Annotated in this window: 57 protein-coding genes, 1 pseudogene and 1 other annotated feature (1 of these 59 running past the window's edge); of the genes and pseudogenes, 51 read left to right on the top strand and 7 right to left on the bottom strand. The window is 39.4% G+C overall.

Annotated features, from left to right (window positions below):
- From purL to ACOI1D_RS07630, 23 genes are all read left to right on the top strand, one after another.
- Positions 1–185: the 3' end of a phosphoribosylformylglycinamidine synthase subunit PurL gene (gene purL, locus ACOI1D_RS07740; protein ID WP_422500623.1), read on the top strand. The gene continues 2044 nt to the left of window position 1, outside the view; only the last 185 of its 2229 coding nucleotides appear in the window; its start codon lies off the left edge, out of view; its stop codon occupies positions 183–185.
- Positions 161–1570: an amidophosphoribosyltransferase gene (gene purF / locus ACOI1D_RS07735; protein ID WP_422500622.1), complete on the top strand. Its 1410-nt coding sequence runs from the start codon at positions 161–163 to the stop codon at positions 1568–1570. The genes purL and purF overlap by 25 nt, the downstream gene beginning before the upstream one ends.
- Positions 1571–1771: 201 nt before the next feature.
- Positions 1772–2794: a phosphoribosylformylglycinamidine cyclo-ligase gene (purM, locus tag ACOI1D_RS07730; RefSeq protein WP_422500621.1), complete on the top strand. Its 1023-nt coding sequence runs from the start codon at positions 1772–1774 to the stop codon at positions 2792–2794.
- Positions 2787–3359 carry a phosphoribosylglycinamide formyltransferase gene (gene purN, locus ACOI1D_RS07725; RefSeq protein ID WP_422500620.1) on the top strand — a complete coding sequence of 191 codons (573 nt, stop codon included), beginning with the start codon at positions 2787–2789 and terminating at the stop codon, positions 3357–3359. The genes purM and purN overlap by 8 nt, the downstream gene beginning before the upstream one ends.
- A 17-nt stretch (positions 3360–3376) precedes the next feature.
- On the top strand, positions 3377–4909 hold the full coding sequence (gene purH / locus ACOI1D_RS07720; RefSeq protein WP_422500619.1) for a bifunctional phosphoribosylaminoimidazolecarboxamide formyltransferase/IMP cyclohydrolase: 1533 nt from the start codon (positions 3377–3379) through the stop codon (positions 4907–4909).
- 665 nt (positions 4910–5574) lie between these two features.
- Positions 5575–6822, top strand: a complete 1248-nt coding sequence (gene purD, locus ACOI1D_RS07715; RefSeq protein WP_422500618.1) for a phosphoribosylamine--glycine ligase — start codon at positions 5575–5577, stop codon at positions 6820–6822.
- A gap of 140 nt (positions 6823–6962) precedes the next feature.
- On the top strand, positions 6963–8708 hold the full coding sequence (locus ACOI1D_RS07710) for an adenine deaminase C-terminal domain-containing protein (protein ID WP_422500617.1): 1746 nt from the start codon (positions 6963–6965) through the stop codon (positions 8706–8708).
- 28 nt (positions 8709–8736) lie between these two features.
- Positions 8737–9783 (top strand): DUF3048 domain-containing protein, encoded by a 1047-nt coding sequence (locus tag ACOI1D_RS07705; protein WP_422500615.1) that lies wholly within the window; start codon positions 8737–8739, stop codon positions 9781–9783.
- A 15-nt stretch (positions 9784–9798) separates the two neighbouring features.
- Complete coding sequence (locus ACOI1D_RS07700) at positions 9799–10095, top strand: YerC/YecD family TrpR-related protein (RefSeq protein WP_422500613.1); 297 nt, start codon at positions 9799–9801, stop codon at positions 10093–10095.
- 257 nt (positions 10096–10352) lie between these two features.
- Positions 10353–11042 carry a heptaprenylglyceryl phosphate synthase gene (locus ACOI1D_RS07695; RefSeq protein ID WP_422500611.1) on the top strand — a complete coding sequence of 230 codons (690 nt, stop codon included), beginning with the start codon at positions 10353–10355 and terminating at the stop codon, positions 11040–11042.
- A gap of 504 nt (positions 11043–11546) precedes the next feature.
- Positions 11547–13754: a DNA helicase PcrA gene (gene pcrA, locus ACOI1D_RS07690; RefSeq protein WP_422500634.1), complete on the top strand. Its 2208-nt coding sequence runs from the start codon at positions 11547–11549 to the stop codon at positions 13752–13754.
- A 15-nt stretch (positions 13755–13769) separates the two neighbouring features.
- Positions 13770–15773 (top strand): NAD-dependent DNA ligase LigA, encoded by a 2004-nt coding sequence (gene ligA / locus ACOI1D_RS07685; RefSeq protein WP_422500609.1) that lies wholly within the window; start codon positions 13770–13772, stop codon positions 15771–15773.
- 12 nt (positions 15774–15785) lie between these two features.
- Positions 15786–16895: a CamS family sex pheromone protein gene (locus ACOI1D_RS07680; protein WP_422500607.1), complete on the top strand. Its 1110-nt coding sequence runs from the start codon at positions 15786–15788 to the stop codon at positions 16893–16895.
- Positions 16896–17024: 129 nt separating this feature from the next.
- Complete coding sequence (gene pruA / locus ACOI1D_RS07675; RefSeq protein WP_422500605.1) at positions 17025–18572, top strand: L-glutamate gamma-semialdehyde dehydrogenase; 1548 nt, start codon at positions 17025–17027, stop codon at positions 18570–18572.
- 384 nt (positions 18573–18956) lie between these two features.
- Positions 18957–20222 carry a helix-turn-helix domain-containing protein gene (locus tag ACOI1D_RS07670; RefSeq protein ID WP_422500603.1) on the top strand — a complete coding sequence of 422 codons (1266 nt, stop codon included), beginning with the start codon at positions 18957–18959 and terminating at the stop codon, positions 20220–20222.
- A 13-nt stretch (positions 20223–20235) separates the two neighbouring features.
- Positions 20236–20370, top strand: a complete 135-nt coding sequence (locus ACOI1D_RS07665; protein ID WP_422500601.1) for a hypothetical protein — start codon at positions 20236–20238, stop codon at positions 20368–20370.
- A gap of 228 nt (positions 20371–20598) precedes the next feature.
- Positions 20599–20889 (top strand): Asp-tRNA(Asn)/Glu-tRNA(Gln) amidotransferase subunit GatC, encoded by a 291-nt coding sequence (gene gatC, locus ACOI1D_RS07660; RefSeq protein WP_422500599.1) that lies wholly within the window; start codon positions 20599–20601, stop codon positions 20887–20889.
- A 10-nt stretch (positions 20890–20899) separates the two neighbouring features.
- A complete protein-coding gene (gene gatA / locus ACOI1D_RS07655) occupies positions 20900–22369 on the top strand; it encodes an Asp-tRNA(Asn)/Glu-tRNA(Gln) amidotransferase subunit GatA (RefSeq protein ID WP_422500597.1) in 1470 nt (489 codons plus the stop codon).
- Positions 22369–23799, top strand: a complete 1431-nt coding sequence (gene gatB / locus ACOI1D_RS07650; protein ID WP_422500595.1) for an Asp-tRNA(Asn)/Glu-tRNA(Gln) amidotransferase subunit GatB — start codon at positions 22369–22371, stop codon at positions 23797–23799. The genes gatA and gatB overlap by 1 nt, the downstream gene beginning before the upstream one ends.
- A gap of 88 nt (positions 23800–23887) precedes the next feature.
- Complete coding sequence (locus ACOI1D_RS07645) at positions 23888–25054, top strand: GNAT family N-acetyltransferase (RefSeq protein WP_422500593.1); 1167 nt, start codon at positions 23888–23890, stop codon at positions 25052–25054.
- A 304-nt stretch (positions 25055–25358) separates the two neighbouring features.
- Positions 25359–26315 (top strand): diacylglycerol kinase, encoded by a 957-nt coding sequence (locus ACOI1D_RS07640; protein ID WP_422500591.1) that lies wholly within the window; start codon positions 25359–25361, stop codon positions 26313–26315.
- A 117-nt stretch (positions 26316–26432) separates the two neighbouring features.
- Positions 26433–27803 (top strand): 23S rRNA (uracil(1939)-C(5))-methyltransferase RlmD, encoded by a 1371-nt coding sequence (gene rlmD / locus ACOI1D_RS07635; RefSeq protein WP_422500589.1) that lies wholly within the window; start codon positions 26433–26435, stop codon positions 27801–27803.
- Between the two features lie 51 nt (positions 27804–27854).
- On the top strand, positions 27855–28373 hold the full coding sequence (locus tag ACOI1D_RS07630; protein WP_422500587.1) for a DUF1456 family protein: 519 nt from the start codon (positions 27855–27857) through the stop codon (positions 28371–28373).
- 72 nt (positions 28374–28445) lie between these two features.
- Here ACOI1D_RS07630 and ACOI1D_RS07625 read toward each other — a convergent pair whose 3' ends face one another.
- A complete protein-coding gene (locus ACOI1D_RS07625; RefSeq protein ID WP_422500585.1) occupies positions 28446–31655 on the bottom strand; it encodes a M36 family metallopeptidase in 3210 nt (1069 codons plus the stop codon).
- Between the two features lie 382 nt (positions 31656–32037).
- Here ACOI1D_RS07625 and ACOI1D_RS07620 point away from each other — a divergent pair, with 382 nt between their 5' ends.
- Positions 32038–32178, top strand: a complete 141-nt coding sequence (locus ACOI1D_RS07620; RefSeq protein WP_422500583.1) for a YpzI family protein — start codon at positions 32038–32040, stop codon at positions 32176–32178.
- 103 nt (positions 32179–32281) lie between these two features.
- Here ACOI1D_RS07620 and ACOI1D_RS07615 read toward each other — a convergent pair whose 3' ends face one another.
- Positions 32282–33553, bottom strand: a complete 1272-nt coding sequence (locus ACOI1D_RS07615; RefSeq protein ID WP_422500581.1) for a M14 family zinc carboxypeptidase — start codon at positions 33551–33553, stop codon at positions 32282–32284.
- Between the two features lie 238 nt (positions 33554–33791).
- Here ACOI1D_RS07615 and ACOI1D_RS07610 point away from each other — a divergent pair, with 238 nt between their 5' ends.
- The 6 genes from ACOI1D_RS07610 (at position 33792) to ACOI1D_RS07585 (ending at position 38131) form a co-directional block, all read left to right on the top strand.
- Positions 33792–34898, top strand: a complete 1107-nt coding sequence (locus ACOI1D_RS07610; protein WP_422500579.1) for an AbrB family transcriptional regulator — start codon at positions 33792–33794, stop codon at positions 34896–34898.
- A 118-nt stretch (positions 34899–35016) separates the two neighbouring features.
- The gene (locus ACOI1D_RS07605) at positions 35017–35862 is read left to right on the top strand and encodes an SDR family NAD(P)-dependent oxidoreductase (protein ID WP_422500577.1); all 846 of its coding nucleotides are present in this window, start codon (positions 35017–35019) and stop codon (positions 35860–35862) included.
- 2 nt (positions 35863–35864) lie between these two features.
- Positions 35865–37394 (top strand): AMP-binding protein, encoded by a 1530-nt coding sequence (locus tag ACOI1D_RS07600; protein WP_422500575.1) that lies wholly within the window; start codon positions 35865–35867, stop codon positions 37392–37394.
- A gap of 78 nt (positions 37395–37472) precedes the next feature.
- On the top strand, positions 37473–37754 hold the full coding sequence (locus ACOI1D_RS07595) for a hypothetical protein (protein ID WP_422500573.1): 282 nt from the start codon (positions 37473–37475) through the stop codon (positions 37752–37754).
- A 36-nt stretch (positions 37755–37790) separates the two neighbouring features.
- The gene (locus ACOI1D_RS07590; protein WP_422500571.1) at positions 37791–38021 is read left to right on the top strand and encodes a hypothetical protein; all 231 of its coding nucleotides are present in this window, start codon (positions 37791–37793) and stop codon (positions 38019–38021) included.
- 26 nt (positions 38022–38047) lie between these two features.
- A complete protein-coding gene (locus tag ACOI1D_RS07585; RefSeq protein WP_422500632.1) occupies positions 38048–38131 on the top strand; it encodes an SEC-C metal-binding domain-containing protein in 84 nt (27 codons plus the stop codon).
- Positions 38132–38243: 112 nt separating this feature from the next.
- Here ACOI1D_RS07585 and ACOI1D_RS07580 read toward each other — a convergent pair whose 3' ends face one another.
- Complete coding sequence (locus tag ACOI1D_RS07580; protein WP_422500569.1) at positions 38244–39368, bottom strand: MBL fold metallo-hydrolase; 1125 nt, start codon at positions 39366–39368, stop codon at positions 38244–38246.
- 203 nt (positions 39369–39571) lie between these two features.
- On the opposite strand from ACOI1D_RS07580, the pseudogene ACOI1D_RS07575 reads away from it, so the two are divergent.
- Positions 39572–39847 (top strand): annotated as a pseudogene (locus tag ACOI1D_RS07575) (peroxiredoxin); the annotation flags it as partial.
- A gap of 53 nt (positions 39848–39900) precedes the next feature.
- On the opposite strand, the gene ACOI1D_RS07570 reads toward ACOI1D_RS07575, so the two are convergent.
- Complete coding sequence (locus ACOI1D_RS07570) at positions 39901–40389, bottom strand: hypothetical protein (protein ID WP_422500567.1); 489 nt, start codon at positions 40387–40389, stop codon at positions 39901–39903.
- Between the two features lie 97 nt (positions 40390–40486).
- Between ACOI1D_RS07570 and ACOI1D_RS07565 the strand changes: the two genes are divergently transcribed.
- On the top strand, positions 40487–41077 hold the full coding sequence (locus tag ACOI1D_RS07565; protein ID WP_422500565.1) for a vWA domain-containing protein: 591 nt from the start codon (positions 40487–40489) through the stop codon (positions 41075–41077).
- 56 nt (positions 41078–41133) lie between these two features.
- Here ACOI1D_RS07565 and ACOI1D_RS07560 read toward each other — a convergent pair whose 3' ends face one another.
- Positions 41134–41406 carry a small, acid-soluble spore protein, alpha/beta type gene (locus tag ACOI1D_RS07560; RefSeq protein WP_422500563.1) on the bottom strand — a complete coding sequence of 91 codons (273 nt, stop codon included), beginning with the start codon at positions 41404–41406 and terminating at the stop codon, positions 41134–41136.
- Positions 41407–41565: 159 nt separating this feature from the next.
- Here ACOI1D_RS07560 and cyoE point away from each other — a divergent pair, with 159 nt between their 5' ends.
- From cyoE to ACOI1D_RS07535, 5 genes are all read left to right on the top strand, one after another.
- The gene (gene cyoE, locus ACOI1D_RS07555) at positions 41566–42474 is read left to right on the top strand and encodes a heme o synthase (RefSeq protein WP_422500561.1); all 909 of its coding nucleotides are present in this window, start codon (positions 41566–41568) and stop codon (positions 42472–42474) included.
- Positions 42475–42499: 25 nt separating this feature from the next.
- A complete protein-coding gene (locus ACOI1D_RS07550) occupies positions 42500–43579 on the top strand; it encodes a threonine aldolase family protein (RefSeq protein WP_422500559.1) in 1080 nt (359 codons plus the stop codon).
- Positions 43580–43592: 13 nt separating this feature from the next.
- Positions 43593–43871, top strand: a complete 279-nt coding sequence (locus ACOI1D_RS07545) for a GNAT family N-acetyltransferase (protein ID WP_422500557.1) — start codon at positions 43593–43595, stop codon at positions 43869–43871.
- Positions 43872–43979: 108 nt separating this feature from the next.
- Positions 43980–44231, top strand: a complete 252-nt coding sequence (locus ACOI1D_RS07540; protein WP_422500555.1) for a hypothetical protein — start codon at positions 43980–43982, stop codon at positions 44229–44231.
- A gap of 62 nt (positions 44232–44293) precedes the next feature.
- The gene (locus ACOI1D_RS07535; protein WP_422500553.1) at positions 44294–44575 is read left to right on the top strand and encodes a hypothetical protein; all 282 of its coding nucleotides are present in this window, start codon (positions 44294–44296) and stop codon (positions 44573–44575) included.
- A gap of 94 nt (positions 44576–44669) precedes the next feature.
- Here the strand turns inward: ACOI1D_RS07535 and ACOI1D_RS07530 are convergent, their stop codons facing one another.
- Complete coding sequence (locus tag ACOI1D_RS07530) at positions 44670–46025, bottom strand: alkaline phosphatase (protein ID WP_422500551.1); 1356 nt, start codon at positions 46023–46025, stop codon at positions 44670–44672.
- Positions 46026–46301: 276 nt separating this feature from the next.
- Between ACOI1D_RS07530 and ACOI1D_RS07525 the strand changes: the two genes are divergently transcribed.
- Positions 46302–47699, top strand: a complete 1398-nt coding sequence (locus tag ACOI1D_RS07525; RefSeq protein ID WP_422500549.1) for an FAD-binding oxidoreductase — start codon at positions 46302–46304, stop codon at positions 47697–47699.
- Positions 47700–47734: 35 nt separating this feature from the next.
- Positions 47735–48292 (top strand): beta-class carbonic anhydrase, encoded by a 558-nt coding sequence (locus ACOI1D_RS07520; protein ID WP_422500547.1) that lies wholly within the window; start codon positions 47735–47737, stop codon positions 48290–48292.
- Positions 48293–48377: 85 nt separating this feature from the next.
- On the opposite strand, the gene ACOI1D_RS07515 is transcribed toward ACOI1D_RS07520, so the two are convergent.
- Positions 48378–50180: a M3 family oligoendopeptidase gene (locus ACOI1D_RS07515; protein ID WP_422500545.1), complete on the bottom strand. Its 1803-nt coding sequence runs from the start codon at positions 50178–50180 to the stop codon at positions 48378–48380.
- A gap of 284 nt (positions 50181–50464) precedes the next feature.
- Positions 50465–50681, top strand: a binding site (T-box leader).
- Positions 50682–51230: 549 nt separating this feature from the next.
- Between ACOI1D_RS07515 and tyrS the strand changes: the two genes are divergently transcribed.
- The 12 genes from tyrS to ACOI1D_RS07455 all read left to right on the top strand — a co-directional run.
- Complete coding sequence (gene tyrS, locus ACOI1D_RS07510) at positions 51231–52478, top strand: tyrosine--tRNA ligase (RefSeq protein ID WP_422500543.1); 1248 nt, start codon at positions 51231–51233, stop codon at positions 52476–52478.
- Between the two features lie 234 nt (positions 52479–52712).
- The gene (locus tag ACOI1D_RS07505) at positions 52713–53921 is read left to right on the top strand and encodes an MFS transporter (protein ID WP_422500541.1); all 1209 of its coding nucleotides are present in this window, start codon (positions 52713–52715) and stop codon (positions 53919–53921) included.
- 56 nt (positions 53922–53977) lie between these two features.
- Positions 53978–54391 carry a flavoprotein gene (locus ACOI1D_RS07500; protein WP_422500539.1) on the top strand — a complete coding sequence of 138 codons (414 nt, stop codon included), beginning with the start codon at positions 53978–53980 and terminating at the stop codon, positions 54389–54391.
- Between the two features lie 37 nt (positions 54392–54428).
- Positions 54429–54860 (top strand): VOC family protein, encoded by a 432-nt coding sequence (locus tag ACOI1D_RS07495; RefSeq protein ID WP_422500537.1) that lies wholly within the window; start codon positions 54429–54431, stop codon positions 54858–54860.
- Between the two features lie 16 nt (positions 54861–54876).
- Positions 54877–55272, top strand: a complete 396-nt coding sequence (locus tag ACOI1D_RS07490) for a VOC family protein (RefSeq protein ID WP_422500535.1) — start codon at positions 54877–54879, stop codon at positions 55270–55272.
- A 13-nt stretch (positions 55273–55285) separates the two neighbouring features.
- Positions 55286–55438 carry a hypothetical protein gene (locus tag ACOI1D_RS07485; RefSeq protein ID WP_422500533.1) on the top strand — a complete coding sequence of 51 codons (153 nt, stop codon included), beginning with the start codon at positions 55286–55288 and terminating at the stop codon, positions 55436–55438.
- A 153-nt stretch (positions 55439–55591) separates the two neighbouring features.
- The gene (locus ACOI1D_RS07480; RefSeq protein ID WP_422500531.1) at positions 55592–55825 is read left to right on the top strand and encodes a hypothetical protein; all 234 of its coding nucleotides are present in this window, start codon (positions 55592–55594) and stop codon (positions 55823–55825) included.
- Positions 55826–55840: 15 nt separating this feature from the next.
- Complete coding sequence (fosB, locus tag ACOI1D_RS07475) at positions 55841–56263, top strand: metallothiol transferase FosB (RefSeq protein WP_422500529.1); 423 nt, start codon at positions 55841–55843, stop codon at positions 56261–56263.
- A 22-nt stretch (positions 56264–56285) separates the two neighbouring features.
- Positions 56286–56693 (top strand): NUDIX hydrolase, encoded by a 408-nt coding sequence (locus tag ACOI1D_RS07470; RefSeq protein WP_422500527.1) that lies wholly within the window; start codon positions 56286–56288, stop codon positions 56691–56693.
- Positions 56694–56711: 18 nt separating this feature from the next.
- On the top strand, positions 56712–56993 hold the full coding sequence (locus ACOI1D_RS07465) for a hypothetical protein (RefSeq protein ID WP_422500525.1): 282 nt from the start codon (positions 56712–56714) through the stop codon (positions 56991–56993).
- Positions 56994–57100: 107 nt separating this feature from the next.
- Positions 57101–57274, top strand: a complete 174-nt coding sequence (locus ACOI1D_RS07460; RefSeq protein WP_422500523.1) for a hypothetical protein — start codon at positions 57101–57103, stop codon at positions 57272–57274.
- Positions 57234–57671, top strand: a 438-nt coding sequence (locus ACOI1D_RS07455; protein ID WP_422500521.1) for an NUDIX hydrolase, incomplete at its 3' end; no start/stop codon positions are given. The genes ACOI1D_RS07460 and ACOI1D_RS07455, both read left to right, overlap by 41 nt.

Genomic DNA, 57671 nt, shown 5'->3' with positions numbered 1-57671 from the left:
TAAGCCGAGCAAATCAACAGACCATCGAATCAGTTATCAAAGATGCTGTGCAGATTGGTACTGTAACTAACGATGGTCAAATTGTCGTTCAATCAGGTGGGAAGAACGTTATCGCGGAAGATGTTGAATCACTTCAATCATTATGGAGAGGGGCTATTTCATGCTTGCTGAAATCAGAGGCTTAAACGAAGAATGTGGCGTTTTTGGAATATGGGGTCATGAAAAGGCGGCTGAACTCACGTATTACGGGTTACATGCCTTACAACACAGAGGTCAGGATGGTGCAGGTGTTGTAACAAGTGACGGAGAAAAGCTAAAACTTCATAAAGGATTAGGTCTAGTTAATGATGTGTTCAAACATGCAAAATTTGATGAACTTCAGGGCCGTGCTGCTGTTGGTCATGTTCGTTACGCAACACAAGGTGATGGTGGATTTGACAATGTTCAGCCACTCCTGTTCCGTTCACAAAAAGGCAGTCTGGCACTTGCGCATAATGGCAATATCATGAACGCACATAAACTTCGCGGCGAGCTTGAGCTTGAAGGCAGTATACTGCATACATCATCGGATACTGAAGTACTGGCCCACTTGATTAAACGGAGTAAGTCAGATGACTTTGAAGAATCAATTATGGAGGCGCTTCGAAGTTTAGTAGGTGCATATGCCTTTATCATTCTAGAAGAAGATACGATGTATGTTGCAACAGACCCGAGGGGATTACGTCCACTTTCACTTGGTAGATTAGGAGATAGCTATGTTGCAGCATCTGAATCATGTGCATTTGATTTAATCGGTGCAACACTGGAGCGCGATGTAGAGCCAGGTGAATTGCTTATTATAAATAAAGATGGTATTCGCTCAAGGACATTTCAGGAAAAAGAGGCGCGTACCATGTGTGCTATGGAGTATGTCTATCTTTCCAGACCAGATAGTGATATAAACCGAGTAAATGTGCATGCTTCACGGAAAAGAATGGGTGTTGAATTAGCGAGAGAGGTACCAATTGATGCAGATGTTGTTACTGGTGTACCGGATTCCAGTATTTCTGCTGCAATAGGGTACGCCGAAGAAACAGGTCTTCCATATGAAATGGGAATTATCAAAAATCGTTATGTCGGACGTACATTTATCCAGCCATCTCAAGAGCTTCGTGAACAAGGGGTTAAAATGAAGCTTTCTCCAGTACGCGGCATTGTCGAAGGAAAACGCGTTGTGATGATCGATGATTCAATCGTTCGTGGTACAACGAGTAGACGAATCGTACGTATGCTGAAAGAGGCAGGAGCTAAAGAGGTTCATGTACGGATAGCTGCTCCACCTCTTCAACATCCTTGTTATTACGGAATTGATATGTCAAGTCGTGATGAATTAATTGCGGCAAATAACACCATTGATGAAATTGCGGAAATAATTGGTGCTGACAGCCTTGCTTATTTATCAGATGCAGGACTCGAACGCGCGATTATACGAGAAGACGTACCAAACCAGGGTATTTGCACAGCCTGCTTCACAGGAAATTACCCAGTAAAAGAAAAAGGCCAAACAGAAATCGAGTACACAAGGCTGTAAGAAAAGCGAAGGCGACTGTTCAGAAGCGGACGCATAAGCAGGGAACCGAAGAACGCAAGGTTTATAGCGTTCGAAGTGTTCAATGCTTATGACGGCAGCTGCTAGGAGCCAAAGCTAGCCAAGAAAAGCGGAGGCGACTGTTAGAGCACGGCTTGCTCAGAAATACTGTCTAATACTATTTATTAAAAAGGTGGGTCCTACATGTCTGATGCGTACAGAGAAGCTGGAGTTGACGTAGAAAAAGGCTATCAAGCTGTTGATTTAATGAAAAAGCATATTGCAAAAACTAACCGCAAAGAAGTGCTTGGTGGTGTTGGTGGATTCGCGGGCTTATTTGATTTATCAGGTTTCAGTTACAAGGAACCTGTGCTGGTTTCCGGCACAGACGGTGTCGGGACTAAACTTAAGCTGGCTTTTCAACTCAACAAACACGATACTATAGGCAAAGATTTAGTTGCCATGTGTGTAAACGATATTGTTGCACAGGGGGCACAGCCGCTTTTCTTCCTTGATTACATTGCTTGTGGAAAAAATGAGCCAGAGATGATCGAACAAATTGTTGCAGGTGTAGCCAATGGCTGTGTTGATGCAGGGGCAGCGTTAATTGGTGGAGAAACAGCTGAAATGCCCGGTATGTATCAGGATGATGAATATGATGTTGCTGGTTTTGCAGTCGGTATCGCAGAAAAGTCAAAGCTGATAACTGGTGAACATATTAAGTCAGGTGATGTTGTGATTGGCCTGCCATCAAGTGGTATTCATTCTAATGGTTATTCACTGGTAAGGAAAGTAGTCGCTGATTTAGATCTTAAAAACAGCTATGCAGGACTGTCGAAGTCACTTGGAGAAACACTTTTAGAACCAACTAAAATATATGCGAAGCCGATCAATAAACTTACTCAATCAATTGATATAAAAGGAATTTCACATATAACAGGCGGTGGGTTCTATGAAAATATTCCAAGGATGCTTCCTGCCGGTTTAGGAGTGGAAATTGATAAATCAAACTGGAACGTACCAGAAGTTTTTACTTTCCTGCAGAAACAGGGTAACATTTCAGATCAGGACATGTTCGGCATCTTTAATATGGGTATTGGAATGGCTGTCGTTGTCGATCAGGAAAAAGCAGATTTTGCTATAGATATCTTACAGGATAATGGCGAATCAGCTGTTGTGATCGGTACAGTTTCCGAACGTGAAGGGGTTTGTTTTACAAATGAGTAACATCAAAGCAGCTATATTTGCTTCCGGAGCAGGCAGTAATTTCGAAGCGATTATAAAAGCAAATAAAGGAAATAAACTTGGTTGTGATGTTGTTTTGCTTGTTTGTGATAAGCCAGAAGCAGTGGTTATTGCCAAAGCAGCTGAACTGGGGATCACGTCATGTGTTGTTAATCCAGGGACGTTTCCATCGAAGGAAGCTTATGAGGGGGAAATAGTTACTGCATTACGGATGGCTAAAGTAGACTGGATCTTTTTGGCAGGGTATATGCGAATTGTAGGTCCAACATTGCTTCGAGCGTATGAGGACTCAATCCTTAACGTACATCCTTCACTATTGCCTGCTTTTCCAGGTCTTGATGCAATTGGGCAGGCCTTTCGTGCCCGAGTACTAACAACGGGTGTGACCATCCACTTTATTGATGAGGGTGTTGACACAGGACCAATAATTGATCAAGAAGCGCTGGAAATCTTGGCGGATGATACGGAAGAGTCCTTACAATATCGCATACAGGAAATCGAACATCGACTATATCCAAAAGTAATTAAGCATGTTCTAAATAGATAATAGCGAGGAGTTTTATTATGACGAAGCGTGCACTTATTAGTGTTTCTGATAAAAGTAATATTGAAGCTTTTGCAAAAGGATTAATCGAACTTGGCTTCGAAATCATTTCAACGGGTGGAACGTTAAAAGCCTTAAAAACAGCTGGTATTTCTGCCCAGGCTGTCGAAAAAATTACGGACTTTCCTGAAATATTAGATGGTCGGGTCAAAACACTGCATCCTTACATTCATGGAGGGCTACTTGCTGATCGTAAAAATGATAAACATGAAGCTCAGTTAAAGGAATATAACATTACACCAATTGATTTGGTAATCGTTAACCTTTATCCATTCCAGGAAGCGTTAGCTAATGAAAATACAACAGACGCAGACAAAATAGAAAACATTGATATCGGTGGCCCAACCATGCTTCGGGCCGCAGCAAAAAACTTTGCAAACGTAGCGGTAATTGTTGATCCAACAGACTATACAGATATTTTACAGGCGTTGAAGCAAGACACGCTTGACCAAAATAAACGCCTTGAGCTTGCGGGAAAGGTATTCCGTCATACAGCGCATTATGACGCTTTGATTGCCGGTTATTTTAATGAACAAACAGGCACACAGTATCCAGATACATATTCTGTTACCTATGAAAAAGTTCAATCACTGCGTTACGGGGAAAATCCACATCAGGAGGCAGCTTTTTATAAACAGGCAAAAGCCGTGTCCTTTAGTTTAGCAACAGCAAACCAGCTGCATGGTAAGGAGCTATCCTATAACAATATTCAGGATGCAAATGCTGCACTTGAAATAATTGCGGAATATAAGGAACCGACTGCAGTAGCAGTTAAACATATGAATCCTTGTGGAATTGGTGTGAGCGATTCAATTGTTAACGCGTTTGAAAAGGCGTACGAAGCGGATTCCATTTCCATTTTTGGCGGAATTGTTGCATGTAATCGTCCAGTCGATGGAAATACAGCAACATTATTACGGGAAATTTTCCTGGAAATCGTTATTGCTCCAAGTTTTACACAGGAAGCGTTGGATATTTTGACCGAGAAGAAGAATATTCGGTTGCTTGAGGTTCTGGTGGAACAAGGGAAAAGCGATTCGAAAAAAATCACAAGTGTTACTGGTGGATTGCTCGTACAGGACCAGGACAATGGTATGGCTGATGAGAACGACTGGACATTTCCTACAAAGCGCAAACCATCTGAACAGGAGACAGCTGATTTATTGTTCGCCTGGCGGGCAGTAAAACATGTAAAGTCGAACGCGATCGTTTTGGCAAAAGATAATCAGACAGTTGGTATTGGTGCAGGTCAAATGAATAGAATCGGAGCTGCCAACATCGCTATTGAGCAATCAGGAGACAAAGCTAATGAAGCAGTCTTAGCATCTGATGCATTTTTCCCAATGCCTGACACAGTTGAAGCAGCCGTGAAAGCGGGAGTTACAGCAATCATTCAGCCAGGTGGCTCGAAACGCGACCAGGATTCGATTTCCGTATGTGACGATCATGGAATAGCAATGGTTTATACAGGAATGCGTCATTTTAAACATTAGACCGCTTTCTAAAAGATTGTTGTTTTAGACTCAAAATCTATAAAGTGCGAAGTAACTGTTTTCTACCACTCTTTATTAGATTGGTGCTTATCCAGCGCTGCGGAAAAACACTCGCTTTCCGTGGGGAACGCTTCAGCCTCCTCGGAGCAAAAACCGCTCACTGCGGGGTCTTCAGACTGTTCCTTTCCCACTGGAGTCTCGCATTTTTCCGCAGCTTAGATAGCTTTCTTTTCAAGGGAGAAGGAGTCCCATGAAACATAGGGTCATGCGCATTTTTCTATCCTAGTGAAGGCAGAATATGCGACTCCTGAGGGAACAGCACGCGTCCGAAGAGCCCGGAAGAAGCGTTCTTTGCTTCTGAGGAGACTGAGGCCGTGCCAATAAAATCGACTTTATTTTCGAGGAGTCGACGGCCCGCAGCATAAATCAATCAGTTCAGATGAATGGTCGTTTGTTTAGTAATACGCCAGCGGAGGAAATATACGAAGACTCCTGCGGGAGGAAAGGCATAGGTGTGACCCCGCAGTGCGTAGCACGAGGAGGCTCACCAGCCTCCCGCGGAAAGCGAAGTGTATTTCCGTAGCGGTGAGTTATGTCGCATTTTTTACGAACTGAGAGGGTTAAGAAAGAGCCAAACTTTAAGACCATGAGGGGTGAGACTGTAGATGAACGTATTAGTTGTTGGACGCGGTGGACGTGAGCATAGTATTTTGATGAAACTGGCAGAGAGTGAGAATGTTAGCAGCTTGTACGCTGCGCCTGGTAATGGTGGGATTGCCCAACATGCAACCTGTATCGACATCAACGAAACAGAAATTGATAAATTAATAGATTTTGCCAAAATCAACAAAATTGATTTAACGATCGTGGGGCCGGAAAATCCATTATTAGAAGGTATTGCTGACCAGTTTAAGGAAGCGGGATTAAAGGTTTTTGCTCCGACTAAGAAAGCAGCCCTATTAGAGGGAAGCAAACGTTTTGCCAAAGAACTCATGCAAAAGTATGGGATACCGACTGCTGGTTACGCAACATTTACCAATGCGGAAAAGGCTAAAGAGTATATTCATAATAGCGGCGCTCCCATTGTAATAAAAGCAGATGGACTTGCTTCTGGAAAAGGTGTTGTTGTGGCCGAAACAGTTGCGGAAGCATTGGAAGCAGTTGATAGTATGCTGGTAAACAAAGCCTTTGCTGAAGCGGGGGAAACAATCGTGGTTGAGGAATTTTTAATAGGTAAAGAGTTTTCCCTGATGGCCTTTGTTCATGAAGGAAATGTTTATCCCATGATTCCGGCCAGGGATCATAAACGAGCATATGACAATGATGCAGGTCCAAACACTGGTGGGATGGGCGCATTTGCTCCTGTTGAAGATATTACCTCCGATATAGTGTCCTATGCCACAACTGAAGTTTTGCAGAAAACAGCTGACGGTATGCTGGTAGAGGAGCGCCCATTTACTGGTATTCTGTATGCTGGACTAATGCAAACAGCAGATGGTCCAAAGGTGATAGAATTTAACACACGATTTGGTGATCCGGAAACACAGGTTGTTCTGCCTCTTCTTGAAAATGACTTGCTGCAAGTACTGTTAGATGTACAGGCAGGAAAAAATCCACAGTTAAAATGGGAGAAGCGTACTGCATTAGGTGTGGTAGTCGCTTCAAATGGATATCCTGGACATTATGAGAAAGCTATACCACTTCCAACAATTAAGCCAGCCAAAAATACGTATGTTGTTCACTCTGGTACCAAAAAGGTTGCAGGAAAGCTAGTTTCAGATGGCGGACGTGTATTGGTAGTGGGAGCAAAGGAATCATCGATCGAACTAGCAAGTCAAACCGTTTATGAAGCACTAAAAACCATAGATACAGAAGGCTTTTACTATCGAAACGACATAGGTGGTAACAGCTAACAATAAATCGGGTGGTGCCTGGCACTGCCTGATTTTTGCATCTTCTCACAAAATAGTCACTTTCGCACACCAAATCGTTAGTGTGTGAAAGTCTATTTTATGATACGATATAGAAAATATGAATGTGGAGAGTTGATTTTATGGTGGAGAATGGTGTATATCACTGGCGTAATCGCGAGCTCCGTGAACATGTTGCTGTCCTTGACGGAAAGGTAGCACCAACCAAAGTTTTAACAAATGGGACCTATTTAAATGTATATACAAAACAATGGTTAACCGCGAATATCTGGATACTAAAGGATCGAATCATATATGTGGGAGAAAAAATGCCTGATCAAATAACCGGTGTTGAACTGGTAGACTGTGAGAATCGCTATTTGGTTCCTGGCTATATTGAACCCCATGCACACCCGTTTCAGTTGTATAACCCGGAAGAGCTGGCAATTCATGCAGCAAAATTTGGTACTACTACACTAGTCAATGATAATTTAATGTGGCTTTTTTTATTAGATAAAACGAAAGCGTTTACTTTATTAGAGGAGTTTAACAAACTACCTGTTTCGATGTACTGGTGGGCTCGTTTTGATTCGCAAACAGCGTTAAAAGACGAAGAAGCTATTTTTAACAGTGAAACAGTGCTTTCATGGTTGGAAAACCGGTTTGTGGTACAGGGCGGAGAATTGACAGGATGGCCACAGTTGCTAAGGGGAGATGATCGTCTACTTTACTGGATGCAGGAAGCAAATCGATTAGGCAAACCAGTGGAGGGGCATTTGCCAGGAGCATCTGAAGGAACGCTTAACAAAATGAAACTGCTGGGTGTTACTGCAGATCATGAGTCCATGACAGCCGAGGAAGTAATCTCGAGACTGAGATTAGGATATAGTGTTGGACTGCGCTATTCTTCCATACGACCGGACCTGCCGGAATTATTGGAAGAGCTGGTATCGAGCGGGATTAACAATTATGAAAACCTGACGATGAACACGGATGGATCCACCCCCACTTTTTATGAGAATGGTTTAATGAACGTGTGTATCGCTATTGCTATTGAAAAAGGAGTTCCGCTTGAAGAAGCATATCGAATGGCTACCTATAATGTAGCCAGGCATTTTAATTTTGATGATAAGCTTGGTGGAATTGCACCTGGTAAAATTGCACACATTAATATACTAGAAGAAAAAACGAACCCAGATCCTATTAGTGTTTTAGCTAGTGGGGAATGGATTAAAAAGGAACAGGTTGAACAAAGGGTCAGCAGTAACTTGGATTGGAAAGAACATAACGTAGGGCCAATAGAGTTCGATTGGGCCTTAAGTGAAAGTGATTTGCAGTTCTCGATACCAATTGGTCTTGATATGGTAAATGATGTAATTATAAAACCATATGCAATTCAAACAGACGTAACGCTGCAAGAGCTGCCGACAACTAACAGTGATGCTTTTCTTCTGCTTATCGATCGCAAAGGAAAGTGGCGGGTGAATACAACAATTCGCGGGTTCACCAACAAGCTTGGAGCGATAGCAAGTTCTTATTCAACAACAGGAGACATGGTGTATATTGGTAAAAACAAGCAGGATATCCTGCTGGCATCCAATAGACTTCAAGAACTTGGTGGTGGAATTGTAATCGTTCATGAGGGTACAATTATTTTTGAACTTCCTCTTACACTAGGTGGAATTATGTTTGATGGTAAAATGGATGATTTAATTGCAAAAGAAAAAGAACTAAAGCAGATCTTAAAAAACTTTGGTTATCCATACGGGGACCCAGTTTATTCCATACTATTTTTATCAGCAACTCACTTACCGTTCATTCGGATTACGCAACGAGGAATTGTTGATGTGAAAAAAAGAGAAGTGCTCTTCCCAGCAATTATGCGCTAATATACTTATTATAAGGTGGTGTGAGGAAGTGAGAAAAACATTCTTATGCTTGGCTGTAGTTTTTGCTATTCTACTTTTTGGATGTTCAAAAGAGGAAAGTAAAGCGACAAATAATGAGGATAAAGAAAATGCTGTTGAGGAAAAATCAAGCACGCCGAAAGAAGTTGAAAAAGCTGAATTTGTTTACCCATTAACAGGACTGGAAGCGGAAAAACAAGTAGATAATCGAGCAATTGGAATCATGGTTAATAATCATACTAAAGCACGTCCACAAACAGGATTGTCGAAAGCCGATGTCGTTTTTGAGATACTGGCAGAAGGTAGAATTACAAGATTTCTAGCTTTATTTCAAAGTGAGTTGCCGGAAGTGGCTGGTCCTGTTCGCAGTGCCCGTGAATACTATTTTGAATTAGCAAATGGGTATAATGCTTTGTATGTATATCACGGAGCTGCAGGCTTTGTGAATGATATGATTAAAGAACGGGACATCGACTATCTAAATGGTTCTATATATGATAATGATGGACATCTTTTCAAGCGGGAAAGCTTCCGCGCTGCACCGCATAATTCATATGTTCAGGTTGGAGCGGTATATGATGTAGCAAAATCAAAAGGTTATGATATTACTACTACTAAAGAACCGCTGCTATTTTTAACAGCTGATGAAGCAAATCAGATTAAAGGAGACCCTGCGTCACATATCGAAATTGTGTATGCTGACCAGCCTATGGAAATTGTCGAATATAACTTTGAACCGGAATCAGGAAAATATAGCCGACTTAGTGATCGAGAACAAACAGTAGAATTAAATTCGAACGAACCTGTTCTGGTGGACAATATCTTTATCGTGAAGACTGATCATGAAGTTATTGATAATGCCGGCCGTCGTGAAATTGATATTACTTCAGGTGGGGAAGGTTACCTGATTCAAAAAGGTAAAATTCAACATGTCAGCTGGGAAAATCAAGATGGAAGAATTATCCCTGTTAAGGACGGAAAGCCTGTTGGATTCGTGCCAGGAAAAACCTGGATCAATGTCGTTCCGATAGATACACCAATACATGTCACTAAATAAACGGGAGGGATCAACTTGCAAATAGATAAGTTACGCGGCAAGCAATTAGATCAATTTTTTGATGCGATTCTTTCCTTGAATAATCGCGAAGAATGCTATCAGTTTTTTGATGATATCACCACGATGAGTGAAGTTCATTCCATAGCACAGAGGCTGCAGGTAGCAAAGATGCTATCAGAGGGACTAACGTACAATTTGATTGAAAAAGAAACCAAAGCATCAACCGCAACAATTTCAAGAGTGCGACGCTGCATTAATTATGGTAGTGATGGATACAAACTAGTGCTCGATCGATTATCAGAAGAAGAGTAAAAGTTTAATCACAGCTGATTATGGCTGTGATATTTTTATTTTTTTTATATTATTGACAACGAGCGACGGGAAATCGACCTTCATCCCGTTCCATCGCGGCCACAACCCTTTGTATATCCCCCCTCGACTTCCAGCTTAGAAAGCACATTCAGCCGCCCACATAGATTTTTTTATAAAAATATACACTTTATCCTAAATTCACCCACAGTTTTTTGCTATAATGAAATAATGGAATATAAGCATGGGGGTTAGTTACCTTGAAAAATTTATTGAATGAGTTTAATCATATATTTAAGCTTGATCCGGCAAAAGAAATCTCGGATGAAGACTTGGACAAGGTCTGTGAATCAGGTACAGACGCAATTATTGTTGGTGGAACTGATGATGTAACATTGGATGGAGTGTTAGACTTGTTGTCACGTATTCGCAGGTACACGGTTCCATGCATTTTGGAAATATCCAATTTGGAAGCTATCACACCTGGTTTTGATCACTACTTCATTCCGATGGTTTTGAATAGCCGTGATAAAAAATGGGTGATGGATATCCAGCATCAGGCCATTAAACAATATAAAGATATTATGGACTGGGACGAAATTTTTGTAGAAGGTTATTGTATGTTAAACGAAAATGCAAAAGCCTTTACACACACGGACAGCTACATGCCTGATGATGCAGATGTGACTGCATATGCATATATGGCAGAGCATGTTTTTCACTTACCGATATTCTACATGGAGTACAGTGGTACATACGGGGATCCGGCGCTTGTGAAAAAAGTAAAGGAGCAGTTGGATAATACATTGCTTTTTTATGGTGGGGGAATTGAAAATAACTTCCAGGCAGCTGAAATGAAAGAACATGCAGATGCAGTTGTAGTTGGAAACATTATTTATACAGATCTGAAAAAAGCACTTAAAACGGTAAAAGCCGTTGCAAAATCTTAAGAGCATTAGAACAGAATAAAAATATAATAAGGCTGTTTTCTAAAATGACACAAATTCTATAAAATGCGACGTAACTGCTATGTTTCTTTCCGCTGCGGACCGTTGCTTTCCGCGGGCACGGCTTCAGCCTCCTCGAGAAATTCACTCTGCGGGGTCTTCAGACTCGTGCTGTTCCCGCAGGAGTCAACGGTCCTCCGCTCCAATCAACTATCGTAATAGTAAGTGAGCCATACAGTACTGTTAAACCATCGTGCTAGCGGAGGAAAAACACGAAGACTCCTGCGGGATAGCGAAGTGTTGAGACCCCGCAGTGAGCGGTCTTTGCGATCGAGGAGGCTCAGCGCAAGCCCGCGGAAAGCGTAGTGATTTTTCCGCAGCGATCGCAGGGCGTCGAAAGAATTTTCACTACGTCGCTTTTCATCAACTGTGAAAATTAAATATAACAAAACTTAAAGAACTTACAATAAAAAAGATAATTAAGGTGGTGTCATCGTGAGTCATATTATGGACGACTTACTCAAAGGATTAAATAACGAACAGCAACAGGCAGTTAAACAGACAGATGGAGCTTTATTAATAATGGCTGGGGCGGGAAGCGGAAAGACTCGTGTATTAACACATCGTATCGCTTACTTGCTCAGTGAAAAGGAAGTCTCACCAAGAAGCATTCTCGCAATCACATTTACCAATAAAGCAGCCCGAGAGATGAAGGCACGTGTCAGCAAACTAGTTGGCCCGGAAAGTGAACAAATCTGGGTATCTACTTTCCACTCAATGTGCGTCCGGATTTTACGCCGGGACATTGACCGAATTGGCTATAACCGAAACTTCACTATTTTAGATGGTGGAGATCAGCTGTCTGTTATTAAACAGATTCTGAAAAACCTTAATATTGATCCAAAGAAATTTGAACCAAGAGCAATACTTGGTTCTATCAGTAATGCTAAAAATGAATTGATTACACCAGAGGAATACACCAAAAATGCAGGGAACTTCTTCGATCGTCAAATAGCTGAAGTCTATGTGTCATATCAAAAAACACTACAGAAAAATCAAGCCCTCGATTTTGATGACTTAATCATGCAAACCATTCACTTGTTTAAAAAAGTCCCTGAGGTATTGGAAGGCTATCAACGAAGGTTTCAATATATTCATGTAGATGAGTATCAGGATACAAACCATGCACAATATTTTCTGGTAAAGCAGTTGGCGTCACGGTTCCAGAATATTTGTGTTGTGGGTGATTCCGATCAGTCTATCTATGGATGGCGTGGAGCAGACATAACGAATATTTTAACATTTGAAAAAGACTACCCTGCGGCAAAATCAGTGTTTCTTGAACAAAATTATCGTTCGACAAAATCAATTCTTTCAGCGGCAAATAAAGTAATTGGAAACAATACAGGAAGAAAACCGAAAAACCTTTGGACTGAAAATGATGATGGGAAAAACATTCATTATTTTCAAGGTGGTACAGAACACGAGGAGGCATTTTTCGTTACAGATAAGATTCAAGAATTAACCCGTGAACATGGTTATTCGCCTAATGATATTGCGATACTTTACCGTACAAATGCGCAATCACGTGCTATTGAGGATACATTAATGAAATCAACTATCCCATATCAGATGGTCGGCGGAACGAAATTCTACGACCGAAAGGAAATTAAGGATATGGTCGCTTACTTACGATTAATAACGAATCCACATGATGATTTTAGTTTCGAACGGGTGGTGAATGTTCCAAAGCGTGGCATAGGGAAAACGACAGTTGATCGTATGCGTGCACATGCATCGGAACACGACATTTCTTTTTTTGAAACAGTGAAGGAAATTGACTTTGTAGGGGTTTCAAAAAAGGCAGCTCAAGCATTATCTGAGTTTGGTACCTTAATCGGATCGTTGTCACAGCAACAGGAATTTTTGTCAGCTACAGATATGGTTGAAGCCGTTCTTAAACGGACAGGATATGAAGAATCATTTAAGAGAGAAAACACAATTGAATCTCAAAGCAGGTTAGAAAACTTAGAAGAATTCTTAACTGTTACACAGGACTTTGAAAAGACGAGCGAGGATGATAAAACGCTCGTTACATTTCTGACTGACTTGGCACTGATTGCAGATATTGACAAAGTAGAAGACGATGAAGACGCGACGACCGAAAAGATAACTTTAATGACACTTCATGCTGCGAAAGGTCTTGAATTCCCAGTAGTTTTCCTGATCGGTCTTGAAGAAAACGTGTTTCCACACAGTCGTTCTATGTTTGATGAAGATGAGATGGAGGAAGAACGCAGGCTTGCTTATGTGGGAATAACGCGGGCAGAAAAAGAACTATATTTAACACATGCAAAAATGCGTACATTGTTTGGAAAGACCAATATGAATCCAATGAGCCGATTCATTAGTGAAATACCTGATGAACTTCTGGAAGGTATAGAAGAAGCGAAAGCAACTATATTTGGTCAGCGCAAAACCATTCAAGACACACCTTCTCCAATCAAACGAAAAGCACAGAAGATGCAGACAACAACGGGTGCTGAAAATGAAATATGGGCTACCGGTGATAAAGCATCTCATAAAAAATGGGGTGTTGGTACCGTCGTTAAAGTACAAGGTACGGGTGAAGCAATGGAACTGGATATTGCGTTCCCAGCACCAAATGGAATTAAACGGGTATTAGCAAAATTTGCTCCAATCACGAAACAATAGGAGGTGCCCCGACTAGTGGATAAACAACAGGCACAAGAAAAAGTTATTGAATTAAGCGAACTGCTGAATAACTATAACTATGAATATCATGTATTAGATAATCCAAGTGTACCCGATGCGGAATATGACCAAAAGATGCAGGAACTTCGTGAATTAGAAGAAGAGTTTCCTGAGTTTATTACAACAGAGTCTCCAACACAGCGTATAGGTGGCGAGCCACTGGAGGGTTTTAAAAAGGTACAGCATAATGTACCGATGCTTAGTCTTGGAAATGCCTTCAATGCAGAAGATTTACGTGACTTTGAACGTCGTGCAGCTGGGGTGACTGATGCTAAACTATCATTTGTTTGTGAATTAAAAATTGATGGTTTAGCAGTGTCACTTACCTATGAGGATGGGAAATTTATCCGTGGTGCAACGCGTGGCGATGGGACAACTGGCGAAGACATTACGAGTAACTTAAGAACGATTAAAAGTATTCCATTAACCATAGCTGAAAAAAATACCATGGAAGTTCGTGGGGAAGCATTTATGCCTCATAAATCTTTTTTGGCGTTAAATAAAAGCCGTGATGAAAATGAAGAGGAACCTTTTGCAAATCCGCGAAATGCGGCTGCTGGATCTCTGCGCCAATTGGATCCCAGAATTGCAGCAAAACGAAACCTAGATATATTTTTATACGGCGTTGGTGAATGGGAAGCAGGTTCACTAGCCTCACACAGTGAACGACTTGACTATTTAAAAAAGCTTGGTCTAAAAACCAATCCAGAGTGGAAAAAATGTGAGACGATAGAGGAAGTCATTGAATATGTTACGTACTGGGAAGCTGAACGGCCAAAACTTGGCTATGAAATAGATGGAATCGTTATAAAGGTAGATAATCTGGACCAACAGGAAGAACTTGGTTTCACTGCAAAAAGTCCTCGGTGGGCTATTGCTTATAAGTTTCCGGCAGAAGAGGTTGTTACAATCCTCCATGATATTGAATTAAGCGTGGGGCGTACTGGCGTAATTACCCCAACTGCAATTCTTGAGCCTGTTAAGGTTGCAGGCACGACAGTTAAAAGAGCTTCATTGCATAATGAAGACTTAATCCGGGCTAAGGATATTAAACTTGGTGATACGGTAGTTATTAAAAAAGCAGGAGATATCATTCCAGAGGTTGTTCGTGTAGTAGAGGAAAAGCGAACTGGTTCAGAAAAAGCCTTTCATATGCCTGAGTCCTGTCCAGCCTGTGGAAGTGAGCTTGTCCGTTTAGAGGAAGAGGTTGCACTCAGATGTATTAATCCAAACTGCCCGGCCCAGTTAAAAGAAGGGTTGATCCACTTTGTCTCAAGAAACGCTATGAACATTGATGGTTTAGGAGAAAAAGTAATTATTCAACTTTTCCAGGAGAAGTTGATTCACACGATTGCGGATATTTATCGATTGCAGCGTGATGATTTATTAAAACTAGACCGGATGGGTGAAAAGTCAGTACATAACCTCCTTCAGGCAATTGAAACGTCCAAATCGAACTCCTTGGAAAAGTTACTGTTTGGTCTTGGATTGCGGTTTGTAGGTTCTAAAGCGGCGAAAACTTTGGCAGTACATTTCGAAACAATGGAAAGCCTGAAGCATGCAACGTATGAAGATCTAATCAGCATTGATGAAATTGGTGAAAAAATGGCTGACTCGGTTGCGATGTATTTTTCAGAAGTTGAAGTAACCGATCTTTTAGCTGAGTTGAATGAACTCGGTGTAAATATGGATTATAAAGGACCGAAAAAACAGGAAATCGCACAAAATACTATTTTTTCTGGTAAAACTGTTGTGTTAACTGGCAAAATGGATAGTTTCTCAAGGTCTGAAGCCAAATCTGCCATTGAACAATTGGGAGGTTCAGTAACAAACAGCGTCAGTAAAAAGACGGATTTCCTAATCGCCGGTGATGAGGCTGGTTCCAAGCTGGATAAAGCAAAGCAGCTAGGGATAATCATATGGAATGAAGAACAGCTCAGAGAAGTTTTAGAAAAGTAAGGGGTGGGGAATGTGAAAAAATTAGCTATTTGGTTGACGGGTGCACTTCTTTTTATGACGAGCTGTTCACCGAATATTAATGAAGACGAACTTGTAAAAAAGGAAAATGAGACTGCAAATCAGAATCCTTCAATCGTTCCCAGCTATCAGCTTTCAGACGAAGAATACAAAATGATACTGCCATACAAACCAAGCGCCGCCCGAGGTGTTATCACAGGTCAAATGGGGAATAGACTGGATATTGATCAGGTGGAGGAAGGTTTAAGACGCCATTCCAAAAAGTATTACGATCCGGGTAACCATTTCTTTCAAGCAGGTCAGCAACTGTCTGAGAGCACGGTCTATAGTTGGATTGATGGATTAAATCCAGTAGTAAAAGAAGATGCAAAAGAAGAAGTTTATCGGGAAAATCCAAGGTATCTGTCACATATCCTGGAGCAGAATTTCCTGAAAAAGAAAAAGGATAATACGGTTGAATTAGCCGGGATTTCAATTGGATTGGCATTAAAATCAGAATACCGATTTCAAACAGAGTCAGGCGGTCCCTACTATGAGAAGATATCCCAGGAAGTAATGCTGAAACAAGGGAAACAAATGGCACAAACAATACTCGAACGTGTTCGGAAGATGGAAGGCCTTGACGATGTGCCAATTGTGTTTGCGATATATCGTGAGGAAGCACAAGGAACTCCAATACCAGGTGATTTTGTGGCCAAAACTCAAGTGAAAGGCAGCGACATGTCTATTGGTGATTGGGATTCAATTCAGGAAGAGCATGTGTTATTTCCATCGGATAAAGCGAGTACCAAATACTCAGATAACGCACAGTTAATTTCGAGTTTTACCAATGAAGTCGCACAATTTTTCCCTAATTATACAGGTGTAATCGGGGAAGGATTTTACATGAACGAGGAACTTATGAAATTAACACTTGAAGTTCCAATCGAATTTTATGGAAAAGGTGAAGTCATCGGTTTTTCACAGTATGCATATGGTCTTGTAAAGGAAATGTTTCCAAATGATTTTGACCTTGAGATTAAAGTAACCTCAAGTGAGAAAGTCGAAAGTTTAATTTATAGAAGGGCAGGCGTGGAAGACCCGACTGTCCATATTCTGCACTAAAAGTTACATTCGTTGAACTGTCATTTCAATTCAGTTAGAATGATGGGTGAAGATACTCCATAGATAAAAAATTTTAATGAAATCGTATTCAAAGGAGTAATCTGATTAATTTTTAAGGAGGTTTTTTTCATGGTAGTACCGTACAAACACGAACCTTTTACAGATTTCACAGTAGAAGAAAATCAGGAAGTTATGTTAGAGGCAATCAAACAGGTTCAAACTAGCCTTGGTGGAGAATATCCACTAATTATAGGTGGAGAACGCATTACAACAGACGATAAGATCGTTTCTGTTAACCCTTCTAAGAAAGGTGAAATTGTCGGGTATGTTTCGAAAGCGAATAAAGAGTTAGCTGAAAAGGCGATGAAAGTTGCTGACAGCAAGTTTGATTCCTGGAGAAAATCAGACCCCGCAATGCGTGCTGACATCCTTTTCCGGGCAGCGGCAATTATACGCCGTCGAAAGTTTGAATTTACTGCGCATCTTGTAAAAGAAGGCGGAAAACCATGGAAAGAGGCTGATGCAGATACTGCAGAGGCAATTGACTTTCTTGAATATTATGGTCGTCAGATGCTTGAATTCAAAGATGGAGTTAAAATAAACAGTCGTCCTATCGAATACAATCAATATAACTACATTCCATTAGGTGTTGGTGTTGTTATCTCACCATGGAATTTCCTATTCGCAATCATGGCAGGTACCACTGCAGCGGCAATAGTATCAGGTAATACAGTATTGTTAAAACCTGCAAGCACAACTCCTGTAATTGCCTATAAATTTGCAGAAGTGCTCGAGGAAGCCGGTCTACCGGATGGTGTTCTTAACTTCATCCCAGGCCCTGGTAGTGAGGTTGGCGATTACTTGGTTGACCATCCACGTACACGTTTTATTAGCTTCACTGGTTCACGAGATGTTGGTACACGAATTTTCGAACGTGCAGCTAAAGTACATGAAGGTCAAAAGTGGCTAAAACGTACCATTATTGAAATGGGCGGTAAAGACACAATCGTAGTTGACAATGATGCAGACCTTGAACTGGCATCACAGTCCATCGTTCAATCTGCATTTGGATTCTCAGGGCAAAAATGTTCTGCTTGTTCACGTGCAATTATCCATGAGGATGTGTACGATCAAGTGAAAGACCGTGTAGCTGAATTAACAAAAGAATTAAGTGCCGGTGATCCATCTGATAACTCCCACTTTATGGGACCAGTTATTGATCAGGGTGCATACGATAAAATTATGAATTATATTAAAATTGGTAAAGAAGAAGGAAAGCTGCTTGCTGGTGGAGACGGAGACGACAGTAAAGGTTGGTTCATAAACCCAACAGTATTTGCTGACGTAGACCATGATGCGCGTATTATGCAAGAAGAAATCTTCGGACCAGTTGTAGGACTTACAAAAGGAAAAGATTTCGACCAGTTGATTGAGTTCGCAAATAACACAGATTATGGGTTAACAGGTGCAGTTATTACAAATAATCGTGCACACCAAGAACAGGCACGCCAGGACTTCCACGTTGGTAACCTTTACTTCAACCGTGGCTGTACAGCAGCAATTGTTGGGTATCAACCATTTGGTGGATTCAACATGTCAGGAACAGATTCAAAAGCAGGTGGACCTGACTATCTAATTCACCACATGCAAGGTAAAACAACATCAGAAATGTTTTAAAAGATAGAAAAGCGGAGCCGACTGTTAAAAAGCAGACGCATAAGCAATGAATCGAAGAACGCACGGACTTAGCGTTCTGAAGTGTTCAATGCTTATGAGGGCAGCTTTTAGGAGGCACAGCTAGACAGCTAGACAAACAAGACTAAACATAATAGTCTATTTCATTAGACCTATTAGACAAAAAAACCTCTTTTTCGCAAGATTTATTGCGTAAAGGGGTTTTTTGTCGTACATTTAGGAAAGTAGGAAAGTTTTTAGGGGGTTAAATCAGGTTTTAACCCCTCAACTTTCCCAATATGAATTATCTGAAATTGTGGTAGTATATAAATATACCAATTTTTACAAGATAGTTCATCAGAATATATCAAGAAGGTGGGTATATAGATGGAGACTGGCCCGTTTATTAAATTGCAACGAATCAAACAGGGAATGACGCAAGAGGATTTAGCAGAGGGTATCGTTTCCATGTCATACTTGTCCAAGATTGAGAATCAGAAGACGGAGGCTAGTTCAGAGGTAATTAGTTTACTTTGTACTAGACTCGGTATACAGCGAGATGATGATAAAGAGGTCACAATTAAAGAAAAGTGTCAGGAATGGTATGATCTATTATTTGAAACGAATGATAGAAAAGTTATCACGGAAAAGTACGAGGAACTAGAAAGCCTACTTAAAAATATTCATTCTGATAACTTAATACTATTTGAGATTCACAGGGTTCGCTTTTACTTAGTGTTAGGAAAGTTTGATTTAGCTTTAGAGCAAATAAATAAGCTGAATGAGATTTCCAATACGTTTGATAACTTGCACCAGTTTTACTGGTATAAGTTTAAAGGGAATTACAACTCATCTCACAGTGAGTTTGCCCAGGCAATGAGGATGTATAAACTGTCAGAAGAAAAGCTAAACCAGTTATCAATGGATGATGAGTATGTAGCTGACCTGCAATATACCATAGCAATCACGCATAGTAAGCTTAGAAACACACTGGAAGCCATCGAGTATGCGAACAAGGCAATTGAAGTTTTCAGAGTTAAGTATAACTTTTTCAGATGTGCACAATGTCACATTTTGTTGGGTATATCACATCGTAGAATTAGTGTATATGATAAGGCAGTGAAAAATTTTAACTTAGCATTACATCTTGCTAAATTAAGTAAAAATAATCAATTGATTCAATTAACAAATCAAAATTTAGGTTCTTTGTATTCTTCAAAGGGCGAATCTAAAGAAGCCATTAAATATTTTACAGCAATTATTGACGATGAGGAACTGCATTTAATAGAAAGACTTGCTGCAATTACCTCATTGCTAGCAGAGCAATACAATATTTACAATTTTGAAGAAGCAAAGAGAATGGTGCAATATGGATCTGAATTGTTAAAGCAATTTGAAAAGGTAGACGAATATAAAACATTTACTTATATTCTTAATACCTACCAGTATTCTCTAAACAATGACTACAAAAACTTTGAAGACATTTTAATTCAGGAGTTTATTCCTTTTTTGAAGAAACATAAAGATTATGTAAATCTTGTCATATATGCCAAAATGCTTGGCGATCATTATGAGAAGTTACACATATACAAAGAAGCAACCAAGTATTTCAAACTTGCTAACTATGCCTATGAACAATTAACTATACTGTAAAGGAGGGGATAACATGAAGAAACTTATTACAGGTGCAGCTTTAGGTACTCTATTAGTAGCTGGATTATTCTTTACTTTTGATAATTCAACAGAACTAGCTGGCGACAGAGAACCAAGCATTTATTCAATCGGTAACACAGGCTTTTAATATAGCTTGAGTTAATCAATATTTTTTACCCTATTACTATATGATGACTTGCCTGAGTGGTGTGGAAGCTGCTCAGGTCTTTTTTTGTGAAAAAACTAAACTTAGAGCGGTGAACACACTATCCCAACTAGGTGCGTTCCCCTTCTAGTTGCTTATCAGCGGGCAACTCTGCTATTATTTAGTGTATTGAAGAGTTATTTGCGGTTTTACTTTATGGAGGTGCTTTAATTGGCAGATATTACAAAAGAAGATGTAAAACATGTTGCACATTTGGCTAGACTTGCTATTACGGAAGATGAAGCAGAGAAATTTACTAAACAGCTAAGTAAAATTATCCATTATGCAGAAAGTCTAAATGAAGTAGATACGGATCATATAGAGCCTACAACTCATGTATTGGATTATAACAATGTATTTCGCAAAGACGAGCCTAAACAGTGGACTACACAGGAAGAAGCACTTAAGAATGCCCCTGATAAAAAAGATGGACATTTTCGTGTGCCATCTGTGATGGAGTAGGAGGGAAACCATGTCATTATTTGATTACACAATAAAAGAACTTGAACAGAAATTACATAACAAAGAAATTACTGTCACTGACCTTGTGAATGAATCTTATAACCAGATTGAAAAAGTGGACGGCGAGGTACAAGCTTTCTTGACCTTAGATAAAGAAAGAGCACTTGAAAAGGCAAAGCAACTTGACTTGGAAAGTCCGGACCCTGCTGATTTATTATTTGGTATGCCGGTTGGAATTAAAGATAATTTGGTGACGAAGAATCTTAGAACCACGTGTGCCAGTCAATTCCTGGACAACTTTATCGATCCATTGTATGACGCAACGGTTGTGAAGAAGTTAAACGATGCCAAATCAGTTAACATTGGCAAATTAAATATGGATGAGTTTGCGATGGGTTCTTCTAACGAAAACTCAAGCTATGCTGCTACACGAAATCCATGGAATACAGAATACGTTCCTGGCGGTTCCAGTGGTGGTTCAGCAGCGGCAGTTGCTGCAGGAGAAGTATTATTTTCCCTTGGATCTGATACAGGTGGATCAATTCGCCAGCCGGCAGCATTTTGTGGAGTGGTTGGGTTAAAGCCAACGTATGGCCGTGTTTCCAGATTCGGTCTGGTTGCCTTCGCTTCATCACTTGATCAAGTTGGACCGATAACCCGTACGGTAGAAGACAGTGCGCGTGTACTGGAAGTAATTGCAGGACATGACGAAATGGATTCAACTAGTGTAAATAAAGATGTTCCAAAATATACAAACTCGCTTTCAGGTGATGTAAAGGGACTTAAAATTGCAGTGCCGAAAGAATACTTCGGTGAAGGTGTTTCAAAAGAAGTGAAAGATTCTATTTATGAAGCACTCAAGGTTTATGAATCACTTGGTGCAGAGTGGGAAGAAGTTTCCCTGCCTCATACTAAGTATGCAGTAGCAACTTACTATCTGCTTGCTTCATCTGAAGCATCTGCAAATCTTGCTCGTTTTGACGGAGTACGTTACGGTGTTCGTTCTGAAAAGGCAACAAATATGCTGGATATGTACAAGATGTCGAGAAGTGAAGGCTTTGGTGACGAAGTAAAACGTCGTATTATGCTTGGAACATATGCATTATCATCAGGTTATTATGATGCATATTACAAAAAGGCACAAAAAGTACGTAAACTGATAAATAACGATTTTGCGAGTGTATTTGAAAAGTATGATGTTGTCATTGGACCAACTACACCAACACCTGCATTTAAAGTTGGTGAACAGATTGATGATCCATTGACCATGTATACCAATGATATTTTAACCATTCCAGTTAATCTTGCAGGTATTCCAGGGATTTCGATTCCATGTGGTTTTTCTGAAAAAGGATTGCCATTTGGCCTGCAGATCATGGGAAAACACTTTGATGAAGAAACAATTTTCCGTACAGCACATGCTTTTGAACAAGCAACAGATTATCATACTAAAAGGCCTCAGCTTGGAGGTGCCAACTAATGAATTTTGAAACAGTTATAGGACTCGAAGTACATGTTGAATTAAAAACAAAATCGAAAATTTTCAGCCCAAGCCCTAACCAGTTCGGATCGGACCCTAATACAAATGTAAATCCGATTGATCTGGGATATCCGGGTGTATTACCTGTGTTAAATGAAGAAGTTGTTAACTTTGCAATGAAAGCTGCAATGGCACTTAATTGTGAAATTGCGAGTGACACTAAATTTGACCGGAAGAACTATTTTTATCCAGACAATCCGAAAGCCTACCAAATATCTCAGTTCGATAAACCAATTGGCGAGAATGGCTGGATTGAAATCGAAGTAAATGGTAAAAAGAAAAGAATCGGGATAACCCGCTTGCATATGGAAGAGGATGCAGGAAAGCTGACACATGGTGATGATGGTTATTCTTATGTCGATTTTAATAGACAAGGGACACCACTTATCGAGATTGTTTCTGAACCTGATATGAGTTCACCTGAGGAAGCATACGCTTATTTAGAAAAACTGAAAAACATTATTCAATACACAGGCGTGTCAGATTGTAAAATGGAAGAGGGCTCCTTGCGTTGTGACGCAAACCTGTCTATTAAACCAATTGGTCAAAAAGAATTCGGTGTTAAATCCGAATTAAAAAACCTGAACTCCTTTAGTTTTGTACAAAAAGGACTTGAGTTTGAAGAAAAGAGACAAGAAAAGGTTTTACTTTCAGGTGGAGAGATTTTACAGGAATCCAGGCGCTATGATGAAAAAACAAAAGAAACGTTATTAATGCGTGTGAAAGAGGGAGCAGACGATTACCGTTATTTCCCTGAACCTGATCTTGTACACACATTTATTAGTGAAGAGTGGAAGGAACGTATTCGGAAACAAATCCCGGAGCTTCCTGATGCAAGAAAAAAACGATTCGTCAACGAACTCGAATTACCTGAGTACGATGCAGCAGTTATCACGAATTCAAAAGAAATGGCAGACTTTCTTGAAGAAACCATTGCCCAGGGTGCAGATGCGAAGCAAGCGTCCAACTGGCTGATGGGTGCAGTATTTGAACATATGAATAAGCATCAGAAAGAGCTGCAGGATTTAGCACTTACTCCAGAAGGACTTGGGAAAATGATTCGCCTGATTGAAGATGGAACAATTTCATCCAAGATTGCTAAGAAAGTATTTGCGGATCTTGTGGAAAAAGGCGGAGACCCGGAACAGATTGTTAAAGACAAAGGACTTGTGCAAATTTCTGACGAAGGTCAACTTCGCGATATTATTGTAAAAGTTCTGGATGACAATGAACAATCAATTACAGATTATAAAAGTGGTAAAGATCGTGCAATAAAATTCCTGGTCGGACAAGTAATGAAACAAACCAAAGGCCAGGCAAATCCACCGATGGTTAACAAAATTTTGTTGGAAGAAATAAATAAAAGATAAATACAGGGAGACTGCCAATGGGTAGTCTCTTTGTATTTTGCAAGCCGAAATAGTACTATAAAAATAATCAGAAGTAGGGGGAATAAAGTTGAGTGAGATAAAGAAATTAACTGAGGTGGACAACGATGAAATCTTTGCTTTATCACAATTTGCCTTTCAGTATGAGTTATCAGAAGAAGCAAAGTTGAAAAAGCAGGAAGAAGCAAAACGCCATATTATTTGGGGGTCGATGGCAGCTAATCAGCTGGAAGCTAAACTGCATCTGATCCCACTATCCTGCTATATTAATGGCAAAGCATTTGAAATGGGAGGGATTAGCGCAGTTGCGACGTGGCCGGAGTACCGAAGAAAGGGTAATGTAAAAAATCTGCTTCTCCATGCTTTAAAACACATGAAAGAGCATGGGCAAACGGTGTCCTTTCTCCACCCGTTCTCCTTTTCTTTTTATCGCAAGTATGGATGGGAACTAGCATTCGTTGAACAAAGTTATGAGATTCCTCTAGATAAGCTTAAAAGAGATTGGGAGGGTAATGGTTATGTGAGGCGAGTGCATAATGAGGCACCAGTGCTGCATACAATTTATACTGAATATGCAAAACAGTTTAACGGGCCGTTGGTAAGGGATGAAAAATGGTGGGAGCAACGCGTGTTTAATGAAAAGTATAATAGTGCAGTGGCTTATGATAATCAGGATCAACCAGAAGCGTACATAATTTACAATGTGAAAGAAAATGTGGTAAACGTAGAGGAAATGGCTTATCAATCGATTAATGGTTTAAAGCTACTCCTTCAATTTATTGCAAATCATGATTCAATGGCAGACAAGGTAAAGATGATAGTTCCGGAGAATGATAATCTGGCCCTTTTGTTGAATGAACCAAAATTTGATCAAAAGAAAACGCCTTATTTTATGGCGAGAATTGTTGATGTGCCAGAATTCCTAAAGCAGTACTCCTTTCATATAGATGGTGTTGAATCACTCGTATTACATGTTGAGGATGCATTTCTGCCAGAGAACACTGGGACCTACCAGTTGACCCAACATGGGAAGGAAACGGTAGTAACCGTTATGCAAACTTCAGATAACCTGGACGGGATAAATTGTTCGATTCAACAGCTTTCATCTATTTTATTAGGGTACAAGCGACCATTGGAGTATTATCACTTGGGATTACTTCGTGGAGAATTGAAACAGGTGGAACAACTTGAGAAGATAGTGCCACAGCGACAAACCTTTTTACCGGACTTTTTTTGAAATCTCTAATATAAATCCAACCGGTAATAGTTGAGCGACACTCGCTTGATGTTGAGTGGCAACTATCAAAAGTTGACCCAATCGATCAAATAGTTGAGCGCCAACTACTAAAAGTTGATCCTCACATAACGGTTAAAACTCTAAAAATTATATATGTAAAACCCTTTTCAAATTGCCTTAAAAGGAATATGATAGTGTTTGTGCTACAAAATTATTTAAATTATGGATAGACTATAGAAGTAATAGTGGTATAAAATTTAATCTTTCAACACTATGTACGTGTTATTTTAAGGGAGGGGACCTTATGAAACGGGCCCGAATTATTTATAATTCAACATCTGGACGAGAAGCTTTTAAAAGGGAATTACCTAACGTGTTAGAACGGTTTGAAATAGCTGGATATGAAGCCTCAGCACACGCGACAACATGTGAAGGCGATGCAGTCAAGGCTGCACGTACAGCAGTTCAGAGAAGGTATGACTTGGTAGTTGCTGCAGGTGGAGATGGAACAATTAACGAGGTAATCAGTGGGCTGGCAGAACAGGATTATCGTCCCAAGCTTGGAATTATCCCAATGGGTACGACGAATGATTTCGCTCGGGCACTATGTATTCCACGTGATATAAAGAAAGCAGTTGACGTTATTTTAAGGGATCATTCCATGTTTCTCGACATCGGACGAGTTAACGATCGCTATTTTATGAATATTGCTGGTGGCGGAAAACTAACTGAACTCACGTATGAGGTCCCAAGTAAACTTAAAACAATGCTTGGACAGCTTGCTTACTACATGAAAGGGATAGAGATGCTTCCTTCCCTTAAACCTACCAGAGTTAAAATTGAGTATGATGGAAATGTTGTTGATGAAGACATCATGCTGTTTTTAGTTTCCAATACAAACTCTGTCGGTGGCTTTGAAAAACTAGCACCTTCTGCAAAGTTTGACGATGGTTATTTTGATTTAATTATCCTGAAAAAAATGAACCTTGCTGATTTCATCCGAATTGCAAGCTTAGCAGTTAGAGGAACTCATTTGGATGATAAACATGTCATTTATGCGCAGGCGAAAAGCATAAAAGTAACCCCAGAAGATAAAATGCAGTTGAATATCGATGGAGAGTTTGGTGGATTATTACCGGGGGAGTTTGTTAACCTTACCAAACATATTGATTTTCTTGTGACGGATACTTTTGTGGAGAAACAATTTAATTTAGAAGAAGAAGAGGAAGAGGAAGAGGAAGAGGAAGAAGAAGAAAGATAATAAATGATAAAAGAGCCAAATTCTGAGTTAACTCATGAAATCAAAGGCTCTTTTTTCATGGAAAAATACATTTGTGGTAAAATAAACGATAACATAGGTTCGTAAAGGAAGGTATACATGGCAAAACAATCAGCACCAGTAGAAAAGAATGAAACCATTACACTAACATTTGAAGATTTGACCCACGAGGGAAATGGAGTCGGAAAAATAAACGGCTACCCTTTATTTGTAGCAAACGCATTACCAGGTGAAGAAGCGACTGTAAAGGTAATTAAAGCAAATAAGAACTTCGGCTTTGGAAAGTTGCTTGAACTACTTAAAACTAGTCCAGAACGAATTGAACCGGTGTGTCATGTACATTGTAATGGATGTGGACTACAGCATATGAGCTATAACCTTCAGCTTGAGATGAAAATGAATCAAGTGAAAAATGCGATGAAGAAAGTTGCCCACCTTGAACATGTACCAGTACATCCAATCATCGGTATGGAAAATCCATTGCATTATCGAAATAAAGTACAAATTCCAGTTGGCGAAAAAAATGGTGAACTCATAACCGGATTTTATCAAAAACGCAGCCACCGTATCATAGAAAATACAGAAACATGTGTTACACATAATGAAGTAATTAATGACGTTGTTAAGACGGTTAGAAATACAGCGAACAGACTTGGAATCCGGGCCTATAATGAGGAAGTTCATAAAGGTGTTTTACGACATATTATGGTTCGCACAGGTCAAGAAACAAAAGACATCATGGTCGTGATCGTTACACGTACGGATAAACTGCCGCACCAGGACGAGCTGATCAAGGAATTGACCAAAACGTATCCACATATAAAATCAATTATGCACAACGTAAACAGTAAGCGCACCAATGTTATTTTAGGTGAAAAGACAAAATTGCTTTTTGGTGATGAATATATTCACGATAAAATTGGTGATATTACCTTTGCCATTTCAGCAAAATCTTTTTATCAGATAAATCCATCACAAACGAAAATGCTTTATGAAAAAGCACTGGAATATGCACAGATTGACAGCAACGACACTGTTATTGATGCTTATTGTGGCATCGGAACCATTTCCTTATTTTTAGCCCAGAAAGCAAAGAAGGTATATGGTGTGGAAGTTGTACCAGAAGCCATCAGCGATGCAAAGAAAAATGCAAAGCTTAATGGCATTACAAACGCGGAATTCGTTGTAGGGGAAGCAGAAAAGATCATGCCATGGTGGACTGCACAGGGATTAAGACCAGATGTGATTGTAGTAGACCCACCACGAAAAGGCTGTGATGAAGAGCTTCTCCAGGCCATGGTTGAAATGAAGCCGAAGCGGATTGTCTATGTATCATGTAACCCATCCACATTAGCACGTGATCTACGGATTCTAGAAGATAGTGGATATGAGACAAAGAAGTTGCAGCCGGTTGATATGTTTCCTCAGACAGGGCACGTGGAGTGCTGTGCGTTGATAGAAAAAGCATGATTTTAGAACACACAGGTGGTCAAAGAAGCCAATGTTATTGGAGGTTTATTGATGGATAATAATGATATATTAATCAGATTAAGGTATGCACTTGATATAAAAAATAAAGATATGGTAGAGATATTTAAACTTGGTGGCATTAAAGTAACAAAAGAAGAAGTGCTGAAGATACTTACAAAATCAGATGATGAATTTGAAGAAGATACAGTTGACAATGAAGATCATATAAAATGCACGAACATTATGCTGGAGTCATTTTTAAATGGATTTATTATTTTAAAAAGGGGAAGGCAGGATCCAAAGCCAGGACAGCCTACAGAACCAGAGCAGCCTGCAAAAAATAATGCAAATGTGAACAACATTAATAATATCATGCTGAAAAAGTTGAAAATAGCACTAACATTAACAAGTGAGGACACGATTGAAATATTAGAAGAAGCTGGAGTTACTATAACAAAAGGAGAATTAAGTGCGTTATTAAGAAAAGAAGGACATAAAAACTACAAAGAGTGCGGCGATAAATACGCCAGGAATTTCCTGAAAGGACTGGCTATCAAATATCGGGGGTAAATTAACATTATTAGGTAAAAAAATTAGACTGTCGAGAAACTCTCGACAGTCTAAAGAAGTATCCTTTATTAATTATGGACTTGTTGCTGTAAATGTAAATGGCACGTTTGAACCAGTCCATAGTCCCGCATAAACATATCGTGTTCCACCAGGAATTACACCAGATTCATTCGGTCCGGAAGTTGCGACACGTCCGATTAATTCAAAGCTCTTGTTGTAGAAATAGATATCATAATCATATGAACCGCTTTCCGGTCCGGTTAAAGTGAAATTATGAATCCCGTCTCCATATTGTTGCGGCAGGGTTACTACATAGCCGTCGGTTCCTTGGGAGATTGGTTCAGGATTTTGCGTTGTAACGAATTCATTTTCGGTAACGGCAACAGTCAGTTCTGCTCCCGCTAGATATCCGATTCCAGTTCCGGGATTTCCTACTTTCACAAGCCCCTCACTAACAAACGGATCCTCGGGTTCAAAAGCTATAGGTTCTATTTTTGACTTTTCAGAAGAAAAAGCTTGAACCTCTGCCACTTGTACGTAACCTTTTGACATATCTTGTGCACTGTGAGCAATAAATTTTAAATATTTTGCCTCAACAGGTTGATCCAGATCAAAGCCACGGTAATGTAAATCACCAACAGTAGGTCTAGGTTTTTTAGCATCAAATTCATCTCTAACAACAGTAGTCCAGTTCTCACCATCCATTGATACCTGGACACTGAAATTTTTCAGTGTTGCAAATCTTGCTTTCGAAATATCTTTCATTGCGCTAACCTGGATATGTGAGATTTCAACTGGGTCATTGCCAGCTAAATCTACGACAAAGTCAGCTCCTTTAAATCCATTTTCTTGAGTATCTGAGGCATAGACACTTGCTTCAGTATCATCAATGACTAATTTTACAGGGTTGCTTTCTGATACCCCAGATACACTAGAGATAGATGCACCATTATAGGAAGAAGCGACGTTTGGAGATAGCTTAAATGCTAGTTTGTTCTTCTCACCCGGTTGAACTACCACATCTCTAATTGTTCTGGAACCAAACCCTTTGGCCTGGATGGTAATATCATAAGTCCCTTCAACTGCATGAAAACCAAACTTACCTTTGTCACCTGATACTGCAACGGGACTTGTTCGGGCTTCGAACTCACCTACAATTATTCTAGCATCTGAAACTGGTTTGTTTGTAGCAGAGTTGACCACTTTTCCATACATTTGTCCATTACGTTGTCCATCTGGATGATTAAAACCAGGGACAGGATCTATATCGTCACCACCGTTAGAGTATGCATTCGCTCCTAAGCCCCGCTGAGCAAAAGCAGTCCATAAAGTATCATAGTGTTTTCCACCGTAACGTTCAAAGTCCGAAGCAATAATAGCTGTTCTCATCTCTTCCATAGAAGGATTTGGAGAAGATATTGGCATCGCGTCGGTTACCAGGTGTTCAGCGACAGATTCACCTTGTGTTTTTCCAAAACGGTCAATAAGTTCTTCTCTCATATGCCACAGGATTGCAGCCCAAATATCTCCATCTGAATGGACTTCTGGACCTCCCACATCGTAGCCTATATCACTGTAGTTATACGGTGCTTCATCTAAAGCATAACTTCGAATACCGCGCTCAAAGTTTCCTGTGACATAACTACCGACAACCGGATTTTCTTGGACTCCATTTTTGACTAGGTAGTGCATACCGTACCAGTCTCCCCAGCCTTCACCCATAGAACCAGATTGATGACTTCCTAGGGATTCACCTCCGGCTACTAGTCGGTTTGATAATGCATGAGAGTATTCATGATAGATGATTCCAGCATCATAATCACCATCAGCATATGTTCCTTCAAACGCACCAGCAATGGGCTCCCATAGGAACATACCACTCCATGCCGGAATACCGTCTGGAAGAGTCATCATATAGGCATTATCACGTCCCGTGTAAGTTGGCTCTCCTCCTGTTGTAGCCCCAGCTTGGACAAGACCTAAAATAGCATCCCCATCTAGGCCGCCTTTTCCGAAGTTAGAAAGCTGTAAGTTGCCAGCTTCTTCTACCCATCCTAAATTATATAGATAATCATGAAAAAGGTTATGGTGATAGAAAAGGTTCGTTGCTGCACTGTTTACATCCTCACTATAGGAAGGAGGAGTAGTTTCTCCTTTTGTTTCCTGCCATGAATTTTTAAATAAATAACTGAATTCTCCAGTTGGTGCCAGCGGACGAACTGCCTGGTCTGCAGGTACGAGAAAGTTACTCCAGTTTGCATATGAATTAGCATTATTACCAAAGGTGGTAACGCCTAAGTTAGTTCCAGGAATAAGCCACCCATTTGGTGAGGCATTTGGATCTCCCGAGAATGATTTAACAGTTTGAGTTCCACCTTGTGATGAACCTGGATAGTTTTCAAAGATTAAGCCTTTAGGTTCAAGTAATGTGTCTACTAGAGAGCGCCTATACATTTGTTCTCCATTAGCAGCGTCAATTACAACTTCATAGCCTGTGTTAAGTTCTTCAATAAAGAGAACTCGATAAGCAGGTCTCACTCCATCTTTTGTTATAAATGTAGCTTTTTTAACTCGCTGTTTTGTTGGCAATACATCACCGCCACCAAATACATCCCAGCCATTCTCGTCTCCAATTAATTTAGGTGTGTAATTTATTCCTGGAGATTCTAATGAGATGACCTTAGACAAAGCCTCAGCTGTTGTTAATTGGAATTCTCCTGTTAAAGTTTTAGAGCGACTCAGATTGCCAGCTACTGATAAAATTTTACCGTCCTTATTAACCGCAACGATAACTCGCCCTCCGTAAACTGATTCAATTCCATCAAATGTCTGTTGGAATGTAACAGGATGGAGACCAGTCCCAGGCATAGCATAATCTCTAGTAACTACTAACGATTTAACCTCTTCAGCTGTCAGGCCAAATACGGAGGCATGTTGCTTAAGCCACTCACGTGCAATTGTTTCAGCATTTTTAGTCGAACTATCAGTTAGGTAACCTTGATTTTTCACGATTAGTGAAGGTGTGCCAAAAAGCGAGTTCCACTTTATTTTTACTCCTGCACCTATTTCGCCAACAAGGCTACTGGTGGCATCTAGCTGATCATCAGTTGGCGCAACTTTATTAAGCACTCGTGTATCGAAATGTGGGGATTCTTTGTGTTCAAGGAAACTGGTTTCCTTGATTGGACCGGATAATTGATCAGCATTAACACTATTGATCATAAATAGTTGACCTAGTATTAAAAATGTAATTGCCACAGATAACTGTTTACGGTTTCTCATTGTTTTCCTCCTTTTTTTAAACCTTTATTCGGTTTGTTTAAAAACATATATAAAAAAACTACAGCTTAAATAGCACTTCTAGAGAATATGGCAAATACCTTTTTAAAATGTACAATTTACTACCAAGAGGCTATAAGGTTTATATCTTAGAACTATAAACGCTACTACTGAAGATATATCTAGAAGAACCTTTTCAGTTAAGAAAGAATTTAGATGAGAACTGACGTAAAAAATAAGGTTTAAGTAGAAATAGAGGCAACTATAGGTGTTGGGCGACTAAGGTTGAAACGATTTCGAAATGGAGATGATTGTTCTCTGCTTTTCTTAATTTTGAATAAACCTAATTAAAAAAACTCATGTTACTAATAGGAGGTGTTGAAAAATGGGAAAAGACCGTCAAGAAAGAAAGTTAAGAGAGAGCGGACGTGTGGAATCAGACCGTGATGTAGGTCTTCGCTACAAGGGAGCAACAAAGATGTCAGGTCCTGAAGAAGCCAGACGATTAAACGACGGTAAAAAGTAAAAAAGTAATACCATTATTCAAAAGAAAACGAGACGAGCATTAGAAATGCTTGTCTCGTTTGTTGTATTATGGGAAGCTTTTTCTAAAGATAAAACTTTTGATACTAGTAACGGGTAGTAGGGTCACCCATCCAACCGTAAGCAGCTGGAATCTCATCGTATAAATCTGCATCAACATCTTCAATTGTACCATCGGCTAATGCATTTAAAATATCATATATTGGTGTTTTAACTGTCTGCTTTAACATTCCGTTTTGCTTTTGTCCTAATGTTTGAGTTTGTCCTTTAACCTCGATTAACATTGTTGCAGTACCATTTAACTGCAATGCTCCAAGACCAGATCCAGGATAGTTCACTTGGGGATATTGCTGAATCGCACCAAATGAAGAGAAACCTTTTTGCAGGGACTGATAGCCAACTACTGTAATTTGCTTACTTAGCTTAGCGACATTTTCTTCAACTTCATACGTCTTTCCATTAAATGGATCAACATATGGTTCTGTTGTAAAAAGCCCTAAAACAGATATTGCAACAGAGCGGTTATCGTCTTCTGAAAGTACATTAAAACCTCTATGGTGTACGTCTATAGCGACATCTGGATTAAATTCCTTAGCGACATTAGTAACTGCTTGTGCTTCTGGAGATACAACAAATCCGGTGGAATAAGGGTTGTTCGTGGATTCATTGTTTAGCACTTCTGCAAGTTTTTCCTTATCAACCTCATTAATATCAAAATTATAATTTGGACTGAAGTCACGGTTTAAGTCATACCCTGGAATTCCATAATATATTCCGCCATCGTTTGCCTGGCCTCTTTCATAACCAAGGTTATAATACCAGGGAGCTTCCGTGTCTGCTGGCATTCCTAACGCTTCAGGATTCCAACTTTGATGATTATAACGGACTGGATTCCAGTTTCCTTCATATTGTGTCATCGTGCCATCAGGATTAACTCGTGGCATTATCCAAACAGACACCTCATCAAGCATTTCGTTAATTTCTTTTGCGCCGGAATTGAATTTTTGCATCATTTCCATTGTTGCCTCGGTGCCTAAAACTTCATTTCCATGAATTTGAGTATAGATTAATACCCTGCTTTTGTCTGGATCATTATTTCCGTATTTCGCAACGTACAAAGGAGCACCATTATTGGAGTGTCCTACAATGTCTAATTGCATTTTTCCATGAGAAGTACTTTCTAATTTTAGAAGCTTGTCCTCTAATTCCTCATTTGTCATCAAACTTGACAATGACACATTTTGCTCTCTTTCAACATATGGACCGTTTGGAGTTGACTGTGGATTGGCGAATGCAATCTGTGAAGTCATTAATCCAAGTCCTAGAACGACTGTTAAAATAGACATGCTTTTCTTCATTATTTTCCTCCTAGAATAATATTTAGCGCCTCGAAGTAACCCTTATGTTAATAGTACATGCATTATTCTCAAAAGTTTGTAGAACTTTAGTATGTATTTTGACTTTTTTTGTTTAATACTGTTGATGTATAAACGAGTTTGTTAATTTTATGGTTTCTATCCGTCGTGGTAGAATGCAGTAGTAACGTTTAATCGAAATTTTAAAAAGTCACCATTGAATTGAAAGAAGGAACACAGCATGGAACAAGATACACGGAAGCTTAAACAAGTTAGCATAACTTTTATTACTGCTATAATCGGCGGTATACTATTCAAACTAATGCACATTCCGGTTCCATGGCTTCTTGGGCCAATGATTGCGGTGGTAGTAGGGACAAATGTATTGAAACTTCATTATGTATGGCCCAGATCTGTTCGAAATGCAGGCATGATGATTGTTGGTTATACGATTGGTCTATCAATGACGGCAACTGCTTTGCAGGACATGGCACTTCAACTGCCTTCCATGTTTTCAATGACGCTATTGCTATTACTACTTTGTTCCGGTATTGCTTTTGTTGTTTCCAGGCTTTCAGATAGTGATTATAGTACGTCACTGTTAGGCTGTATCCCAGGTGGACTCTCACAGGTGATTTTACTGGCTGAGGAAACGAAAGGGATTAACTTAGCTGTAGTTACTGTTATGCAGATCTCACGTCTAATGATTATTGTCATCGTTATGCCTTTGCTTGTTATGATTCCAGTGTTTGGGCATGGTGGAGCGGAACAAGCAACTAACTTTACGGTAGAGGTTTCAGCGAAGTGGGCTGACCTGTTTCCGAATTTGCTTATTTTCGCAGTGGCAGGGATTGTATTTGCTATTGTAGGTGGCAGAATAAAACTACCGACAGCTTATTTGTTAGGACCACTTATTGGAACTACAATTCTTCAACTAACCGGTTTGCAGGGACCACAGCTTCCAACGGTGTTGATCAATGGTGCTCAGCTTATGATTGGTACCCATGTGGGCTTGATGCTTAAAACGAATCAACTGCATAGAAAAGTGAGGACAATTAGCCTTGCGGTTAGCAGTGGAATCATGCTTGTGATGGGAGCAGTGGTATTAAGTATTATACTGACCGAAATCCACCCTATTTCAAACGCAACGGCGCTACTAAGTATGGCTCCAGGTGGGATGGACCAGATGGGGATAATCGCTCATGAAATCCATGCGAATTTATCTATTGTTTCAGGCTATCAACTGTTCCGGCTATTTTTTATCTTTTTTGCAGTGCCACCTTTATTACGAATTATTTTCAAGTTAATTGAGAGAAAAAAAGCAAGAAAAGAAAATCATATAAGTTAGTTAAAATATCTCTTTTCTCAATCCTGTTAGCATAGAAAAGAGGTTTTTTTGTCTTTATATAGAATATTTTATAACAAGGTTCTCTAAAGACAATGACACGGAAAAAGGATTTGTTCCTATGTATAACTATAACTTTCTTGAAAAACTATTATTTATCCCTACATATTTGAATGAAAAGAAGCTTAGACGTACCTTGCAAGGAAAGACTATTCTTATAACTGGTGCGAGTTCCGGAATAGGAGAGCAGGTAGCGTATCTACTAGCGGATACAGATACTCACTTGATTCTAGTGGCGAGAAGAAAAGAAAAGCTGTTAAAAATGAAAAGAGAAATAGAAAAGAAAGCAGCAAAAGTAAGTGTCTTTGGTGTAGACCTTAGAAATAGGATGGAAACGGAGGGATTACTTACATTTATCCATCAACTACCGGACGGCTTGGATATAGTACTCAGCAATGCAGGTAAGTCTATCAGACGCTCGATTCCTCAATCATTAGACAGATACCATGATTTCACTCGTACAATGGCTATCAATTATTTTGCGCCGGTACAATTGATGTTATCTGTCATTCCAATTCTTAAAAAAAATCAAGGACAGGTTATCAATGTATCTACCATAAATGCCTTGATACTACCAATCCCAAAATGGGCAGCCTATCAGGCATCAAAATCAGCTTTTGACACATGGTTTCGATCAGCAGGTCCTGAACTTAATGCAATGGGAATTTCAACATCATCAATCTATCTACCGTTAGTAAAGACACCAATGATACTGCCGACAGAAGCTTATCAGAACATGCCTGCAATGCGTCCAAACCATGTTGCTAAAATTATCTGCAGGACGATGTATACAAAAAGGAAAAAATACAGACCATGGTGGTTGATTTTTGGACAGCTTGCATCAATCTTGTTCAGAGGGATCTGGGAATCTATAAATACGGTTGTATTAAGAAAAAAGGGGGAGTGATTTTGAAGGTACTTAAACTGCTATATGTTTTGTATAAAATCAGATTGCTTTCTCCTTTAGGATTGTACAGGTTGACTGCTGCTCTATTCAGAAATGGCACAAACTTATTAATGCTGTTAGATTTTGCAGAAAGAACTTATGGTGAAAAGGTTGTTTTGGTGGATGAAAAGGAAAAAATAAGTTATAAAGAGTTGCTGTCACAATCCGAACAGCTGTCCATGGCTTTGAAAAAAATCCACGGGTTAAGGCCGGGTCAGAAAGTTGGTTTTTTGTGCATTAACCATGCTTCTTTGGTTAAATCAATTTTCGCTGTTGCGCGATTAGGTTCAGATATCTACTTACTTAATACCGAAATGAGCAAGAAACAATTTAATCAGTTGCAGGATATCCATGACTTTGATTTACTGATCTATGATCCAGAGTTGAACACTTTGATCGAGCAATCATCTTATGATAAAGATAAGGTTTTCAGCTATCATGAAAACCTGCCCGCAATAAATAATTTGCTTTTTACAAGTGAGAAACTGAAACTGTCAAGAACTTCAGCCAGTAAAATAGTACTGCTGACAGGTGGTACGACAGGGAAGTCAAAAGAAGCGGTACATCAGCCATCTTTATTTAATTATTTAAATCCTTCTTTAGCTTTGCTCTCCAAATTAAATCTTTTAAAGTATAAAACAGCCTATATAGCCACGCCCATTTATCATGGTTATGGTATAGCTGTATTTGTGTTATGCATTGCACTGGGCAAAAAGGTAGTTATCAATAACGATTTTAAAGCTGAAAAAGCATGTGATCTTATTCGCAAGCACCATGTGGAGGTAGTAACTGTCGTACCTTTAATGATCCATAAAATGCTGAATACCAATACTGAGGATTTAAGATCACTCGCTTGTATAGCTTCAGGTGGAGCTGAACTCAGTCCCAAACTTGTAAACAAGGTTTCCCGGGAATTGGGAGATGTATTGTACAATCTGTATGGTACTTCAGAAGCGGGATTAAATGTAATAGCAACCCCAGATGACCTCAAATATTCTCCTATTACGATTGGTAAAAGAATAAGTGGTGGCCAATTAGATGTGTTGGATAAAAATGACAATAAACTGGGAATAGGCATGGTAGGTGAACTTTGTGTTAAAAACAGCTGGTCAATGCGAAACAGTAATTGGATCAGGACAGGGGATTTAGGTTACCAGGATCATCAAGGGTATTATTTTTTATGTGGAAGAACCGATGATCTGGTTGTTTCAGCAGGTGAAAATGTTTATCCGATTGAACTCGAGCAGATATTAATCACACATCCTCAAATAGAGGATGTAGCAGTGATAGGAATTAATGACGAAGAATTTGGGCAGAGGCTGCAGGTTTTTGTCCACACGGTAGAAGGGCCAAATCTTTCAAAAGATGAACTTTTTGATTGGTTACGGCCCAGATTGGCAAGGTTTCAAATGCCAAAGGAAATAGTATTTGTGAATAACATGCCGTACACACATTTGGGTAAACGTGATAAGAAGCGACTTAGTGATTTATGATATTTCCCTACAAGTGGATGTGTTGTTACGCCACTGGAAAGATTTTTGCTATTACGTTTATATAAAAACCTGAAAAGGATGATAATTGAATGGATATCCTTAACCCATGGACTTCTCTATTATTATGGTGTTGCAGGTATATCAGTTTTGATTGATAAAGTCGAACAACTCACAGGCCAGGATATTGATGGATTAGAGTTTATAAAAGTAATGTCTTTTGCAGAGGATTATCACGGTCAAGTCGAGTTATCAGGTTATGGACTACACTATCATAAGGTTTTCAATGCTAGTGAAATACTAAAGGAACAACAAAAAAGACAAGGTACGGATTACATCGTTTTACAAAGAAACAGTTATTGATGGCTGGGGAACCGGGATATAGAGAGAACACACGAAATGAACAATTTCACTGCAATGCAGATTACTGATATGGTTAAAATGGGTATGAAAACCGAAATGATGGTGCAGTTTTTACAAAGCAAAATTGAATTTCCTTCTATGGATTTTGTAAAGCAGTTATTGGAAAAGTTAATGGATTTAAACAACGACACTCGTTTGTGGGTGCTAAAAGGTAATTCACCTGACGAACTCTCTCAACAGAAAAAAAGCACTTTAACCCAACTGTAAGCTACAAGGAATCAAATGTAGTTCCCATAAAAAAGCATACCAAAGTTGGTCGTAATGAACCATGCACATGTGGAAGCGGTAAAAAGTATAAAAAATGCTGTGGTAAGTAATTCAATCACATAAGTGCCTGGTACCTGTATCATTATACTAGGTGCCAGGGCAGGGCTCATATGCAGAAAAAATAACAAATCGAAACCATTTGATTTGGATTTGTAAATTGGATTACACGGCACAGCGATTTGGTCCTACTTCCATTTCTCGCCGTTCATCCTGATTTGGATTTACCTTACCCATGTTGGTATTCCTAATTTCTTCGTGACTATTTGGTTGTGGAGGTAAATTGTCTGTGACAAGATGTCGGAACTCTTTTTCATCTTCCACTTTTAAATGGTCATTCATCTGGTAAAGTTCTTCTAGCTTCGCGTAAACTGTGCCATCCTCATTGATTTCTTCCATTGCTCCAAAATGAGCTGGTAACACATCTAAATCTTGCGATAAGTCGTGGTATGACTCGTATAGAGTCCTCCGAAGGTCATCCACCCAATCATCCGCTTTTCCCGCTAAGTCGGGCCGACCAATTGATTCGATGAATAAGATATCTCCAGTCATCAAGTATTTCTTGTCTACAATAAAGCTTGTGCTGCCAATTGTGTGTCCAGGTGAATAAAAGGCATTGATTTCAACGGAACCACCAACAATGATCTTTGTGCCATCTTCCAGCTTATTAAAATCGAAAGTCAAGCCGTTGTCATCTTTAGGTGGGAAGTAATATCTGCCCCCGGTTTGCTCTGCTAACGTCTTTCCACCAGAAATATGGTCTGCATGAAGGTGGGTATCCAGTACATATTTAATGTCTATATTTTTTTGGTTAGCAAAATCTATATACGTATCAATCATTCTGCTAGCATCTACAACAGCTGCTTCACCGTTAGCTACGACCATGTAAGAAAGACACCCTTTACCGATGCGAAGGAATTGATAAAGTTCTCCTCCGTCAGAGAGGTTGCCAATTTTCATTGGCTCAAGATGTTCACTCCACGCAGTCATACCACCTTCTAAATAAGTAATATTTTGAACTCCTGCATCTTGTAGTATTTCTACCCCATTTTGAGAAGAGATGCCTTTTGCACAAACTACGTAGATCGTTTGATCTTCAGGAAGTTGTTCTTTTACATCATCTACCCCATTTTTCAGAAGGTTATAGGGAATGTTCATACTGCGAACATTTCGTCCTTGAATTGCCCAATCACTATAATCTTCTTCCTTTCGAATATCTAACAAGAATACTTCTTCATTAGCGAGAATCTTTTGAGCTATATCTTTTGCTGTTAATGGTTGTAATGCCATTGTACCCCTCCATTGTTTAAAAATTAGAATAAAATATCTGAGAGTATAAAACTATACTATTCTAGGTTTGCCACTATACTATTTTTTTACCCCTGGTTTCTCTTTAAAAGGTGACGCTCTATATACCCCATACCCCTATATCACAAATGCAAACAAAAAGATTATCCTAAATGGGCTTAACTGGACAAACACCTATACATACACATAAAATCAGTAAGGCGTACAGAGTACTAAATGAGAATACTGGAGCTGCATTAAGGGCGACAATTATTATAGACCCAGAAGGAACTATAGTTACCAAATTAGTATATCCTTTAGAAGTTGGTAGAAATGTTTACGAAATTATGAGGATAATCGAGGGGCTGCAATACAGTAAAAGTACCGGAGAAGGAGTTCCTGCAAACTGGGTTCCGGGTCAGCCGGGAATGGTTAGGAGCACACAGTTCATAGGCAGGATTTTAAGAGAAAAGGATCTATAAAAACAAAAGAGCCAATTCCCGTTATCTCGGATTTGGCTGATTCTAACTATTTTTCATCCAATCAATGGCTTTAAACTAAAATAATCTAGCGCCAGATTTACATCATAGATATCGTAAATTCCCCTCTCAAAACAGAACTGGAGAACCAAATCGGATGTATCACTGTCAGAGAACGAGTAACCGGCTGAGCTTAGAAGCTTATCGGTTTCTTTTTTATTAAGCTCGATTGCCAGAGCAAGAGCAAGAATGGTACTTTTTCCGGCACGATACTCCGGGTTAGAACGTATTTTTGAGAAGTGCTTGCGATCAAGCCATGCTTTATTATAGACTTCCGGATCGGTAAGTCCAGTTTTATCAATAAAATTAAACAAAACCTGTTGGAATGTTGGCTTGCGTTTATTTTTTATAAAGTCCCCTAATTCATGTTCACTTACTTCCTGAAGCTTGTGTTCCATATTGTATGAAACGCTGTAATCTTCTATGGGGTCCAAGTGATTGTCTATGTAATTCTGCAATTCTAAAATTATCTTTTTATTGAGCATCTTGTACCCTCCAAAAATGTCGCTTTGCAGGCGACCATATAATAGATAAACTCAGCTACTATTATACCATGATGTAAAACACAGGAGGATGATTTATATGAATAAGAATTTGACAGAGATTATTTTTTTACTTGATCGAAGTGGATCAATGGCCGGACTTGAAAAGGACACGATTGGTGGATTCAACGCTTTGGTTAAAAAGCAGTGCCAGCTGGAGGGCGAAACAATGCTCACGGCTGTACTATTTGACGATGAGTATGCGGTGTTGTGGAATGGTGTTGATGCAAATAGTGCAGAGCTTACAGAAGAAGAGTATTTTGTAAGAGGAACTACTGCATTGTTGGACGCAGTAGGGAAAACCATGTTGGATGTGGGCCACAGATTCGCTAAGACCAGTGAAGAAAGAACGCCTGGAAAGGTATTGTTTGTTATTACGACAGATGGAATGGAGAATGCGAGCCGTGAATTTTCTCAACAGAAAATTAAAGAGATGATCAAACACCAGGAACAAAAATACGGATGGGAATTCATTTTTATTGGAGCTAATATTGATGCAGTTACAGAAGCGGATAACGTGGGAATTAGAGTGGAAAATGCATATTCCTTTGAAGCATCAAGTGAAGGGGTAGAAAGCATGTATTCAATGGTTAATGAGGAGTTATCAATGAGAAGGCAAAATAAGGACTAAACTGGATCACAAAGGCTGCATGACTTTTACTCGTCATGCAGCCTTTGTTTTTCACGTTACTTCTGTCTCATGCTGTCCTGAGCCATTTTGACCATTTCTTTAACCATATTACCACCAATAGGACCTCCAATCTTACCTGCCTGTTCGGATGTAAGTTGACCATTGTACCCCTTATTAAGCGTAATACCCTGCTCACTTGCTACTTCGTATTTAACAGCATTAGTATCAGCCCCGTTAACTTTATAGCCTTTTGCCTTCATCACTCGCCCTTTTAAGACATCCAATTCTTTGCGGGCTGCCGGAACCAGGATTTTATTATTTCTAGCCATTTTGTCACCTCACTTTGCTAATAGGATTTCCCAAAATCAGTACTTCAACAGCTTTGATTTTTTGGTAAAAAATCCTACATGTTATATTAATTCGATAGAAATGGTATTATGGAGTTAACGTAATAAACCTGCTAGTCAGTTATAGAAAGAGGAAATGAAATGAATATAAAGGATACTCCGTCCTCACAGGAGAATGTAAGAAAAGGTTCTATTTTCAAGGATTTAAAAGAACTTTTCAAAGCTATCGTATTAATTTTAAATATATTACCTGTTTTCACCGGGTTTTGGCTGGCATTATATTTTTCCAATGAATCTTTTTCTGATCATTGGATTGTATTTTTGTTAACAATTGCAGGAAGTACAATGGTTATGGCAGGGGCACTTGTCATTAACAACTGGTACGATGTTGACATTGATAAAGTGATGGCGAGAACACAAAAACGTCCAACTGTTACGGGTTCTTTTTCGCTTAAAACAGTTTTAATACTAGGGATTGTCTTAACGGTTCTTGGCTTTGTACTGCTTCTTTTTACAACTGTTGAAACAACTATATATGCATTTGTAGGATGGTTCACCTATGTTATTTTATACACCATGTGGTCTAAACGAAGGTATACATTAAACACCGTAATAGGCAGTGTTTCTGGTGCAGTAACACCTTTAATTGGCTGGGCTGCCATAGCACCTGCTTTTCACGTTGTTCCAATCATGTTGTTTTTAATTTTGTTTATCTGGCAGATGCCACATACTTTTGCTATAGCAATGAAGAAACATGATGAATACAAGGCTGCAAAGGTTGCTATGCTGCCAGTTGTTTATGGTTTTGATGTGACCAAAAGACAAATGGTTGTATATATCGCATGTCTGCTGCCATTACCGTTTTTCCTGGTACAACTGGGTGCAGTATTTTTAGTGACAGCTACAGTACTTACAGTTGCCTGGTTAGTGGTCGCAATCAGCGGATTCTTTACAAAAGATGATGCAAAGTGGGCCCATGTCATGTTTGTGTGTTCTGTTAACTATTTAGCATTACTATTCTTAATGATGATCGTAGTTACATTGCCTTAGTTGTAAGTAAAGGGGGAAGTAATAAGTGAATCTGTTTGAAGCATTTAAAAAAACCGATAAACAAGTAGCTGGCCATGGTAGTAGAAATATCCAGGTGCTTAAAGATGTTTTAGAGAACTTTGATGGTGAAGAAGAAAGTGATCATTACGGTAGCGGTAAAATAATTAACGATTTCCAGAATAAAATGGCGCGTTATTTGGGGAAGGAATCAGCCGTTTTTTTCCCAAGTGGAACGATGGCACAGCAAATTGCCTTAAGAATTTGGTGTGATGAAAAAGGCATGAAAAAAGTAGCCTACCATCCATTATCGCATGTGGAGATTCATGAACAGGATGGTTTAAAAGAACTCCATCAGATTGAATCCGTTTTGTTAGCTGATAAAAACAGTGTTATTGGGCTTGAGGATGTTGTTCAAATGGAGGAGACTATTTCCTGCTTACTGCTTGAATTGCCACAAAGGGAAATTGGTGGTCAACTACCTGATTATCAAACACTTGTAGATATTTCCAATCACTGTCGGGAGAAAGGAATTAAGTTACATTTGGATGGTGCTAGACTGCTTGAAGTACTTCCTTATTATCAGAAAACGGCAGCTGAGGTTTGCAGGCTTTTCGATAGTGTCTATATTTCTGTTTACAAAGGAATTGGTGGAATAGCTGGGGCAATCCTGGCCGGTGATCAGGAATTCACAGAGAAGTCCAAAGTATGGAAAAGACGTCACGGGGGAGATCTAATTAGCCTTTACCCTTATATTATTAGTGCCGATTACTATTTCAATCAACGGTCTGAAAAAATGAAACAGTATTTTGAGGAAGCAAAAGAGCTCGCTTCATTATATAATCAGTGTCATGCAGTGTCGACATTACCCAAAGTCCCTGTCTCTAATATGTTTCACGTCCACTTTACTGCCAAAAAAGAAGAAGTAGAACAGATCTTAATTTCTATTTATGAAGCAACAGGCATAGGTTTAACTGGCTACACAAAAGGAATAGATGATCAAGGGTGCTATTTTGAAGTAAGTATAGGTGACAACTATTCGGATGTAGCTAACGAGAATTTGAAAGAGGTATTTAAAATGCTTGATGAAAAAATGAAACAAATATAAGGAGACATTTAGCATGACAACTATAAAAAAAGGTGAAGGTAAATTTTATGTCGGTGAAAATGAAGCTGAACCATTGGCTGAAATCACCTTCCAACTAACTGATACAAAGTTAATCATTGATCATACAGTTGTATCGGAAAGTCTTAGTGGTCAGGGGATTGCCGGGAAACTTGTTGAAAAGGTAGTGAATTACGCAAGAGAAAAAGGAAAGAAAATAATTCCGGTGTGCTCCTATGCTCAAAAGAAAATGGAAAAAACACCTGAGTACCATGATGTACTGGCAACAGAATAAAATAGTGTTCGGCTGAACTTGGCATCTGCGTCTGCAGGTGTCTTTTATTTGGCACCCTTTCGTAAGTTACGTAGCAGTTTGTATCTTTTGCAATTGATAAAAACTGCAATGGAACTGTGTGCTACGAAAAAACACTTTCCGCGTGAAACTCCTCGTGCCAAGGAATCAACCGTTATCCGGAAATATCAACCGTTACGGCCAAGGAATCAGCCGTTATCTGGAAATATCACCCGTTGTGGCCAAGGAATCAGCCGTTATCAGGAAATATCCCCCGTTGTGGCCAGTGAATCAGCCGTTATTCAAAAATATCAACCGTCGCGATGGATCAGCACCAATTCCGCAATGGTTGGTAGGAAATAAATACAAAAGTAACGCAAGATGATGACCTTGGAACAATAAGGGCAGTTTTTATCCAGCGATTAATGGATGATAATCAGGAACAATGGATTACTTCCATTATGGATGATGGCGGTCAATCATCAGGTCTTTTTAAGAAAGACATATCTGGAAGAGAAAAAATGAGTTCTGGCACGGGTGGTCTTAATGAAGCACCATTATTTATAGGTGAGAAAAAAGTAGTAGCTACAATTGTTTATACAAATAAACAGGGCTTGTCCATATATAATGATATAGAAACAAAAGAGCAACTGGAAAAGGCTACGGACTATGAGCATGTATATATTATTTCTGTTGAGTTGAATTAGTGGCTCGTCGAGGGATAAAAATTAAAGAAAGCGAATAGCCATATTGGCCATTCGCTTTCTTTATTGCTTTAGTGCAATCAAGGTTTTCTAAAGTTTACTTTAAAAATCCAAAAATCTCTTCTGCTATATCTGTATTTTCTATTAATCCTGAAAATACATCATTTTTTGGTCCGTATGCGTAAACTGGAACATCTACACCTGTGTGCCCGCTAGTAGTAAACCCGACTCCTGCTCGATCATTGAATACTTCCGATATGGTGCTGTATAATGTATCAAAATCCTCTTGACTAGCCGCTTCTTTTACAGCTGTAAGCTCTTCTTCCGTGAAATCAAACGTTACATATTTACTTAATACAGATTCAACAGTATTTCCGTCGATAATTTCCTGTGCCATAAATTCTGGTGTGCGCTTAGCTGCTTTTATCGCTTCAGGATTGAAGTTATAAACTCCATCACGGCCAATAGAGAATCCGCCAGTAGAGTGGTCAGCTGTTAGCACGACTTGTGTGTGCTCATTTTCTTTAGCAAATTTAATTACAGTTTCAAACGCTCTCGCAAAATCTTCCATTTCACTCATAGCGCCAACAGAATCGTTTGCATGTCCTGCCCAATCAATTTGGCTGCCTTCGACCATTAAGAAAAATCCATCATTATCTTTACTTAATTTTTCTAATGCTGCAGTAGTCATTTCATCGAGCGAGGGTGTTGACTCTTCCCGGTCAATAGCTTTTGGCATACCCACTGGGGCAAATAAACCAAGTAATTGATCATTCTCGTTTTCTAGCATTTCCTCAGTTGTGTTCACATAATTATAATCATCTGCTTTAAATTCGTTTATCAGGTTTCTGTCTTCGCGATCAAAGTATTTCGTTCCACCACCAAGTAAAACATCCACTTTGTGTTCACCGTTGATCACGTCGTCGAAATAGTCGTCAGCTATATCATTGTAATTATGACGTGATACATCATGCGCTCCAAATGCGGCCGGAGTTGCATGGTTAATTTGCGAGGTGGCTACAAGTCCAGTAGCCTTGCCGTTTTCTTTTGCAACCTCAAGTATTGTTTCTACTGATTCTTTGTCGTTGTCTACTGAGATTGCACCATTATATGTTTTAATGCCAGCAGCCATGGAAGTTGCTGCAGCTGCTGAGTCTGTAACATTTTCTTCTATGTCTTCAGGATATGTTTTTGCCATACCAACTAAGTGCTCGTCAAAAATTGTATCTTCCATTTGTGGTGTTGATGGATTATCTTTCATGTAACGGTATGCTGTAGTATAAGCAGGACCCATTCCATCACCGATCAGGACAATCACGTTTTTAACTTTACCTTTATTATGCTTTTTGTTATTACTCTCAGCATTTGTATCAGTGCTGTTAATTCCAATAACACTTCCAATGATTAACACGCTAATTGTTGCGATGACCCAAATCCTTTTTCTCATGTACATCCTCCTTGAAATTTGGTTACCGTTTCACTTATTATGATAGTTGATAGATATATAGATTTAAATGGTAGAATAGTAGTAAGTTTTGAAAAGTTTGTAAATTGGTTGTAAACACTAACAGACTTTAAATAATTTGTAGTAGGAACGTAGTATGAAAATTAGTACCAGCTTCATAAAGCGTGATAATACCTCTAAAAAATGATAGAATTGTCTGATAGCCGAATTCACTAGTTAGTAAGAAATGTCAGTAAGATTATAATTAGAGAGCGGGGGAGATAAATGAGTTACTTTACAGAGTTAGCAGCATTTATACCTGAAGACAGAATCTCAACAAATGAAACTATCCTGGATCAGCATAGTAAAGACGAATCCTATCACACACCAAGATTACCAGATCTAGTTGTTTACCCGCTAAATGCAGAAGAAGTAAGTCAAATTATGAAAATAGCAAGTAAACATAAAATACCCATTGTACCGTTCGGTTTAGGTACCAGTTTAGAAGGTCATGTTATTCCCACTGATGGCGGGATATCACTAGATTTTTCATACATGGATAACATTATTGAAGTGATGCCGAATGACTTCCTGGTCAAGGTACAGCCTGGAGTCACCCGGTCAAAACTCAATCAGGAATTGAAAAAGCATGGGTTATTTTTTTCCGTTGACCCTGGTGCGGATGCAACGTTAGGCGGGATGGTAGCCACCAACGCAAGTGGGACCACAGCGGTCAAGTATGGGATTATGCGGGATCAGGTCAGGAATCTGGAAGTAGTACTGGCCGATGGAACGATTATGAACACGGGAACCATGGCTGCAAAGTCTTCATCAGGTTATAATTTAAACGGACTGTTTACTGGTTCTGAAGGGACGCTTGGCTGCTTCACGGAATTGACCTTACGTGTCTATGGAATCCCTGAGATGACAGTGGCGGGGCGCGCTTCTTTTCATACGGTTGGAGAAGCGGTTGAAGCAGTGGTTAGTATCTTGTCAGCTGGAATTCAGGTTGCGAGAATTGAACTGGTTGATGAAATTTCTATGAAACAAGTAAATATATTCAGTGACACTGATTATGATGAAAAGCCAACATTGTTTATTGAGTTTCATGGTAATGAAGGCGGTTTAATGCAGGACATTGAGTTTACGAAAGAAATATTAGCTGACTTAGGTACCGTAGCATTTGATTTTGAAAAAGACACACAGGCACGTAACAAACTGTGGGATGCCCGCCATAATGTTGCCTATGCATATATGCATGGGTATCCGGGGAGAAAACATATGTCAACTGATGTCTGTTTACCACTTTCTGAGCTGCCAGGAGCCATAGAGTCAGCGAGATCCGCATTAAAGAAGTATAATTTAATAGGTGGTATTGTTGGTCATGTCGGGGATGGCAATTATCACACGGCCCTTATGGTTGATCCTGATAATCCTGAAGAAATGAAAAAAGTGGATCTATTTAATCGCCATATCGTGGAATATGCACTTGAAAGAGGCGGTTCATGTACGGGGGAGCACGGCGTTGGCATAGGTAAGCGAAAATACCAGGCACAGGAACATGGAAATGCGTTACCAGTTATGCAGATGATTAAGAAAGCACTTGACCCAGATAACATTTTAAATCCAGGAAAGATTTTTCTTAATGAAACATTGAAGTCTAAAGAAGAAACAATAAACTAATACTAGATACAACAAATGGAAAAGGAGTGCAGCACATGTCTGTCATGGAATCGATACTGGACTATAATAAACAGTTTGTAAAAAATAAAGACTATGAACAATATGTAACAACAAAATTCCCAGAAAAGAAAATTGTTATTCTTACTTGCATGGATACACGTCTATTGGAGATGCTCCCCAAAGCAATGAACCTTGAGAACGGGGATGCCAAAATCATCAAAAACGCTGGTGCGGTTGTTTCCCATCCTTTTGGAAGCATAATGAGAAGTATTATGGTTGCACTCTATGAATTAAAAGCTAAAGAGGTAGCGGTAATCGGCCATTACGGATGTGGCATGATCGGTCTGAAATCAGAATCTGTTATCGACAAAGCATTGCAAACAGGAATGGACCAGTCCACCCTTGATGCTCTAAAATATTCAGGTATCGATGTGGAAAAATGGTTGCAAGGCTTTGATGATGTGGAAGACAACGTACAGCACAGTGTCGACATGATCCGTAACCACCCGTTTTTACCACCTAACACACCTGTTCACGGACTTGTGATTTCTCCTGAAACAGGAGAGCTAACTGTGGTGGATAGAGCCGATTGAATAGTGTAAGGAATATCACCTGAACAAACAAAAAAGGACCTACAATTGACTTGTAGGTTCTTTTGTAATTATATTAGAGAATATTTTAGCTTCTTCTAACCATCTTCTCCGTCAACTCCATATATTCTTTAATCGCGTCAATAGTTGGTTGAAGGGAAGCTTCCCAAAATTCCTTCTCACCAATATCCTTGTTTAGGTAGTGGTCTGCTAATTGTTCAACCGTCATTCTACCTGAGTTACGCAATAATGCATCATATTGTTCAGGGAATTGATCGCCTTGTTCCTTAGCCAGGGCATAGATTCCATTACTAAACAAATACCCTATTGTATATGGTATGTTATAGAATGCTAGATCTGTGTGATAGAAGTGGGGGATTGTCATCCACAAATACTTGTTATTTTCACCCAAAACATCTCCATAAAGATCCTTTGCCGTGCTTTCCATTAGGTCTGAAATCTCATTTGCAGTAAGCGGCCCTTGTTTTCTGTGTTCATATAACTTTTGTTCAAATTCAAACATAGCTGGTACGGTAACCTGATACTTTAATCCATTTAAAATTTTCATCTCCAGTAAGGACAACTTATCTTGTTCACTGGATGCATGTTCAATAGCAGCGTCTAGTACCAAATTTTCAGCAAAGGTAGAAGCGGTTTCTGCAACACTCGTGCTTACTTCCTGAGAGAAAGCTGGTTCATCTTGCAAAATATAATTGTGATAGGCATGACCAAGTTCGTGCGCAATTGTCACAACGTCTTGATAGCTGCCTGTAAACGTTAAAAATATCCGACTTTCTTTTTTCAGTGGCATATAGGCACAGAACCCACCATGCATTTTGCCTTTTCTATCCTCTGCTTCAATCCATCCTTCGTGAAATGCCCTTTCTGCAAACCTACCAAGCTTCTCACTGAACTTATGGAACTGGGTAATAATAATGTCTGCTGCTTCACTATAGGAAACTTTCTTATCAGAAGTGAAACTCGGAGTGTCCCTATCATACCAGGCTAACTTTTCGAGATTCATAACTTCTGCTTTGCGCTTTAAAAACGTATTCGCGATTTCCTTATTTTCCTTAATCGCTGATACCATTGTTTGGACAGTTTGTTCGTTAATTCTATTCTGCTCCATTGCTTCTTTTAAAATATTGGTCCAGCCACGTTGTTTATAGACATCAAGCCTAAAACCATTGATCCGGTTTAAGACAGTGGCAAATGATTCTGCTTTTTCTTCACAAATCGAGACAATTGTACGTGCTGTTTTTTGCCGCACAGATCGATCACTTGAAAACATAGCATAGCTTAACGCTTGCCCAACCGACATTTCTTCTGTTTTACCATCTTTCTCAACAGGGAAGCGCAATTCACCCATCATTTGTTCATAATAGTCTTCCCAGCCAATAAACCCATTGATGGAAAGCTCGTTTATCATCTTTTCCATTTCAATCGGTAATTTGTCGTCCATACTTTGCTTACGCTCTTCTAAGTAAAATTGATACTTTTTAACTTCCTCATGCTGCAGTAAATCTTCCCACTCGGTTTCTGAAAGTCTAACCAACAATTCATCTAAGTCGATTTTCAGCGATTCGAAATCAGCTTTTAGTTTTGCGCTTTCATCAATTAATTTAGCAACGTCGGGATCATCAACATTCACAGCGTAAAGACAAATCATAAACTCATCGAGCTCAAAAGAGGCACTTTTAAACTCCTGTACCTTTTGAAAAAGATTAACCCAGTCCTGCTGTGAGTCAAGTTGATCAAACGTTTGAACTGTTTCCTGTAGCCCTTTCATATCCTGCTTTAACTGGGATATCAATCCATTTAATTCGCTTGATTCCTTCCCACCTGCATAAAGGGAATCAAGGCTCCAATTCTCACTAATTATCTTCTCCATTATAATTCCTCCCAAAAACTGTCATTACCTAATAGTATAGATTATTTACAATTTTCATGTATCCGCCTTAGGGCTTACTCGCTATCATAATCGCGGCTGACTTGTAGTTTGCATTGATCGCAGCCCGGGTGGATTCGGCAGGCTAGAAGCCGAAATTTGGCTGTTTGGCTGAAGTTCACACGAAAGCTGCTCAAGTTCACATGAGTTTGGCTGAAGTTCACAAATCGTCATCACCATATTGACATTCCACCGAAAAAGCCGTACTATATTTCTAACTTTAATAGTAATTAGTGTTGACGGAAATAAGTAGTGTAGATCTCGTTGTTACAGAAAGTCGATGGGTGCTGTGAATCGATACAGGAATCTACATGAATACATTCTAGAGCTTCTTTTATGAAAGCCATGTGGTGATTAGTTTAAGACGGTAAATCCGATATCTTATTAAGCGGGAGGCTTCGGCCTTCAACTTGGGTGGTAACGCGTGATAGACACGTCCCTTGATTGGGATGTGTCTTTTTGTATTTTAGGCTGTTTTCTAAAAGATTGTTGTTTGTTACACAAAATCGATAAAATACGATGTAACAACTGGATTGATTTTCTACCACCATTTATAAGATTGGTGCTGATCCAGCGCTACGGAAAAACACTCGCTTTCCGTGGGGAACGCTTCAGCCTCCTCGGAGCAAAAACCGCTCACTGCGGGGTCTTCAGACTGTTCCTTTCCCACTGGAGTCTCGCATTTTTCCGCAGCTTAGATAGCTTTCTTCTCAAGGGTGAAGGAGTCCCAGTCAAACATAGGGGTCATGCGCACTTTTCTTAGTGAAGGCAGAATACGAAGACTCCTACGGGAACAGCACGAGTCCGAAGACCCCGGAAGAAGCGTTCTTTGCTTCTGAGGAGACTGAGGCCGTGCCCGTGGAAAGCGAAGTATTCTGCCGGAACGGCGGCGTTGAAAAAGTTTTCACTACGCCGCAATTTTAATCAACTGCGATGATTAAAGAGCAACAAATCTAACGAAAAGAGCCTTATTTTAAAAAGGAGGAAACACGAATGAATTACATCGAACAGTTAAACGATGAGCAACTTAAGGAGCTTGAACGTCAGTACGAAATTTTAGCTTATGGGGTATCCGGCATTATACCTGACCATGAATTTAAGCAAAAGATTGCGAAGTCCATTAAAAAGAACCAACCGCTAAAGGTGAAGCTTGGGTTAGACCCAACAGCGCCAGATATACACATTGGTCATACGGTTGTATTAAACAAATTAAAGCAGTTCCAGGAATTAGGTCACACAATACAACTCATTATCGGTGACTTTACTGGGAAGATAGGTGACCCAAGTGGTAAGGCGACTGCCAGGGTAGCTCTAACCGATGAACAAGTGCGCTACAATGCCCAGACTTATTTTGAGCAGTTTGGGAAAATTATTGATACGGAAGCGGTGGAGCTTCACTATAATTCTAAATGGCTGTCAAAGATTGATTTTGCAGAGGTTCTTCAATTAGCAAGCAATGTAACAGTTGCACGGATGCTTGAACGGAATGATTTTAATAATCGTTACAAAGAAAGCAAGCCCATTTACCTTCACGAGTTTTTCTACCCGGTTATGCAGGGTTATGATTCACTACAGCTTGAGTCTGACGTCGAACTGGGCGGGACAGATCAGGAGTTTAATGTGTTGTTTGGCCGCCAGATTCAAGAGCAATTTGGGAAAGAAAAGCAGGTTGTGATTTTGCTGCCATTGTTGGAAGGGCTGGACGGAGTAGAAAAGATGTCCAAGTCGAAGAAAAACTATATTGGAATCGATGAGAAGCCTAATGACATCTTTGGAAAGACCATGTCAATCCGCGATGAATTGATTGGTAAGTATTTCGAATTAGCATCCAACCTCTCAATTGAAGAAGTCGCTGAAATAAAGGACCAACTCAAAGAGGAAAGCCTTCATCCCCGTGATGCAAAAATCCGCTTAGCATACGCTTTTGTGGAAATGTTGTATGACACGAAAACTGCTGAGGAGAGCAAGGAATATTTTCTAACTGTTTTTCAGAGAAATCAAATGCCAGATGAAATTCCAGAAGTCGTATGGGAAAAAGAAGCAACGATAGGCATTCTGGATTTAATCAGTGAATTAAACCTCCTTCCGTCTAAAAGCGAAGTGCGTCGTATGATCAAAAATGGAGGTATTCGCTTGAATCAAAAAAAGGTTGATGATCCTAACCTGCAGGTGACCATTCAAAACAATCTTGTATTGCAGGTTGGGAAGCGTAAATTTGTCAGATTGAAATTAAGTAAATAAGCATTCAGAAAATTGCTTCACAATTGGATTTTTATGGTATAAAATATGATTAACATTAACATACTTTCATTTTTGCTATCTCATTAAAGAATTCCATGTACAACAGTTTTTTTGTAAAAAAATTAAACAGAAAAGTATCTTTATGAAGCGTACAAATAAATAAGCGAGGGATCAGACGAATGTAAAACTACCTTTTTTCATCTAATTAAAGAATGATAAAAAGGGGTAGTAAAAATGAAAAGTAAATCGTTTCGTTTCTTATGGATAGGTCAGGCATCTGCCAATTTTGGCGATGTGTTCTACATCGTAGGCCTTATCTCAATCCTGTATTCGGCATCTGAGTCAGTGTTTTATCTAGCATTGCTGCCATTTATCAGCACGTTTGGGCGTTTCCTGAGTGGATTCGTTTCACCAGTATTATTTAATCACTATAAATTAACAACCGTTTTAGTTCGGTCACAGATTGGAAAAACGTTTTTATTATTGTGTTTGGCATTATGGGTAGCATTCAGTCCACATGCACCAATAGGAATCATTTTCGTCCTTATCCTGTTGATTGCCTTTTTAGATGGGTGGGCGATGCCAGCGACAAGAGCCATGCTGCCGAGACTAATAGAAAAACAGGAGATTGTGAAAGCAAATAGTTTTGTGTCTGTTGTAGACCAAACCATTCAACTTGGTGGCTGGGCACTAGGAGGAATCCTGGTTGCATTGATTGGTGGGCAGCCTGTAATTTGGATTACGTTTGGATTGTTTTTTGTATCTTCCATTATGATGAGTCTAGTAATTGATCAAACCCCATTTCATAGAAGGGATTCGAAAGATAAATTAGGTAAGGTATTAAAGGAAGGCTGGGAAATTATTTGGCATTCGCCGCTGTTTCGTAGTATCCACATTGTCATCTTTGTTGAAACAGTAGCAAACGTAGTGTGGATCGCAGCTATCATTTATGTTTTCGTTACTGAGGTCCTGCATAAATCGGAAGCATGGTGGGGCTATATGAATACTACTTTTTTTGTAGGTTTAATTATCGGTGGAATTTTTTGTTCAAAGTATTCCATTGTTGTTGTACGCCATTTGAAAAAAATAATGATAATTACTTCGTTTGGGGTTAGTATAATCACCTTTTTATTTGGCCTTAATTCAATTGCTTGGATGGCTCTGATTCTGTCCGTTCTAATTGGCGTTGTGGAACAAATAAAATCGATAACCTACGAAACGTATTTGCAAAAAGAAACAACAGCAGAAGAACTGCCGAAGTTATACGGTGCCCAGAGTGCCCTGATTTCCTTGACGTTTGGATTGTCATCACTAATGATAGGTGCCATAGCTGAGTTCTTTGGTGTGCGAGTCGTATTTCTTCTGGCAGGAGTATTATTAGCCGGAGCGGCTGTTTACCTCACCTTTAATAGAAGTAGTTTTCCTGCAAGTTATAAGAGTTAATCTATTAGAGGCTGCATCGATTGATGGTGCAGCCTTTATACATAAGGAGTTTTAAGATGTCTAGCTTTCAAACTGAATATGAAAATTTTAAAAACGCTTGGGAAAGCTTTTCAATAGAACAATTGGAAAGATTTGTAGATAAAGATTACCAGGCTAGGGAGATAAGAGAAGGTTCAATAGTAGATTTTGGTTATGAAGAATCCATCGATGGCTGGACACAGGCTTTTGATCATTTCAGCGATAAGAATGCTGAATGGCACTTGCAGGATATTGGGTTAATTCAAGTAAAAGAAAATGAAATGCTGGCCATTCTATCTGCTACTTTAACAGTAGAAGGAGAACAGATGAAGACTGCAAATCTATTCTTTGACACTTTTAAAAATACAAGCGGTATGGAATGGAAATTAGTAAGAAGTTATATTGAGACGGGTGTACCTTTGGATAATTTAAACAGTATTAGCTTCAAATGAGGATGATTAAAATTAAAACTAAAAAGGAGAGACCAAAATGAACAGAATAAATCTTATAACCCTTGGAGTTAACGATATTGGAAAGTCATTAAAATTTTACAGGGATGGGTTGGGCTTTGAAACTTCAGAGAAGAAAGAAAGTCCGGATGTTGTATTTTTTCAAAATGCTGGTACTAAGCTAGCTTTATATCCTTTAGAAGAATTAGCGAAGGATATTAACGAAGAAGAGCCGCCTGCCCGAGGAGGATTTTCAGGTATTTCACTTGCCTACAATGCAAAATCCGCCGAAGAGGTTGATGAAGTAATGGAAAAAGCTAAACAAGCAGGCGCAACAATTGTTAAACCACCTGAACGTGTTTTCTGGGGTGGGTACAGCGGTTATTTTGCAGATCCTGATGGTTATCATTGGGAAGTGGCATTCGGAGATATGTGGAAATTTGATGAAAATGACATGTTGATTATAGAGTAATCTTGGAGGTGTATGAATGACTAAAGGAATGATTCACCATGTGGAGCTATATGTATCTGACTTGGAACGTAGCGTTCGTTTCTGGGGATGGCTATTAGCAGATCTAGGTTATCACGCTTATCAGGAATGGGATGCGGGCAGAAGTTTTAAACTTGGCGATACCTATATTGTATTTGTACAGACTGAGGATCGGTTTTTGGACGAGCCGTATCACAGGTGTAGAGTTGGATTGAACCATCTGGCATTTCACGCGGAATCACGTGAACATGTGGACAGGCTAACGATTCAATTAAAAGAAAAAGGCGAAACCATTTTGTATCCAGATCAGCATCCTTTTGCGGGTGGCAATGATTATTATGCTGTTTATTTTGAGGATCCGGATAGAATAAAAGTGGAAGTGGTAGCTCCCTGATGGAGGGATCGGTTTGAAAAAGTGGAAAACAAAACGGACAAAATATATATACAAAACGCCATTTGGAAATTTGAGGAAAGACAGCTGTGAACTTCCTAATGGCAATTTTATAGAAGATTACTATGTTAATGAATATGCAGAATGGGTTAATGTAGTTGTGATATAAGATAGTGTTAGTTGAGCAATATCGCCATGCAGGTAAGGGTTTTTTTCTTGAAGTTCCAGCGCTGGAAAAATGGAAGAAAGCGAGACTTGTGAAGAGGCTATAACTCGGGAAGTTTAGGAAGAAACTGGATTTATTTCCGCTACAGAACCGATTTTGTTAGGTGAATTTATGGTTAATCCAGCTACTCAAGATAATAAAGTAATAAGTTTTCTAATTGTAGATGCTTTTAAAGCTTCCGAACAGGACCTTGATGCTAACGAGGAAGTTAATGTTAAGCTGTTCGATTTTAATAGCTTGGATAGCCTTATTCAAGAGAAAAAAATCACACAGCTTTTTACGGTGAGTGCGTACTTGATGGCGAAGAATTATTTAGGCAGTTTAAGTTAACAATGGGGTGTTTACTTGCAAATTAATGGACTAAATCATCTTTTGTTTTCCGTTTCGGACTTGGAAAGATCAATTGATTTTTATCGTAATGTTTTTAAAGCTAAGCTACTAGTCAAAGGAAACACGACAGCTTACTTTGATTTAAATGGGTTGTGGCTTGCGCTTAATTTAGAAAAAGATATTCCGCGAGATGAGATAAAGGAATCCTATACACATACTGCATTCAGTATTGATGAAAGTGAATTTGATGAGGCTTGTGAACGTCTTAAAAAGTTGGGCGTGAATATTCTGTATGGAAGAGAGCGTGCAAGGCAAGACAATCAATCAATCTATTTTACAGATCCAGATGGGCATAAATTTGAGTTTCACACCGGATCATTAGAAGACCGGCTGAACTATTACAAAAAGGAAAAGAAGCATATGACATTCTATAATTAATATAATCAAGGGTGGAATGAGGATGAGTGTACCAAAGCATATCGTATCTGCAGCGACAATAGTTATAAACGAGGAGGGAAAGCTACTTCTTATTAAAGGTCCGCGCAGGGGCTGGGAAATGCCGGGTGGACAAGTTGAAGAGGGCGAGTCTCTAAGTGATGCGGCTATTAGAGAAACGAAAGAAGAGTCAGGAATTGATGTTGAGATCGTTAAATATTGTGGAATATACCAGAATGTTTCCAAAAGTATTTGTAACACGCTTTTCTTGGCAAAACCGATTGGCGGTCAACTAACGACTAGTAGTGAAAGCCTGGAGGTTGGTTACTTTTCTGTTGAAGATGCTATGGAGATGGTAACCTGGAAAAACTTCGGTGAGAGAATTAAAGACTGTTTAAATGAAGCGAAACATCCATTTATAGTGGAGTTTTGAAAAATAGGTTGTGATTATATGCAGACAAGAAAGATACATATTATAGGTTCGGTTGGAAGTGGCAAAACAACTTTTGCAAGAAAGTTATCAAATAAGCTAAGTATAGTCTGTTATGAACTGGACAATGTGGTTTGGAAAAGACGTGAGGATGCAGATGTACATGATGTCAAGAGAACTCCACAGGAAAGAGATGATTACTTTTCCGATATCTATGCCAGGACGAGTGGATCGTGGAAGGTGTTCACAGTTTCGACTGGGTACTGCACAGCATTAAGCAAGCTGATGTTATCCTCTTTTTAGATACCAATTATTCTATCAGGAAATACAGAATCATACGGAGGTTTATTTTACAGAAGCTGGGTAGAGAAAAAGCTAATTATATTCCATCTCTAAAAGTATTCCGGAAAATGTTCATGTGGAATAAGCTTTTTGAAAAAGATAAATCAGAAATAATGAAAATGATACGTACATATAATGATAGTTTTATTGTTTTACCGGATAATAAAGCAGTAGAGAACTATCTGGAAGAGGTGGGTGTCAATGGGATACATAATGGATTTAAGAAAGCTGGTAGGCTCTAGGCCGCTTATCATAGCAGGTGCTAGTGTTTTGTTAATTGATGAGAACGAGAGGCTATTGCTGCAACTAAGAAAAGATAATAATTGCTGGGGATTAGCTGGTGGTTCCATGGAGCTTGGTGAGACACTGGAGGATGTTGCGAAGCGGGAGCTGCAGGAGGAAACAGGTCTGACAGCTGTGCATTTAACCTTTTTTAACATTTTTTCTGGTAATGATTTTTATTATAAATACCCACATGGTGATGAAGCGTACAACGTTATAGCCGCATATATCTGCAACGAATACCAGGGCGATCTTCAAGGTGACAGTGATGAAGTACAGGCATTGCAGTTCTTTTCGTTGGATAACCTTCCTTCTAACATCAGCCCACCTGATTATAAGGTAATAACTGCGTACAAG

The sequence above is a fragment of the Virgibacillus sp. DJP39 genome, assembly GCF_049310925.1.
Lineage (GTDB): Bacteria > Bacillota > Bacilli > Bacillales > Amphibacillaceae > Virgibacillus_F.
Note: the sequence above shows the minus strand (reverse complement) of the source record. Positions and strands in the feature narration are given on the sequence as shown.

Excerpts from the sequence above, each read along its gene's own strand:
- ACOI1D_RS07530 (WP_422500551.1), bottom strand. The coding sequence starts at position 46,025 with ATGTACATGAGAAAAAGGATTTGGGTCATCGCAACAATTAGCGTGTTA.
- ACOI1D_RS07470 (WP_422500527.1), top strand. The coding sequence starts at position 56,286 with ATGAGTGTACCAAAGCATATCGTATCTGCAGCGACAATAGTTATAAAC.
- ACOI1D_RS07535 (WP_422500553.1), top strand. The coding sequence starts at position 44,294 with ATGGATGATAATCAGGAACAATGGATTACTTCCATTATGGATGATGGC.
- pcrA (WP_422500634.1), top strand. The coding sequence starts at position 11,547 with ATGGACGACTTACTCAAAGGATTAAATAACGAACAGCAACAGGCAGTT.
- purH (WP_422500619.1), top strand. The coding sequence starts at position 3,377 with ATGACGAAGCGTGCACTTATTAGTGTTTCTGATAAAAGTAATATTGAA.
- ACOI1D_RS07565 (WP_422500565.1), top strand. The coding sequence starts at position 40,487 with ATGAATAAGAATTTGACAGAGATTATTTTTTTACTTGATCGAAGTGGA.
- ACOI1D_RS07520 (WP_422500547.1), top strand. The coding sequence starts at position 47,735 with ATGTCTGTCATGGAATCGATACTGGACTATAATAAACAGTTTGTAAAA.
- ACOI1D_RS07605 (WP_422500577.1), top strand. The coding sequence starts at position 35,017 with ATGTATAACTATAACTTTCTTGAAAAACTATTATTTATCCCTACATAT.
- pruA (WP_422500605.1), top strand. The coding sequence starts at position 17,025 with ATGGTAGTACCGTACAAACACGAACCTTTTACAGATTTCACAGTAGAA.
- ACOI1D_RS07620 (WP_422500583.1), top strand. The coding sequence starts at position 32,038 with ATGGGAAAAGACCGTCAAGAAAGAAAGTTAAGAGAGAGCGGACGTGTG.
- tyrS (WP_422500543.1), top strand. The coding sequence starts at position 51,231 with ATGAATTACATCGAACAGTTAAACGATGAGCAACTTAAGGAGCTTGAA.
- purF (WP_422500622.1), top strand. The coding sequence starts at position 161 with ATGCTTGCTGAAATCAGAGGCTTAAACGAAGAATGTGGCGTTTTTGGA.
- ACOI1D_RS07610 (WP_422500579.1), top strand. The coding sequence starts at position 33,792 with ATGGAACAAGATACACGGAAGCTTAAACAAGTTAGCATAACTTTTATT.
- ACOI1D_RS07500 (WP_422500539.1), top strand. The coding sequence starts at position 53,978 with ATGTCTAGCTTTCAAACTGAATATGAAAATTTTAAAAACGCTTGGGAA.
- ACOI1D_RS07540 (WP_422500555.1), top strand. The coding sequence starts at position 43,980 with ATGGAACTGTGTGCTACGAAAAAACACTTTCCGCGTGAAACTCCTCGT.
- ACOI1D_RS07625 (WP_422500585.1), bottom strand. The coding sequence starts at position 31,655 with ATGAGAAACCGTAAACAGTTATCTGTGGCAATTACATTTTTAATACTA.
- cyoE (WP_422500561.1), top strand. The coding sequence starts at position 41,566 with ATGAATATAAAGGATACTCCGTCCTCACAGGAGAATGTAAGAAAAGGT.
- ACOI1D_RS07595 (WP_422500573.1), top strand. The coding sequence starts at position 37,473 with ATGATAATTGAATGGATATCCTTAACCCATGGACTTCTCTATTATTAT.
- ACOI1D_RS07590 (WP_422500571.1), top strand. The coding sequence starts at position 37,791 with ATGAACAATTTCACTGCAATGCAGATTACTGATATGGTTAAAATGGGT.
- purM (WP_422500621.1), top strand. The coding sequence starts at position 1,772 with ATGTCTGATGCGTACAGAGAAGCTGGAGTTGACGTAGAAAAAGGCTAT.
- ACOI1D_RS07630 (WP_422500587.1), top strand. The coding sequence starts at position 27,855 with ATGGATAATAATGATATATTAATCAGATTAAGGTATGCACTTGATATA.
- ACOI1D_RS07465 (WP_422500525.1), top strand. The coding sequence starts at position 56,712 with ATGCAGACAAGAAAGATACATATTATAGGTTCGGTTGGAAGTGGCAAA.
- ACOI1D_RS07710 (WP_422500617.1), top strand. The coding sequence starts at position 6,963 with ATGGTGGAGAATGGTGTATATCACTGGCGTAATCGCGAGCTCCGTGAA.
- rlmD (WP_422500589.1), top strand. The coding sequence starts at position 26,433 with ATGGCAAAACAATCAGCACCAGTAGAAAAGAATGAAACCATTACACTA.
- ACOI1D_RS07460 (WP_422500523.1), top strand. The coding sequence starts at position 57,101 with ATGTTCATGTGGAATAAGCTTTTTGAAAAAGATAAATCAGAAATAATG.
- ACOI1D_RS07525 (WP_422500549.1), top strand. The coding sequence starts at position 46,302 with ATGAGTTACTTTACAGAGTTAGCAGCATTTATACCTGAAGACAGAATC.
- ACOI1D_RS07665 (WP_422500601.1), top strand. The coding sequence starts at position 20,236 with ATGAAGAAACTTATTACAGGTGCAGCTTTAGGTACTCTATTAGTAGCT.
- gatA (WP_422500597.1), top strand. The coding sequence starts at position 20,900 with ATGTCATTATTTGATTACACAATAAAAGAACTTGAACAGAAATTACAT.
- ACOI1D_RS07545 (WP_422500557.1), top strand. The coding sequence starts at position 43,593 with ATGACAACTATAAAAAAAGGTGAAGGTAAATTTTATGTCGGTGAAAAT.
- ACOI1D_RS07505 (WP_422500541.1), top strand. The coding sequence starts at position 52,713 with ATGAAAAGTAAATCGTTTCGTTTCTTATGGATAGGTCAGGCATCTGCC.
- purD (WP_422500618.1), top strand. The coding sequence starts at position 5,575 with ATGAACGTATTAGTTGTTGGACGCGGTGGACGTGAGCATAGTATTTTG.
- purN (WP_422500620.1), top strand. The coding sequence starts at position 2,787 with ATGAGTAACATCAAAGCAGCTATATTTGCTTCCGGAGCAGGCAGTAAT.
- ACOI1D_RS07615 (WP_422500581.1), bottom strand. The coding sequence starts at position 33,553 with ATGAAGAAAAGCATGTCTATTTTAACAGTCGTTCTAGGACTTGGATTA.
- ACOI1D_RS07560 (WP_422500563.1), bottom strand. The coding sequence starts at position 41,406 with ATGGCTAGAAATAATAAAATCCTGGTTCCGGCAGCCCGCAAAGAATTG.
- ACOI1D_RS07640 (WP_422500591.1), top strand. The coding sequence starts at position 25,359 with ATGAAACGGGCCCGAATTATTTATAATTCAACATCTGGACGAGAAGCT.
- ACOI1D_RS07670 (WP_422500603.1), top strand. The coding sequence starts at position 18,957 with ATGGAGACTGGCCCGTTTATTAAATTGCAACGAATCAAACAGGGAATG.
- ACOI1D_RS07495 (WP_422500537.1), top strand. The coding sequence starts at position 54,429 with ATGAACAGAATAAATCTTATAACCCTTGGAGTTAACGATATTGGAAAG.
- ACOI1D_RS07570 (WP_422500567.1), bottom strand. The coding sequence starts at position 40,389 with ATGCTCAATAAAAAGATAATTTTAGAATTGCAGAATTACATAGACAAT.
- ACOI1D_RS07580 (WP_422500569.1), bottom strand. The coding sequence starts at position 39,368 with ATGGCATTACAACCATTAACAGCAAAAGATATAGCTCAAAAGATTCTC.
- ACOI1D_RS07515 (WP_422500545.1), bottom strand. The coding sequence starts at position 50,180 with ATGGAGAAGATAATTAGTGAGAATTGGAGCCTTGATTCCCTTTATGCA.
- gatB (WP_422500595.1), top strand. The coding sequence starts at position 22,369 with ATGAATTTTGAAACAGTTATAGGACTCGAAGTACATGTTGAATTAAAA.
- ACOI1D_RS07490 (WP_422500535.1), top strand. The coding sequence starts at position 54,877 with ATGACTAAAGGAATGATTCACCATGTGGAGCTATATGTATCTGACTTG.